We start from the raw sequence: 57,671 nt of genomic DNA, 5'->3' as shown, positions 1-57,671 counted from the left end.
CGCGCATTCGAATTAAAATTCTTTTCCATTCCGTCCATAAAAAGGGAAAGTCCGTTTTTTCCGTAGTAAGTTTTACCGGTTACATAAAAACCTAAAGAACTTTTATGGGAGTTCACTTTATTGGAAAAAGATTTGGCAAATTCCACACCTGTTTTTTGGCCATGAGCGACATAGGTGTTAAAAAGAACTTCTTCAGTATCCATATCCAGGATCCACATTCTTTTTTTGGTGGAAGAAAGATCAAAATCGATAATTGTTAAAAGATGATTAGAAACCTTACCTGATTTCTGAAGTTTTGTATATCCTTTAAATGCTCTCTCAAAGGTAGGGAGCGCTGGCAAATTTGAATTTTTTAAACTGAACTTTTTATAAAGGTCGGCAGTCTTTTCTTCAAAGGTCTTATTAAGTTCGCTGGGGAGATTTAATTCCGGGGTTTTAGTGGATTTATTTTCTCTAATAATGGCATCGGTACTGCTAAAAGCAAATGAAAAGATTAAAACTCCAATAACAGTAAGGATTCGGTACTTCATATTTTTTCTCAATTTTCGGTTACATGTTAATAAAAACCAAAAGTCCTGCCAACATACAAAAATTCGGTAGAGATTTTTTGAATCTTCTAAACTTTAACATTCTGACACTTAAAACACTTGTATTTAGGGGCATAAAGAACATTTGTATATTTTCCAACGGAGAAAATCCGGCTTTATTTCAATTAAAATATGTTAATTTTTTTTTAGCATTCCTTTTCTGAAAAAAGCTCCAAAATGTTAAATTTTTTATCAAAGATCGAATTCAATAAATCAAATGCCTTCATCATCTTCGGTTATTCCTGAGATTTAATAAAACATTATCGCATTTGGCTCAGGCATTGCGTTTATTTGTTTTTATCTTTAACGCCTTAATTTCAGTTGCAATGAATAAGAAAGTTCTTTTAATGATACTCGATGGCTGGGGAATTACCCAGGATCCAAAAGTTTCGGCACCCGCACAGGCAAACACTCCTTTTATGGATTCTTTGCCCAAAAAATTCCCGCACGCTACCCTCCGAACCGATGGTATGAACGTGGGGCTTCCCGAAGGACAAATGGGAAACAGTGAAGTGGGCCATATGAACCTTGGTGCCGGACGAATTGTATATCAGGATCTTGTAAAAATAAACCTGGCGGTAGAAAAAAATACCCTTAAAGAGGAACCCGTTCTCGAAGAAGCTTTCACTTATGCTAAAAAGAACAACAAACCCATTCATTTCATGGGATTGCTAAGTGATGGAGGTGTACATTCTCATATTAAACATCTTAAGGGACTTTTAAGCGCTGCCGAAGAATTTGGCGTTAAGGAAAAATACGTTCACGCATTTACCGATGGTCGAGATGTGGATCCAAAATCGGGAAAAGGTTTTATTGAAGATTTGGAAGACCATCTCAAAAAAACCAACGGCAAATTAGCCTCCGTTATAGGACGTTATTACGCAATGGATCGTGATAATCGTTGGGAAAGAGTTAAAAAAGCCTACGATCTCATTGTAAAAGGAGTAGGTAAAAAGACCACCAGTGCCTCTAAGGCCATCCAGGAAAGCTACGATGAAGATGTTACCGATGAATTCATCAAACCTATTGTTCTTACCGATGATGAAGGGAATCCGGTAGCTACTCTGAATGAAAAAGAAGTGGTAATTTTCTTCAATTTTAGAACAGACCGCGGAAGACAGTTGACTATCGCGCTCTCACAAAAGGATTTTCCTGATTACGACATGAAAAAAATGCCGTTGTATTACGTCACTATGACAAATTATGATGATAGTTTTTCGAATGTTAATGTGATCTTTAAAAAGGAACATCTTAAAGCGACCCTGGGAGAAGTTCTGGAGAGGCAGGGCAAAAAGCAAATAAGAATAGCCGAAACAGAGAAATATCCGCATGTTACCTTTTTCTTTTCGGGAGGACGGGAAGAACCATTTGAAAATGAAAGAAGAATCATGGTGAATTCCCCAAAAGTGGCAACTTATGATCTTCAGCCGGAAATGAGCGCTTTTGAAGTGAGGGACAAAATCCTGCATGAAATCAAGAAAGAATCAGCTGATTTTATATGCCTTAATTTTGCAAATCCCGATATGGTAGGCCATACCGGCGATTTTGATGCGGCCATTAAAGCATGCGAAACTGTAGACACCTGTGCAAAAGAAGTTGCTGAAACTGCACTGAAACATGGTTATGCAACGATAATCCTTGCCGATCACGGTAACAGTGAAACGATGAAAAATCCCGATGGAAGCCCAAATACGGCTCACACCACCAATCCCGTTCCGCTTATACTCATGGATAATGATGTGAAAAGCATCAAAGACGGGAAACTCGGTAATATAGCTCCAACCATACTTAAATTAATGGGTATAGAAAAGCCCGACCTAATGACAGAAGACGCTTTAATTTAAAATAATATGAATACTTTTTTAATTCTTTTTACTGCTCTTGTGCTGAATATTGGAAATCCTGTTCAGCCTGAGCTTAACAACAATAAAATTACAAACTCACAAAGCGATATGTTGCTTGGCAAATTTCAGAAGGAAGATCTAATGCAGGAGCCATATTCTTCCTGGTTTACCCCGGCATACCAAGCTTATGAGCCAGATAAAAAAGCCATGAAAACCATCAAAAAGAATATTGATGACTACAAGATCAAACTTTTTATGGGAACCTGGTGCCATGACAGCAAAAGAGAAACTCCGCGATTACTAAAAATACTTGATGAAGCCGGTTTCAATTATGACAATATCGAGATGTACGCGGTAGATTACAGAAAAAACACTCCTTCCAAAGCGGAAGAAGGTCTAAATATCAAGCGCGTCCCTACCATTATTTTTTATAAAAACGGAAAAGAAGTGAACCGCTTCGTGGAATACGCGCAGGGAAAAAACATCGAAGAAGATATAGCGCAAATCGTTAGCGGTGAGAATTATAAGAATTCTTATGCCGACTAATAAGTTTTGCAAAGGCTTAAGCGAAAAATCAGAAATTTATATATATTTTAGCATATGCCCTTGTCTTTAACCATAGCAGTTGATTTTGACGGTACTATTGTGGAAAACCGATTTCCAGAAATTGGCAAACCTATTTTATTTGCCTTTGAAACCCTGAAAAAATTACAGGAAGAAGGCCATCGTATTATTTTATGGACCTACCGGAATGGAGAAAGATTAGATGATGCCGTCAGGTTTTGCAAAGAAAAGGGACTAAACTTCTATGCAGTAAATAAAAGCTATCCTGAAGAAAAGTACGACGATACCATCAGCCGTAAAATCCTTGCTGATGTTTTTATTGACGACCGTAATATTGGCGGCTTAAAAGCTTGGGGCGAGATCTATCAGGAAATAAGTAATTCTGAAGAACATTTTCAGAAAAAAATCAAGAAAAAGCAAAGCTTGTTCAGCAGATTTAAAACAATATGATAATACCAAAATCCAGAGAAGAAATTGAATTAATTCGTGAAAGCGCTCTTATCGTTTCCAAAACTTTAGGAATGCTTGCTCCCGAAATCAAACCTGGTGTAACCACTCTTGAACTGGATAAGCTCGCTGAAGAATTCATACGCGATCATGGGGCGGAACCCGGTTTTCTAGGTCTTTACGATTTTCCCAACTCCCTTTGCATGAGCCCCAATGCCCAGGTAGTGCATGGAATCCCCAATAATGAGCCTTTAAAGGAAGGGGATATTATTTCTATAGACTGTGGGGCGAAAAAGAACGGCTTTTATGGAGACCACGCCTATACCTTTGAAGTGGGTGAGGTTGCGCCTGAAGTAAAGCAGTTGTTAAAGATCACCAAAGAGTCTTTATATAAGGGCATAAAAGAGTTTAAAGCAGGAAACAGAGTGGGTGATGTTGGATATGCCATTCAAAAATATACTGAAAAGCATAATTATGGCGTTGTAAGAGAACTCGTGGGACATGGTCTAGGTAAAACCATGCATGAAGATCCTGAAATGCCTAACTATGGCAAACGAGGCCGTGGTAAGAAGTTTATCGAAGGTATGGTGGTCGCCATCGAGCCTATGATCAATATGGGAACGAAAAGGATCAAACAATTACCCGATGGCTGGACCATTTTGACGGCCGATAATAAACCAAGTGCTCATTTTGAACATAATGTTGCGCTGGTTGACGGAAAACCTGAATTACTATCTACGTTTAAATATATCTATAATGCATTAGGAATTAAAACCAAAGAAGAAGACCAATTTAGAGCAAAAGTTTATGATTAAAAGTTACAGACAGGAAATCTGGAAGACCCTACACAAAGATTCCTGGCAAGACCGCTTTGTCTACAAAGTCTCAAATTTCGGAAGAATGATCAGTTATCTGAAAAATCCGGAAGGCGACCTTATGAAAGGCGGGAGAGTAGGTGGATATTTGAACTTCGCTGTTCGATTAAAGGATGGAAAAAGTAAGACTTATTACATTCACAGGATCGTAGCAGAATTATTTTTAGAAAAGAAAGAAGGTGATCAGTACGTGATTCACAAGAACTTCGTGAAGAACGACAATCGCGTTTCAAACCTGGCCTGGGCCACAAAAGACGAATGGGTTAAACACCAGTACGACAGCCCCAAGGTTAAAGAAAACAAGAAGAAACGCAAGCTTAGAAAAGTCACTTCTTACTCCAAACTAACGTACGCACAGGCAGTAGTCTTAAAGAAAAAGCTGCTGGACCCCGACAGGAAGACCCGGATTAGGGTTCTTGCAAAACAGTTCGGTGTTTCAGAAATGCAGCTTTACCGCATCAAGTCTGGCGAAAACTGGGGAGATATCGAAGTATAAAACATGGGGAATCTTTCTAAACTGGCGCTCAACAGGATCCCAAGGCCGGTACTTATAAGATTAAGTTATCTTATTAAACCTTTTTTGAAGTATTATTTAAAAGGTGACCGTTATACCGATCCTATCGACGGGAATAGTTTTAGAAAGTTTTTACCTTATGGTTATGAAAAGCAACGGGAGAATGTGCTTTCTCCATCGAGTCTTTCTTTGGAAAGGCACAGGCTTCTTTGGCTTTATCTCAAACGGGAAACCGAATTCTTCAGCAAACGCTTAAAAGTACTTCATTTCGCACCGGAACAGGCTTTTTACAAACGTTTCAGAAATCAGAAGAACCTCGATTATACCACAACCGATCTCAATTCGCCTTTGGCAGATGTCAAAGCGGATATCTGTGATCTGCCTTTTGAAGATAACAGCTTCGATTTCATTTTATGCAATCACGTACTGGAGCATATTCCCGATGACCGGAAGGCCATGCAGGAACTTTACCGCATTTTAAAACCCGGTGGTACGGCTATTCTTCAAATCCCGCAGGATCTTAAGAGAGAAAAAACCTTTCAGGATGATTCGATCACAGATGCGCGGCAAAGAGCAGAAATCTTTGGCCAGTACGATCATGTTCGAATTTATGGAAGGGACTATTTCAACATCCTGAGAAGTGTTGGCTTTAAAGTAGAGGAAGTAGATTATTCTTCCCAATTAACCGCCGAAGAAATCGATCGATACCGTCTTGCAAAAGGCGAGATTATTCCTGTTTGCTATAAATAATCATTCCAGAAGTAATTTTTGAAATCCGGGTGTGATATAAGTGTTTACCTCCCCATCTTCAGAAGAATATACCAAATAAACGTCTACGTTTTTAAGTCGTTTTAACATCTCTTTTGAACGTTCAAGGCCCATAGCCATGAATGTGGTCGCATAGCCATCAGCGATCATGCATTTATCTGTAATTACCGATGCACTTAGCAAATTGCTCCTTTCCGCTTTACCGGAAAGAGGATTAATGGTATGCACAAATTTCTGCCCGGTAATGCTATCCACCCTGAATTTCCGATAATTCCCTGAGGTAGCCATGGCATTATTTTTAAGTTTAACCATAGCCTTTAATTCCCTTTTAGCGGCTTCCTGCATGGGATCATCTATACCTACAATCCATTCTGACCCCCTTTCAAGATTTTCCCCTTTCGCTAAGAGTTCACCACCCAGTTCAATAAGATAATTTTCCACGCCTTCACTATCGAGATATTGCCCAATAACATCTATGGTATAACCTTTCGCGATGGCATTAAAATCAAGGTAAACCCGAGGATCTTCTTTCGAGATCTTATTATTTTTATCGATGCTCACTTTATCGAGTCCCACCAGGCCTCTCAAAGAATCCAGGGTAATACTGTCGAGTTCCCTTAACTGTTTTCCGGGACCAAAACCGTAGGCATTCACTAATTCCCCGACGGTAGGATCAAAAAATCCATTACTCTCTTTATAGATTTTTCCGGAAGCTTCGAAAACCTTTCGGAAATTTTCATCAACTCTTACAGTGGTGTCGCCACGGTTAATTTTTGAAATATCAGAGCTGGTTCGGTAGGTGCTCATGGAAGAGTTTATAGACTCATAAATGCTATCCAATCCCTTTTCGAAGTCAAAGTCCTTATCAGAAAAATAACGTATGGAATAAGTGGTCCCTAAAGCTTCACCCTGTAACATGTGGCTTTCCTTTTCCTGATCATTACAGGAAATGAATCCGAAAAAAATGAATATTAAGAAAAAACGATTCAGCATACCAGGTTTCTTTTTAGTTAAATTGATTTTAATTTAGATTTCCTGCCAGCCGGAATAATTCACCACATAATCTTCATCGCTTGAAATAGGCTTCTCATAATCAGAAGAATTTGCAAGGCCTACGCCGGCATAAAAAGTTTTAGCATTGAATTTAGCTGCATGTTCTTTTATATCTTTAAGAAAAGAGGGGTCGAAAGCACCTGGGTCATCGGGATACTCAATGGCACGCACCACTACAAAATGAAGTTTTTTGTCTTTCAGCGCCACAAATTGAGGATTCTTTTTCAATTCGCTGTTCACTCCAAGAAATTCATATCCTTTGTCTTCAAGTTCCTTACCCACAATGTTCATGGCAAGATTATGCAGTTCCTGTTTATTCAGTTTTGGCATGAGTCAAAGATAAAAAGAAGGAGTTTTAAATTATCTTATAAAGAAGCTAAACTTAAACTGAATTCAATAATTCGCATAGTTCCAAATACCTGGAATAAAAAATCCCGCCTGCTGGCGGGATTGTAAAATTATCCTCCGAAATCATCAAATCGGATATTTTCAGGCGGAATTCCAAAATCCTCACCCATTTTTTGAACAGCTTTGTTCATCAATGGAGGTCCGCAGAAATATAATTCAATTTCCTCCGGCTCTTCATGATGAGACAGGTAATTATCGATTACCACCTGGTGAATAAATCCTACAAAGCCATCTCCTTCATCATCAAGGCTGGTTTTTACCTTCCAGTTATCCTCTTCCTGAGGTTCAGAAAGAGCGAGATAAAATTTAAAGTTAGGGAAATCCCTTTCCAAAGCTCTAAAGTGCTCTGTATAGAACAATTCTCTTTTGGAACGCCCACCATACCAGTAAGTCACTTTCCTTCCGGTTTTAAGGGTTCTGAAAAGATGATATAGATGCGATCTCATTGGGGCCATTCCTGCTCCACCTCCAACATACAGCATTTCAGAATCAGATTCATTGATGAAGAATTCACCATAAGGTCCTGAAATGGTACACTTATCTCCTTTTTTCAGGCTGAAAATATAGGAAGAAGCTATACCGGGATTCACATCCATCCAGCCGTCTTTCGCGCGATCCCAGGGTGGTGTGGCAATACGTACATTAAGCATGATCTGGCGACCTTCAGCAGGATAAGAAGCCATTGAGTAGGCTCTTTCAACCGTTTCAGGATTTTTCATCACCAATGGCCATAATTTGAATTTATCCCATTCTGCCTTGAATTTCATCGGGTCACCGGGATGTTCATCCGGATGCGCGGTAATATCAATATCTTCAAATTTCACCTCACAACGCGGAACTTCAATTTGAATATATCCACCGGCCTTATAATCCATATCTTCAGGAATCTCCACCACAAATTCCTTGATAAAAGAAGCGACGTTATAATTTCTTACCACGGTAGCTTGCCATTTCTTGATTCCGAAAACTTCTTCAGGAATCTGAATCTTCATATCCTGCTTCACCTTAACCTGGCAGCCAAGTCTCCAGCCGTCGGCAATTTCTTTACGTGTAAAGTTTGGCTCCTCGGTGGGAAGTATGGCTCCACCGCCTTCTTTTACGATACATTTACACTGGATGCAGGTTCCACCTCCACCACAGGCAGAAGGTAGAAAAAGTTTGTTCTCTCCTAAAGTGGAAAGCAAAGTTCCACCGGAACCTACTTCGATATCTTTTTCATTATTTATATTGATGGTCACCGGCCCCGAAGGAACGAGTTTTGCCTTGGCGCTAAGGAGAATACCCACCAATAATAGAATAAGTGCTAAGAAAACTACTACGCTTGCAATAATTACTATCATAATCTTTCTTTTCGGCTATAATTTAATTCCCATGAAGCTCATAAACCCGAGGGCCATGAGTCCGGTTATAATAAAAGTGATTCCCAGACCTTTTAGGGGTGCAGGTACATTTGAATAGGCAATTTTTTCCCTGATCGCTGAGATAGCCAGAATCGCCAGGAACCATCCAACCCCACTTCCAAGTCCATAGGTAATGGCTTCAGAAATTCCTGAAAAGTCTTTTTGCTGCATGAAAAGCGAACCACCAAGAATTGCACAGTTAACTGCGATAAGTGGCAGGAAGATACCTAAGGCACCATATAAGGCAGGTGCGAATTTTTCAACAACCATCTCTACCAGCTGTACCATAGATGCAATAACCGCGATAAACATAATAAAGCTCAGAAAGCTCAGGTCAACATCGGCAAATTGCGGGCCGAGCCATTGAAGGGCACCGGGACGCAAAAGATAAGTGTCCAGCAGGTAGTTTATAGGAACTGTGATAAATAGAACAAAAATTACCGCAGCTCCAAGACCAACAGCTGTTTTTACTGTTTTCGATACCGCCAGGTAGGAACACATTCCCAGGAAGTAGGCGAATATCATATTCTCTATGAAAATACTTCTTACAAAAAGATTTACTAAATCCATTTTTTATTGTTTTTAGCTGTTGAGCTTCTAGTTTTCTTCAATCAGTTTACGGTTACGAGATCTCTGTACCCAAATAATAATCCCTACAATGATAAGGGCCATGGGTGAAAGCAGCATTAAACCGTTGTTTTCATATCCAATGGAATAAAGCCCGGTTGAATCGGCTACGGTAGCAGCACGATGTCCCAGCACTTCATATCCAAAAAGTTTTCCTGAGCCAAGCAATTCACGGAAAAACGCCACGATGATCAAAATAAGACCATATCCTGCACCGTTTCCAATTCCGTCAAGGAAAGATTTCCATGCTCCGTTACCCAGAGCAAATGCTTCCAAACGTCCCATCACGATACAGTTGGTAATAATAAGCCCCACGAAAACCGAAAGCTGCTTACTTACATCATAAGCATAGGCCTTCAGGATCTGGTCTACAAGAATTACCAGGGATGCTACCACTACCAGTTGAACGATGATCCTGATACGGTTGGGTATCATATTCCTCAAAAGGGAAATGATCACGTTCGAAAAGGCAACCACGGCGATAACGGCCACGGCCATAACGATGGCAGGTTCTAATTGAACCGTGATCGCGAGTGCCGAACAAATACCTAATACCTGTACAGTAATCGGGTTGTTATCGTTTAACGGATCGGATATTAATTTTCTGTTCTGCTTGGAAAGGAAATGTTCTTTCTCTTCTGAACTGGAGAGGAACATTATCATTTCTTTCTTTTTGGCTTCCTTTTCTTCGGAAGTAAGTTTTCTATCTGTATTCATAATTACTGAATTGCAACTTTAAATCCTTCTTGCTTCTTAAAATAAGGGAGATAATGTTTCAATCTTTCAGAGATCATGTTAGACACTCCTTTACTGGTAATTGTAGCACCAGAGATAGCGTCTACACGATTATCTTCCTTATTAGAATTTCCCAGGCTTCCTTTTACTGCAGAAACGCCCACGAGATTTCCTTCATCATCAAAAACACGTTCATTTTCGAATCTATGCTGGAACCATACCTTGGTAATTTCAGCACCAAGTCCGGGAGTTTCTCCTTTGTGATCGAAAACCGCTCCTTTAACGGTATTTAAATCGTCTTTAAGAGCAATATAGCCCCAGATGGCATCCCACAGTCCTTTTCCTCTCAATGGAATTACATAATACTTTTCACCTTTAATATTAGCTATATATAAAGGATAGATCTGTTCCTCCACTGGTTTACCAAGTTCCTTTGCAAGGTCAACTTTAAATGCATTTACCGATTCATCGACGCTTCCGTCAGCTCTTAAAGCAAGGGATTGGGTAATGAATTTATCATAATATTCCTGCACCATTTCCCGGGAAAGGAAGGTAGGCACTCCATCAACTTCTACAGAATCCACTCCCACCGTGGCAAGAATATTCTGCATCTTTTCTTCACGCACATTTACATTCTGAATTGGCTGAAGGCTGGTAGCAGTAAATGCCAGAACACTGGCTACCACAACCACCATGATCACCGCAAACATAAAAGTGTAACCGTTACTGTTTGTTTTATTTACTGGTTTTTCTTCCATAACATTATACTGCTGTTTCTACCTGCGCGGCAGAAGTTTTTACTCGTTTCTTTCTGCGTTTGATACTCGACTGGATCACATAATGATCTATGGTCGGAGCAAATACGTTCATCAATAAGATTCCCAGCATTACTCCTTCAGGATATGCAGGGTTAAAGATCCTGATCATGATCGAGAAGAATCCAATCAGGAATCCATAGATCCACTTTCCTTTCATAGTCTGTGCCGCCGATACCGGATCGGTAGCCATGAAGACAATACCAAAAGCGAGTCCTCCTATGAAAAGGTGATTATACCAGGGGAAATTAGTAAGGTTATTTCCTTCCACGCCAAAGGCCGGAAGCGAATTAAAAATAAGGGCCATGATTGCAGCACCAATAAATCCGCTAACAATAATTCGCCAGCTACCCACACCTGTAATAATAAGAATCAAAGCTCCTATAAGGATACACAAAGCAGAAGTTTCTGCCACTGAACCCGGAATAAATCCGTTGAACATATCCATGGTATTGTAAGCAACCTGATTTCCCTGTGCAAGGGTACCCAGAATCGTTTCACCTGAAATTCCGTCCACGCTTTGCGCTCCTGTCACCCAAACGTTACCCGACATATAAGTAGGATACGCAAAAAAAGCGAAAGCCCTTGCGGTAAGCGCCGGGTTTAAAATATTCATACCAGTACCTCCAAAGGCCTCTTTCCCAATTACCACGGCAAAAACTACAGACACTGCCACCATCCAAAGCGGCATATCAATAGGCATGATCATAGGGATAAGTAATCCGGTAACTAGGTAACCTTCGTTTACTTCGTGTCCGCGCCAGATGGCAAAGGCGAATTCAATTCCCAGTCCCACCACATAAGAAACTATGATCATCGGGACAATTTTAGAAGCCCCTAAAAGAAAAGCATCCCAAAAAGTAAAGGCTTCACCGGTTTGAATATAATATTGGTAACCTCCATTCCACATACCAAAAATAAGTGCAGGGATCAGGGCGATCACCACGGTGATCATTGTTCTTTTAAGATCTACCGCATCACGAATGTGAGCTCCTTTTTTTGTTACATGATTAGGAGTGAACAAGAAAGTGTCCAGCGCGTTGAATGCGGGCGCAAATTTCTCGTATTTATTCCCTTTTTCGAAGGGAGTTTTTAGTTTATCTAATCTTTGTCTAATCCATTCCATATTCTTCAGCTTTTAACCTACTTCGGTAATCATTAAGTCAAGGCCCAGGCGAATCACTTCCTGAATTTCCAATTTAGAAGTGTTGGTATATTCAACGGCCGCGAAATCTTCTGGCGCTACCTCGTAGATTCCAAGATTTTCCATTTTTTCAATATTCCCCGCCATACAGGCTTTTATGAGCTGCATAGGGTAAATATCCATAGGCAAAACCTCTTCCATTTCGCCCGTCACCACTAAAGCTCGCTCCTCACCGTTCATATTGGTAGTGGGGTTATATTTTTTATTAGGAAACAACCACGCCAGCGAAGTTCTTGAATTTGAGTGTATATTATTATAGGTGAAAGGTAACCATCCGAACATTCGGAATTTATTACCTTCCGGAATAAGACTTACTTCGTTATCAAAAAAACCAACATACTGGTTGTTTGAAAGTTGTGTGCCGGTTAAAACATCTCCCGAAATAATTCGCACTTCTTCTGAAACTTCCTTACCAATAATATCGGTAACATTGGCGCCAATAAAAGTTGTGTAATATTTTCGGTTTTCAGCTTCGCTACCTACCAGCGCAATAGTTCTTTCAGCGCGGTATTGGCCCGTTAAAAACACATTCCCAATAATGGCAAGATCCTCAACTCCCACAGTCCAAACACGTTCTCCCTGGTTAATAGGGTCAATTTTATGAATTTGAACCCCAACATTACCGGCTGGATGAGGTCCTTTTACATGATGGATCTCAACGCCTTTTATATCTTTCAGGTACTGAGCAGAATTATCATCTACACAAAGATGAACTTTCCCGGGCGTTAATTTCTGAAGCGCATACACACCTTCCTGGAAGGCGGCTATTTTATCTTTTATGATAAATCCCTTATCGCCTGCAAGCGGGGCTGTCGTCACCGCCGAAATAAATATTGCTTTGGGAGTATCTTTGGGATCGGCAATGATATCGTATGGACGCTGATTAATGAATGCACCACAACCGCTATCCAGAATTCGTTGTTTTACGTCTTTTGCATCAGCGGTAGAAGCATCCATTTTACCAAAATCACGGTAAGAATTTTCAGCATCGGCTTCGATGATCACTTCAAGAATCCTTCTCTTCTCTCCGCGTTTAATTTCTTTAATAACCCCACTAACAGGTGAGGTAAAGCGGACTTCCCCAGTATATTTTGAATAGAAAATTTCATCACCTGCAAGAAGTTTTGCGCCTTCTTTTACAACCATTTTCGGTACAACTGAGTGAAAATCTGGCGGTTTAATCGCAAAAGTTTTCGATCTTGGAGCCTGGACCAGCTCCTTTTCCGCCTCCCCTTCTAATCGCAGAGTCAATCCTCTTCTAATTCGAATGTCTTTTGACATAGGATGGAGTGTATGTTAAAATTTTTAGTTTAAAGTCGTGCAAATTTATGAAATTCCACTCCATTTATCCCAAGATTTGTAAGAATTTTACTGGCTACGACTGTTAAAATAAGATGCAGGAAAAATCTTAATTTCTTCTAACTTTGTACATTATCTGTTTTTATGAAAATATCCCTGTTTTTTTTGCTTTTTATATGCAGTAGTTTAACGGCCTTTAGCCAGACCGGAATAGAAAAAGCTCCTCCAAACTTTATTCGCACCATTAAATTTGAGGGCGGAAATAACGAATTTTCCGGAAACCCGATCCTTCCCCTGGGCGCGATTTTCCAGCTGAGCTTTGATGATATTATTGGCGACGAAGCCGATTATTACTACAGCATAGAACATTTTAATTTTGACTGGACACCTTCCGATCTTAGTAAAAATGAATTTATGGAAGGTTTTGACGATGTTCGCATAACCCAGTACACCAATGCTTACAACACGTTGCAGCCTTACACCCACTACGAATTGAAGATTCCCAATTCGAATACTAAAGGTTTAAAAGTTTCTGGAAATTATATGCTTAGTGTTTTTAATAGCAACCGTGAACTTGTCTTTTCCAGGAAGTTCATGGTTTATGAGCCCATTGTAAAGGTTCAGGCTGAAGTAAAGAGATCACGCGATCTTAGGTTTATCAATGAAAAACAGGTGATAAACTTCAGTGTCAATTCGCCTGATCTTGTTCTTATAAATCCTGAAAAGAATGTAAAGACTTTGGTGATGCAGAATAATAATCTGAAATCTGCTATTAAAGATCTCAAACCGCAATATATCATTGGCAGCGAACTTATTTATAAATACGACCAGGAATCGGCATTCTGGGGCGGAAATGAATATTTTCAGTTTAACGATAAAGATCTTAGAGCGACTACAGCCGATATTGCTTCAGTTGACCTTCTGGAACTTTATCATCATTACCTGTACCCAGATTATACCCGAAATGATATCCCCTACACCTATAACCCTGATATCAATGGCGGGTTCGTTATACGAAATCTCCAGGGGAAAAATTCAGAAATTGAAGCCGAATATGTCTGGGTTCATTTCAGCCTGAAAAATAATGATATAATTGGAAATTCTCAGATACATATTTACGGCGGATTTAATAATTTTGAGATCGATAACAGCACCTTACTGCATTATAATGAGGAGACAGGTCTTTATGAAACGGCGAGGCTTTTCAAGCAGGGATACTATAATTACAAATATGTACTGGTAGATCCTGATGGAACTATTGATGATGGATTTATTTGCGGCAATTTTGATGAAACGGAAAACTTGTATTCCATTCTTGTCTATTACCGAAGTCCGGGAGCTCGTTACGACCGATTAATAGGAGTAGGATCGGCTGATTCCAGAATAATTACCAACTAATCTTTAAAAAATGAAGGTCAGGCGTTCATTAATGAAATACAGGGGAAACGAGTGTCTTAATTGCGGCCATCCCCTTGAGCTTACCCAGCGTTTTTGTCCAAGGTGCGGGCAAATGAACAGCGCCAAAAAGCTCAAATTTGACGATTTTTTTAATGAATTCTTTTCCAGTCTTTTCGCCTATGACTCAAGGTTTAACCGTACCCTGCGAGTTCTAATGTTCAAACCCGGTAAAATTTCAAGAGATTATATACAGGGAAAACGAGTAAGATACGCTAATCCCTTTCGGTTTTACCTTAGCGCTTCGATCATTTTCTTTTTGATCTTTAATTACAGTGTAGATATTGGAAATTCTGAATTCGGGCCCCAGGATAAAGATCTTCAAAACCTCAAAGGAGAGGAAGTTCCTCCCATTCCGCCAGAGGTCGCGGTAGACAGTATTAATAAGATCATCACCTCCCCTGAAGTTGGCCTTGAAAGTATTCGTCCGGACAGCTTATCAAAAAAAACCTATAAGGACGATATGATAAGTGAAAATGACCTGAACAAGATGAGTATGTTAGATGCCATTAGCAAGAGGTTTACCTTATATTACGAATATCAGGATGAAACCGGCATCTACAATTCCCAGCGGGCCCTTGACAGCCTGGGGCACGATCATAACAATTACAATAACTGGCTATACAAAAAAGCGGTTGACGCTGGAATTTTTAAAAACAATCCAAGACTCTTTATCGATTATTTTATAAGCAAATTACCTTTTATAATTTTCTTCTATCTACCGGTTTTCGCACTGTTTATCTGGCTACTTTATGTAAGAAGGCCCTTTAATTATATGGAACATCTGGTTTTTGCCTTTCATGTACAAACTACCCTTTTCGTCCTTTATATATTTGGCTTACTAATTGACCTCATCATTGGTAAAAACTGGGGAATTATTACCGCAAATTTCCTCTTCGCATTTTACCTTTATAAATCAATGCGGAATTTTTACCAACAAAACCGTGTTAAAACGGTTCTAAAATTTTTAATTTTAAACGTAATATTCTTTACTTTAGCCATGGCGGCAATCGCAGTTTCATTACTGGCTTCCTTTTCTATATATTAATATGATTCAGCAAGTTACACGTGGTATAAAGATCTCTGTAGAGACTCACTTTGAAGGCATGTTCTATAAAAATTATAGAATGCATTTTGCTTTTGGATACCGCATAACCATCGAGAATCAAAGTAATGACTCCGTGCAACTTAAATCGCGTTTCTGGAAAATAAAAGATGCTCTTAATAAAACTGAAACCATAGAAGGTGAAGGCGTAATTGGCCAAAAACCGGTTTTAAAACCCGGGGAAAGCCATACATACCAAAGCGGTTGCCTACTAACAGCTCCTTTTGGCTCCATGAGCGGATATTACAATATGGTTAACTTCACCTCCACCAAAAAATTCAAGGTAAAAATCCCATCCTTTAAATTAAGCGCACCTTACGCGTTGAATTGAAGATATTTTTCTGAAACTTTACTGGTAGCGAGATCTTTGTACCAGAATTTCAAGCCGTCAGAAGTATTTTTAACCTGACTTATACTTTGAGTTTTTAAAAATCCGCGGTCTATGATCAAATCGGTTTCTTTATTTCCCTCTCCCCCCTTCTGATGAAATTCAAGCAGGCTTTCAGAAGAAAGTCCTTTAGTTTCTTTCCACTGCTGAAACCATTTTTGTCGTTGCGCTTTCATTTGTTCATTATATAAAGGAGAAGATGACCATATATGCTCCTTTAATGGAAGCTTGGTTATTTTTTTACGGTTTTCATCCCAGATAAATTCGTAAAAAACCAGTCCGTTTTGCCATTCAACGATGATCATGGTAAAAGCTTCAATATCCTGAAGATCATATTTTTCAAAAAGCGGCTTCAGTTTTTCAGCCGCCAGGAAATCTTTCACCACCAGGCCACGGCTTTTTCGGTAATACGATTTTCTTTGATGAGGTTTTTCTGCGCCATTCATAAGGCAAACACATCGTTTATTTTCACTAACTCCTATCCATGTTCCTCCTGCCTGAGCATCCCTGGGGAAATACATTTTTGTTTTATGGAAAATTCTTGTTTCCGGAGGTTTCGTTTTTCGACTTACCACCTCGTCCCTGTTGGAAGTAAGAATAAAGCCGGAAAAAGAATCGGGATGAGGAACAAGGCTAATCGTACACATGGAATTTTATTCAATTTTCCCGAAAATTACGAAAAAAGTTAAGCTTTCGTGAAGACCGGCCTCCAGTTCTTTTAAACCACTTAATTTTTTTACCTTTAGCGGAATTAAAAACATAGAAAAAAGTAAAAATATATTATGGGAAAAGGATTTTTTCATGTCCCTATCGCAGTTAATGAACCTATTAAAAGTTACGCGCCAGGAACCCCCGAAAGAGAAGAGGTATTACTCACCTACAAAGACCTGTACAATTCTAAAATGGAGGTGCCGCTTTATATCGGCTCTGAAGAAGTGAAGACGGGCGATACCGCAACCATGCACCCTCCGCACGATCATCAGCATAATCTTGGAGTATACCACAAAGCAAAGAAGAAACATGTTCAACAGGCTATAGACAGCGCTTTAAAAGCGAGATCAGCCTGGGCCGATCTGGAATGGGAACAAAGAGCCGCGGTTTTTCTTAAAGCTGCAGACCTTATCGCCGGTAAGTATCGTTCTAGGATCAATGCCGCGACCATGATAGGACAATCAAAAACAGTTTTTCAGGCAGAAATTGACTCAGCCTGTGAACTTTGCGATTTTCTACGCTTTAATGTGGAATATATGTCACAGATCTATGAAGAACAACCAGAATCTTCAGAAGGAGCCTGGAACCGTGTGGAATATCGACCTTTAGAAGGATTTGTCTATGCCATTACTCCTTTCAATTTTACGGCGATTGCCGGAAACCTTCCTTCCAGCGCAGCCCTGATGGGAAATGTTGCAGTTTGGAAGCCCAGTGACAGCCAGGTCTTTTCGGCTAAAATTATCATGGAAGTTTTTAAAGAAGCAGGAGTACCTGATGGAGTTATCAATATGGTAATGGGAGATCCTGAAATGATCACTGATACCATTCTTGCCAGTCCTGATTTCGCCGGAATTCATTTTACCGGAAGTACCACTGTGTTCAAAAGTATCTGGCAAAAAATTGGAAATAACATTCAGAAATATAAAACCTATCCCCGCATTGTTGGAGAAACAGGAGGTAAGGATTTTATTGTTGCGCATCCTTCAGCTAATCCCGAACAGATCGCGACCGCTATCTCAAGAGGAGCTTTTGAGTTCCAGGGACAAAAATGCAGTGCCGCCTCGAGAGTTTATTTACCTGAAAGCCTTTGGCCAAGAATTAAGGAGTTAGTAGCGAAAGACCTGGAGAGTATCAAAATGGGATCTCCTGAAGATATGACCAATTTTGTCACTGCTGTAATCCATGAAGGTGCTTTTGATAAACTGGCAAAATATATAGATCAGGCTAAAAAAGATAAGAAAGCCGAAGTTATCATTGGCGGAAATTACGATAAATCGAAAGGTTATTTTATAGAGCCTACCGTAATTTTAACTTCCGATCCGCACTATACCACTATGGAAACAGAGCTTTTTGGACCTGTAGTTACCATTTATGTTTATAAAGATGCCGATTGGGAAAAAACCCTTCACCTGGTTGATGAAACAAGTATCTACGGACTCACGGGAGCAGTTTTCTCTGGGGATCGCTACGAGCTAAGCAAAGCCACTAAAATTCTGCAGAATGCCGCGGGTAATTTCTATTTAAACGACAAGCCTACAGGAGCGGTGGTCGGGCAACAGCCTTTTGGAGGTGCCAGAGCAAGCGGAACCAATGATAAAGCAGGTTCCAAACTGAATTTATTGCGTTGGGTTTCACCTCGACTCATCAAGGAAACTTATGATGCCCCTACAGATTATCGTTATCCGTTTATGGGTGAATAAGAAATAAAAACAGATTCAATACTTTTAAACCGCCGGAAATTCCGGCGGTTTTTTTATAATTAACTGATTCTGAAAACCTACGAGCTCTAAAGAGGTAGCTTCATCGAATAATTCAGCCATTGAACGATTAAATAAATCATTTTCCCTATTTCTATATACATTTATGAACTAATATGCTTACCCAGAGCATTTAGTGAACAAATAACAGACCCTTTTTACTAGTTCGCCCCGCTAGATTACCCCAAAAATGATTGATTGATAAATTATAAACCCTGCTGATATGGGGAAAAATTTACTACTATTTCCTTTTCTGGCTTTAATACTTCTTCCATTAACAATTTGGGGGCAGGCATGTCCTACTTCTGTTTCTATCTCTTCTAGTGAAGGAAACACAATTTGCGAAAATACTTCAGTAACTTTTACTGCTAATGCTTCCGGAGGCACTAAACTCCATTATCAATGGCAGATTAATGATAGTGATACCGGAACAGATAGTAACCAGTACAATACTTCATCCCTAATTAATGGAGATAAAGTTAAAGTAATTATCACGTCAGAGGATGATTCAAGTTGTTCTATATCGAGCAACCCTTATACTATGACGGTAAATGCGAGCCGTACGCCAACCGTAAGTATTTCTTCTTCACCGAATACAAAATGTGTTGATCAAAATATAACATTTACAGCTTCCAATACCAGTGGCGGGTCCAATCCTACTTACACCTGGTATGTAAATTCAAATAGTTCACCTGCTCAAAACTCTGCTTCGAATACCTTTTCATTATCGACATTGCCTGCCGGCTCTAATACTATAAAAGTTGTCTTGACAAGTAGCCTTAAATGTGTCACTTCGGCCACCGCTGAAAAAACCATCACCGTTACAGTGAAAGACAACGCCAGTATTACTCCTTCTGGTTATAAAGACAAAGAGGTATGTATTAACAAAGCTTTAGATCCTATTATTTATACAATTGGCGGGAGCGGAACTGGGGCAACGGTAACCGGTCTTCCCTCAGGAGTATCTGGTAATTATAACAGTGGCAGTTTCACCATAAGTGGTACACCTACACAGACTGGTGTTTTTAATTATTCCGTCACTACGACAGGGCCATGCGGACAAAATTCAGAATCTGGTACTATTACTGTAAATAAAAATGCTACCATTAACCTTAATTCTGGTAATAGCACTCAGGAAGTTTGCCAGGATGAAGCTATTGATGATATTATTTATGACATAGGAGAAACCGGAACTGATGCCATGGTAACCGGACTGCCATCCGGAATATCAGGAAGTATTTCCGGAGGACTTTTTACCATCAGCGGTTCTAGTTCGCAAGTAGGTACCCATAATTTTACAATTCACGCTACAGGCACTTGCGGTGATTCATCCAGCTTAAATGGTTTAATCACTATTAATCAAAACCTAACTCCTTCGGTCTCGATATCATCTTCGGAAACAGACAATGAGATTTGCGAAGGAACTACGGTAACTTTTACTGCTACACCAACCAATGGAGGTAACTCTCCATCTTATCAATGGAAAATAGACGACGCCAATGCCGGAACTAATAGTGCTACCTTTTCAACAAACAGCTTAACTAACGGTCAAAACGTTAGCGTTGAAATGACCTCAAGTGAAACTTGTGTTACCCAGGCTACCGTAACCAGCAACTCTATATCAACTACAGTAAACGACAATCTCACTCCAGAAGTTACAATCGAGGCAAGTGATTCGGATATCTGCGCCGGTAATAGTATAACTTTTACAGCCACACCAATCAATGGTGGATCCAGCCCTTCTTATCAATGGAAAGTTAATGGTTCAAATGCTGGCTCTAACAGTAGCACTTTCACTACTGATGCCCTCACCGATGGTCAGAGTATTAGCGTGATAATGACTTCAAATGAAACCTGCCTGGCAACTCCTACAGCAACCAGCAATGTAATCACCGTAAATGTAAATCCTAATTTAACTCCATCAGTTTCAATTAGTTCTGATGACAATAATAATATTATTTGTTCTGGAAGCTCTATTACTTTTACTGCTTCCGCTACAAATGGCGGCGCATCTCCATCTTATCAATGGCAGGTTAATGACTCTAACGTTGGTACAAATAGAAATACATTTACTACAAATAGTCTAACAACTGGCCAGAAGGTCAAGGTAATTATGACTTCAAACGCTGACTGTCTTGCAACACCTACAGCAGAAAGTAATGAAATTTCTATTCAGGTAGACTCGGATATTACAGGAATTACTCCTGCTTTCGACAATTCTGATCCTTCCTATAATCCAACTGCGGTATGTCCAGTTGTCTCAGGTTTAATATATAAGGTACAGCCAGTAACAGGTGCAACTTCTTATTCCTGGATTTTTCCCAGTGGCTGGAATATAACCTCCGGAGATGGAACAAATATGGTTACAGTCACTGCAACCTCAAATGCCCAGCCAGGTACTGTGAAAGTAACCGCACATAATGAATGTGGAGATTCATCCCAATTCGTTTCAGAATCAATATCAACCGGTACAGTGGTTTATGTTAATGCAGGACCTGACCAAACTGTGTGTAAAGGCACTACTTCCATCCAGTTAGCTGGGGAAATAGGTGGAGTAATTACCAAATCTAAAGATTGGTCGTGGAGCGCTAGTGTTTCTGGTGGAACTTTTTCTAATGGAGGAGGTAATCTTACTGGAACTTACACTTTACCCAGCTCTATTAGCAATAGTGGAGGTACAATAACCATCAAAATAACCTCTATAGATCCTGCCGGTTCCTGTGGTCCAAAAGAAGACCAAATGGTTATTACTGTTTTAAAGGATGCCACAATCTCAGACCCGTCAAATAAAAATCAGACAGTCTGTATTAATAATGCAATTGCAGCTATTAATTTCAATATTGCAAATGCCGGAACCGGTGCTTCTGTCACAGGATTACCAACTGGTGTTACAGGTTCATTTTCTTCTGGTGTATTTACCATTAGTGGCACACCTACACAGGCCGGGACTTTTAATTATAAAGTTAACACCACAGGGAGTTGCTCAAGTCAACAAACTTCTCAAACCGGTACTATTACGGTAAACCCGAATCAAACAATTAATGACCCTGCCAATAAAAATCAGGAAATTTGCATTAATACTGCCATTAGCGAAATTTCTTTTACCACAAATACCTCCGTAACCAATGTTAGTGTTGCAGGTTTGCCAGCAGGATTAAACGGAAATTTCAGTGCCGGAAACTTTAAAATTATCGGAACACCAACCGAAGCAGGAATCTTTAACTATACGGTTACAACCACAGGTAATTGTGTAAATACAACCCAAACAGGTACTATTACCGTCAATCCTGACCCCACCATTAATTCTCCTTCAAATAAGGATCAGGAAATTTGTATAAATACGGCACTTGGTGCTATTGCATTTACAATTACAAGTCCGGGTACAGGTGCTTCAGCAACAGGCTTACCTGCAGGGATAAGTGGAAACTTCAGTAACGGAATCTTTACTTTATCAGGAAAACCAACAGAATCGGGAACTTTCGACTATACTGTTACCACAGCAGGAAGTTGTGTTCAGGCAACTCAAACCGGACAGTTAATTATCAAACCTGATCCTACGGCTTCCATATCCTATACAGGAGAATTTTGCTCATCTCAAGCCGGTTCAGTAAATGTTGAATTAAACGGGACAGGAGAATATCAAGGAGGTAACTTTTATTCTTCTCCTGCAGGTTTAGTATTGAATGCAACAACCGGTGAAATTATACCCGGAAGCAGTGACCCCGGCACCTATACAGTTAACTACGACACTCCGGAAGGATGTGAAACTGCAACGGCTACTACTACGGTTGTTATTAATGCCTCTCCCTCAGTCGAAATTTCTTATGGATCGCCTTTCTGTAACTCAGACAATTCCTTAAAAGCCGTTTCATTTACCAATGGAGTAGGTAATTATGAGGGCGGCACTTTTTCATCAACTCCAGGCGGATTAGATCTCGATACAGATTCCGGTGAAATCAATCCAGCAAATAGTAGCCTGGGAACCTATACGGTTAAATACACTGTTTCTTCTGGCTCATGTGAAACATTTGTCACTACAACAGAAGTTCAAATCACGCAACTTCCTCAGGTTGAAATTAGTTATTCTCCAAATACTTTTTGCAATTCGGATAATAATGACTATTCGGTCATTTATTCTGGAACCAAGGGAGCTTATGAAGGAGGCACTTTTACCAGTACTGATGGATTGGCTATTGACGCTAATGGAAATATCAACCCATCAAACAGTTCTGTTGGTTCCCATACCATAACTTATACTGTAACGTCTTCAAATGGCTGCTCGGAGGTGATAGCTACAACCGAAATTGAGATTTTTGAACAAGTAAAAATCACTACTCAACCAGAAAATTATGGAATATGCTCCAGTGAACCAGCCGATTTTGAAGTAATTGCATCCGGAGATAATTTAAAATACCAGTGGTATAAAAATGATGGCTCAGGCAATTTCATTCAATTAAATGGTGAGACCAACCCTAAGTTACATTTCAACAATGCAACCTCAACTGATGCAGGCGAATATCACGTAGTAGTAAGTAGCAGTAATGGAATTTGCGGTGCGATTACATCTGATCCCGTTACCTTGAACGTTGATGAAAATATTATTATTACAAAACCTGTTGAAGATAAAACTATTTGTGAAGAAGATTTTGACACTTTGTCTTTTGAGTACGAAGCTCATGCTAACGGGGCTGCCCTCACTTTCACATGGATCAAAGATGGAAATCCTATTTCACAAACATCTGGCAAATACACAATGACAGAAACTGGTCCTACCGGAACGGATGGAGTATATTCCGGCACTTTGACCATTGAAAATATCACCACAGATGATTCTGGTGTCTATGCGGTTGCAATAGACGGTCCCGATTATTTCACCTGTCCTGAAGCTACTTCAAAAACATTTACTTTCAGGGTGAATGCAAGACCTTCCGCTCCCGCAACTACAGATTTAGAATATTGCTTAAATTCAAGTGCAGCCGCCTTAACTGCCACTGCCGAAGATGGAAACTCATTGCTGTGGTATAATAAGGATGCAGATGGCAATCTGGTATATTTAGGCACTGATATTACTCCTGAAACCGGTGAACCTGGTGTAACATCGTATTGGGTAACACAGAAGAATCCTAACAGCTGCGAAAGTGATCCAGCAGAATTAAAAGTTACTGTTTTAGACAAACCAGATCCAGTTTCCACTCAAACTATAACATATGATTTCTGTCATAATGAAGAAGTGGTTGATGCCTTGTCAATAACACCGGCTAATGGTGCTACAATAAATTGGTATGACGCAGCTACCGGTGGAAATTCTATAAGTGCACCCGTCCCACCTACAAATCAAGTAAAGTTGATTTCATATTGGATAAGCCAAACCTTTGAAAATGGATGTGAAAGCGATCGTACAAAAGTTGAAGTGAATATCAATGAGCTCCCAAATATCCAGATTTCCGTAGTTTCAGGTTCAGATTCTGAAATTTGTTTAGGAAATTCTACAAGCCTTCAGGCAACAGGAGCCACTTCCTATAGCTGGAAGCTTGACGGAATAGAAATTGGAACGACCTCTGAAATAACAGTGACTCCGAATGTCTCTGGAGAAATTGTTTACCAGGTTACAGGAACAAATGATAAAGGCTGCACTAACACTTCTGAATTTACAATTACCGTAGATCCAAAACCTGAGGGCGGAACACTTGAAGGACCTCCAAGTGTTTGCGAAAATAATACCGGCGGTTCAATTACGCTTTCTGGCCACGAAGGAACAATTGATCGTTGGGAATATATGGACAGTACTACCAGCGCCTGGACAGCCCTGCCAAATTCAGCGGGACTCACCACTTATGATTTTAGCAGTTTAAATCTTACCAAAGCCACTACTTTTAGGGCAGTGCTTACCAGAGGCGTTTGCGAGGAAGCCTATTCTGCCGAACATACGGTTGGAGTAGATCCTGTACCTGTTGGAGGAGAATTAAATTTTGCCAATGGAGAAAGGGTTTTCATGATCTGTGAAAATCCGGCGCCTGGATATGCTATTGATCTAAACCTCACTGGTTCTGAAGGTGATATTGTTGCCTGGGAATATCATGGCAGCTCAACCACTACCTGGAATACCATTCCTAATTTTACCGAACCCACCCTCACAGGATCAGATATTGAAACCTTAAATCTTTCAGAATCTACGGTTTTCAGAGTGGAAATAGAAAGTGGTGCCTGTACTCCCAATGCTTATTCCAAAACAGCAATTATTAGTATCATCCCATCAGATATAAAACCAAGTCCTGTTACTGTTAACCCGGAAAAAGTCTGTTTTGGAGAGCAGGTTACCCTAACTTCAGAAACCGGCTATGGCAATAGTTTTGGTGAATTCGATGGTGGAAATTTTGACAATTCTTCTATAGCTAATTTTGGTTGGAGAGTGAGACGAGATGGAAGCACTAAAGATCTGAATTTTGATAGCAGTGCAGATAATATTCGTCCAGATTTGTGGCTAAGAACGGTGCCTCATGACTTTATCACGGCAAATATAAGCACAAACAGCGCCGGTCTTACACGATGGGATTCCAGTGTTGATAATGACGGAAATAAAGGTTTTGCGATTATTTCTGGTAATAACCAGGCAACCCTTGAAACACCTGTATTTGGAATAACTGATATGGACCAGGCTATTCTTACTTTTGATCAGGCTTATAACCTTACCTCAGGCGCGTCTATCGCCGTTGAAATTTCTACTAATGGAGGTGGAAATTATACTTCTCTTTATACCAGAACGGGGCCTTTAAAAAGCGGCAATGAGGATAAGTTTGGGGATGGAACACCTGATACCCGCCCAGAAAATAAAATTGAGATTGATCTCGGAGATTATGTAGGTTATACTAATTTGAGAATTCGTTTCCATTTTAAAGGAGTAAGAGATGGTGATGTTTGGGCTTTGGATGAAATCACCATTCCAGATGGCCCTCAGGATGTTACCATGGAATGGAATGATTATACCGATCCCGACAATCCGGTATACATCGGAAACAGCAATACTGAAATGTACACTCCCACCCAAATAGGCTGGAACACTTTTGAAATTCGTACAAAAATAATTTTGGATTCTAATGGTAATACCTGTACTGATGTAGAAAATTTCGAGACTATATCAGTATATGTTTATGACAGTTATACTACCACTGCTGCGGCAGTAGTAGGAAGCTGTGGGGATGCCACCGTAAATTTAACCGGAACCTTAACGGGAGCTAATCAGGAAGGAAATCTTACCAGTTTCCCGGAAGATGATGCATCTACTCTGGCTTGGAATGTAATTTCAGGTCCCGCAGGATACACATTTTCTCCAGATAACTTCCAGAATTCTGACACATCTTTAGCTGCAGTGAATGATCCAAATGCGACCTTTTTACCTCCGATAGATGGTACTTATACCTTGCGTTGGGAAGTGACAAAAGATCCTGAAAGTCCCGACACCTGTCCCGTTACTTACACAGATGTTACTTTTGATTTTGTTGATTGCACTACTCTTGATTTTGACGGAGTGGATGATTATGTAGATCTTGGAACAAATTATACCGGCAGCAGCTATAGTATAGAGGCATGGATTCGTCCTGAAGCTTCTACAGGAACAATTATTGCCGGTCCCGGATTTGAAATAAAAATGAATGACCTTCCCTCCTCCATTCAAACAAATGGCAGGTGGTATCATATAGCATATACAAGTAGCGGTACACTTTATATTGACGGAATTTCTCAAAGTTCAAACTCAATTTCCGGAGTAGGAGAAACCAAAACCTTAATTGGTGCAAGATGGAATGCTTCAACAAAAGAGCCTGAAAATTATTACTCCGGCTGGATTGAGGAGGTACGAATTTGGAAAACAGATTTGACCCAGGATCAGATACGATTTATGATGAACCAACACCTGCAAAATGCTGCTAATATGGGAGTGGAAATTCCTATGCCTGTTCCGGGAGGATTGACTTATTCTGATCTTGCAGGGTATTACAGACTCATTTCTTCAAATCCCGATCCCCTTCCAGGAAGTCCGATTACTTTCGATGCAGCACTGATGCCACAAAATGGTCAAACTCCAGATTTAGCGACTAATTCCATTCCTGGAATTCTCCATAACATGGAAACTGATCAGCAAAACACGGCGCCGCTTCCTTATCTTTCTGCGAATGATGGAAAATGGACAGAAATAAATACCTGGCTAAGACCTGACGTCTGGGATATTCCTAATGCAAAAGGAATAGATAATAGCACTTTTATTGACTGGAATATTGTAAGAACTTTCAATAATATTTCATCAGATGCCAAGAATATAACCGTTTTAGGATTAAAAGAGGAGACTCCCGGTACGGTGTTAACCGTTGCAAATCCCGGCAGTGCGATGGATGAAACCAATAGTGGACAGTTCATTCGGGTTACTCATTATTTATTACTTAACGGTAATATGGATCTGGTAGGCGAATCCCAGTTGCTCCAGGATGAAGGAAGCATTCTTGATGAAAGTAGTGGAGGCTGGTTAGAAAGAGACCAACAGGGAAGAATGAGCAGTTTTAATTATAATTACTGGTCAAGTCCTGTTAGCGCACAGGGAGCCTCGAATAATGCAGATTATGCGGTAGGTGAGGTACTTTTAGACGGTACAAACTCAGCTAATCCAAAAGGAATAGATTTCAAGGATGGCTATTATGTGGCAGACGGACCTGTTACATCGCCTAATATAACCATCAGCAACGAATGGATCTGGAATTTTATTGGAGGAACAGCTGACACCTACGGTGATTGGACTTATTTAGGCTCAGACGGAAGCACTCCTACCGGCTCAGGATATTCCATGAAGGGAACCGATGGAACAGTTGAAATAGATACACCACAGAACTACGTCTTTAAAGGAAAACCTCATAATGGGGATATCACACTTTCAATAGGAAAAGGTCAAAATTACCTAATTGGTAATCCATATCCCTCAGCCATAGATGCTAAACAATTCATTAAAGATAATCTGGAAAATGTTGCAGGAGGACAAAGTGATTGGAATGCTTTTAACGGTGTAGTTTATTTTTGGGATCATTTTGCCAATAAAACACACATCCTTGAAGAGTATATTGGAGGGTACGCCACTTTCACCTTAGCAGGTGGAACCGAAGCCATTTCAGTTGATGAACGTATTAATGCAAATAATCAAACTGGAGGAAAGGAACCAATGCAGTACATACCGGTAGCTCAGGGCTTTTTTATCAACAGCACCCAGGATGATGCAATGACCGATGCAGGGATTACTATAGACGGTGGAAGCTTTACTTTTAAAAACAGTCAGAGAATTTATGCTACAGAAAAAGGTGATCCCTCTGTTTTTCTATCACCAGAAAAAAGCTCAAAATCAAAGTCTAATGTTGAAACGGATTCAAGACCTAAAATCAGATTAAAATATAATTCCCCCTCCGGTTATCACCGTCAGATTCTTGTAACTGAAGATCCACTTACTTCCAATAATTTTGATCTAGGCTATGATGCGCCTTTAATTGAGGACAATTTAGAAGATATGTACTGGTTGATTAAAGATTATCCATATGTGATCCAGGCCGTGGGCAATTTTGATCAGGAACAGGTTCTCCCTCTCGCTATTAAATTAAAAGAAAAAGGAGAGTTTTCAATCCAGATCGATAGCACCGAAAACTGGCCGGTTAAAAAACCTGTTTATCTTAAAGATAAAACTCTGGATACTATTCATAATATAAGAAAGCAGGCCTACGTAGGTACAGCTGAAGGCGGTGAAATAAAAGATCGCTTTGAAATTGTTTTCTTTAAACCGGAACTTGATAATCCCGAGGATTTACCTGTCGTAGACGGACTTTTTGATATAAGCTACAGCACCTTCAAAAACCAGGTTAAGATCAACAATCCTGATCTACTGGAAATCTCCAGGGTAATGATCTTCGATATGGCTGGAAAAATTATACAACAATTCGAAGATATACCAACAGAAATGGAAACCGTGCGGGAAATGCGTCCGGTACGTTCTGGAGTTTATATTGTAAAAGTATTTTCTGAAAATGCTATTACCAACAAGAAAATAATAGTTAAATAAATGAAAGTATAATCTTACAAAAATGATCCTTTTGCCGATTTTATTAGCTACTTAACTGAAATAAAGCGATTTAAATACAAATAATTTTACTTTTTTGTGCGTTTAATCGATTTTATGTGTACTTTTACCGATAGTTTTAAATTCGGTTGCGTATGCGTAAAATTACCTCATCGGTGAAAACCGGAGGATTTTTAATCTTATTTCTGGTTTTCGTATTCGGTTTTAGTATTGCTTCCACAGGTTTGGCAACAGGCCTAACTGTGAATTCCACAGTTACCAATGCTACCTGTGACAATTCAAACGACGGCAGTATAGCAATTTCTGTTTCCGGCGGGGATGGTTCTTATACTTATTCCTGGTCAGGCCCTAATGCTTACACAAGTACTTCTCAAAACATTTCGAATTTATATCCGGGTGATTATACTTTAAGTGTAACCGATAATTCAGGAAACTCATACGGTCCTTCAACAATTCCTGTGACTGCAGTTGATAATGTAGCCCCAACAATCACTTGTGTAGCCGATCAGAATAAAAATACCGATGCAGGTTCCTGTGATTATACCGTTCAGGGCAATGAATTTGATCCGACTTCATTCAACGATAATTGTTCAGGAGCTACGATCACCAATAATTTCAATAATACCAGTTCCCTGGCCGGAGCCGTTTTCCCAAAAGGAACAACTACCGTTATCTGGACAGTAACAGATGCTTCAAATAACACCCAAACCTGTTCTTTTGATGTGACTGTTTCCGATAATGAAAAACCCACTATCACTTGTGTAGCCGATCAGAACAAAAATACCGATGCAGGTTCCTGTGATTATACCGTTCAGGGCAATGAATTTGATCCGACTTCATTCAACGATAATTGTTCAGGAGCTACGATCACTAACAATTTCAATAATACCAGTTCCCTGGCAGGAGCCGTTTTCCCAAAAGGAACAACTACCGTTATCTGGACAGTAACAGATGCGTCAAATAACACCCAAACCTGTTCTTTTGATGTGACAGTTTCCGATAATGAAAAACCCACTATCACTTGTGTAGCCGATCAGAATAAAAATACCGATGCAGGTTCCTGTGATTATACCGTTCAGGGCAATGAATTTGATCCGACTTCCTTTGCCGATAACTGTACAGGAGCTACCATCACCAATGATTTCAATAATACCAGTTCCCTGGCAGGAGCCGTTTTCCCAAAAGGAACAACTACCGTTATCTGGACAGTAACAGATGCTTCAAATAACACCCAAACCTGTTCTTTTGATGTGACTGTTTCTGATAATGAAAAACCCACTATCACTTGTGTAGCCGATCAGAACAAAAATACCGATGCAGGTTCCTGTGATTATACCGTTCAGGGCAATGAATTTGATCCGACTTCATTCAACGATAATTGTTCAGGAGCTACGATCACTAACAATTTCAATAATACCAGTTCCCTGGCAGGAGCCGTTTTCCCAAAAGGAACAACTACCGTTATCTGGACAGTAACAGATGCGTCAAATAACACCCAAACCTGTTCTTTTGATGTGACTATTACCGATAATGAAAAACCCACTATCAGTTGTGTAGCCAATCAGAATAAAAATACCGATGCTGGTTCCTGTGATTATACCGTTCAGGGCAATGAATTTGACCCCTCTTCCTTTGCCGATAACTGTACAGGAGCTACCATCACCAATGATTTCAATAATACCAGTTCCCTGGCAGGAGCCGTTTTCCCAAAAGGAACAACTACCGTTATCTGGACAGTAACAGATGCGTCAAATAACACCCAAACCTGTTCTTTTGATGTGACAGTTTCCGATAATGAAAAACCCACTATCAGTTGTGTAACCGATCAGAATAAAAATACCGATGCTGGTTCCTGTGATTATACCGTTCAGGGCAATGAATTTGACCCCTCTTCCTTTGCGGATAACTGTTCAGGAGCTACGATCACTAATAATTTCAATAATACCAGTTCCCTGGCAGGAGCCGTTTTCCCAAAAGGAACAACTACCGTTATCTGGACAGTAACAGATGCGTCAAATAACACCCAAACCTGTTCTTTTGATGTGACAGTTTCCGATAATGAAAAACCCACTATCACTTGTGTAGCCGATCAGAATAAAAATACCGATGCTGGTTCCTGTGATTATACCGTTCAGGGCAATGAATTTGATCCGACTTCCTTTGCCGATAACTGTACAGGAGCTACCATCACCAATGATTTCAATAATACCAGTTCCCTGGCAGGAGCCGTTTTCCCAAAAGGAACAACTACCGTTATCTGGACAGTAACAGATGCTTCAAATAACACCCAAACCTGTTCTTTTGATGTGACTGTTTCCGATATTGAAAAACCCACTATCACTTGTGTAGCCGATCAGAACAAAAATACCGATGCAGGTTCCTGTGATTATACCGTTCAGGGCAATGAATTTGATCCGACTTCCTTTGCCGATAACTGTACAGGAGCTACCATCACCAATGATTTCAATAATACCAGTTCCCTGGCAGGAGCCGTTTTCCCAAAAGGAACAACTACCGTTATCTGGACAGTAACAGATGCTTCAAATAACACCCAAACCTGTTCTTTTGATGTGACTGTTTCTGATAATGAAAAACCCACTATCACTTGTGTAGCCGATCAGAACAAAAATACCGATGCAGGTTCCTGTGATTATACCGTTCAGGGCAATGAATTTGATCCGACTTCATTCAACGATAATTGTTCAGGAGCTACGATCACTAACAATTTCAATAATACCAGTTCCCTGGCAGGAGCCGTTTTCCCAAAAGGAACAACTACCGTTATCTGGACAGTAACAGATGCGTCAAATAACACCCAAACCTGTTCTTTTGATGTGACAGTTTCCGATAATGAAAAACCCACAATCACTTGTGTAGCCGATCAGAATAAAAATACCGATGCAGGTTCATGTGATTATACCGTTCAGGGCAATGAATTTGATCCGACTTCCTTTGCCGATAACTGTACAGGAGCTACCATCACCAATGATTTCAATAATACCAGTTCCCTGGCAGGAGCCGTTTTCCCAAAAGAGACAACTACGGTTATCTGGACGGTAACAGATGCTTCAAATAACACACAAACCTGTTCTTTTGATGTGACTGTTTCCGATAATGAAAAACCCACTGCCAGCAATCCTGCAGCTGTAAATGTTCAATGTGAGGTACCGGAAGCCGATCCTTCAGTAGTCATTGACGCTGCTGATAATTGTACTACAAGTCCAATGGTAGAATGGGTTTCAGATGTTAGTGACAACAATTTTAATCCTGAAGTTGTTACACGTACCTACAAGGTTACTGACGAAGCAGGAAATTTCATTGAAGTCACTCAGCAAATTGCCATTCAGGATACAGAAATCCCAGAAATCCCTACCTTACCAGACATAGAAAGCGAATGCCCTTTGACAATAGTAGCACCTACCACTACCGATAATTGCGATGGGGTAATTACAGGAACTACCGGCCTCACCGATTTGAGTTTTGATGAGTCGGAAACTGTGTATTGGATTTTTACTGATGCCTCCGGTAATACCACCGGAACTGTAGCGCAAAATGTTATCATCAACAATACTGTTCCTCCTGTTCCGGATGTAGAAACATTACCAATTAAAGAAATTCGAGGTTGTCAGATTTCAAGTATTTCAGATCTCGATATTCCAACGGCAACTGATGCTTGTGAAGGCACAATAGAAGGTAAATTAAGTGACGACTTTGTATTTCCGTTCTCATTCAGCGGGACTCAAACAATTGTATGGGAATACATAGATAGTCAGGGAAATACCTCTACGCAGGAACAGAACGTAAAACTTATCCCGGAAGATATTAATGGAGGAACCATAAAAGGTACTTTTGGATCTACCGAATTTGAACATCAAATTGATATTAGTTCATGCGGCGATCAGATTTCTGTCTATTTGAATTTAACAGGGCAAATAGGAAATATCGTTCGATGGGATAAATATGCGGTCAATAAGGGAATTTGGGAAGAAATTTCTAATAATAGCAGTTCTTATACAGCAACCTTTGCGGCAGGCGCATTTGAGTCTACTTATTATCGAGTGTTAATACAGGTAGGAACCTGTATAGAATATTCTGATACCTTTTATATAAGGGCACTACCCCCTGGAGCTCCTCCAACAGTTACAAATCAGGACGAAGACAACTTATACTGTTTAGGAGAGGATGTAAATCTTATCGCAGAAACAAATTACAAAGCTACTCAGGATGCAATACCTGATTCTTCAGGAGATTTTAATGTGGGGCAATTAAATACCCAGGATCCAAATGGCTGGCTTGTCGATGGTCAGACTGGAGGCTTTACAGCAGGAGGAGATGCAAAAAAACCCAGAAACTGGTCCGGTACAAATAACCACCCATTTGGCGGCATCGAATTCGATAGTGAAGAAGGAAAATTTGCCATAGCTCAGGGAAATATTGGATATACAACAACTTTCGAAAGTCCTATTATGGATCTTTCAAATGCCGAGTCAGCAAGTTTAGATTTTGACCAGGCCTATTTCTTCGCGAATAATGACGTTGCGTCCATTGAAATATCACTTGATGGCGGAAGTACGTATTCTACCCTGGAAGTAATTCATCCTGCTGGAAGTGGAGAAAAAAAATGGTTAACGGCAGGTACGGCAGAATCTACAGGCGTTTCCGATTCCACTCATTACTATTTTAAGGATGATAACACTTCGATTCCTCTTGATGCTTACTTAGGTGAAAGCAATGTGAGAATTAGATGGTCTTTTACGGGCACCAGCGATAATAGCGTTTGGGCTATGGATAATATCCTGGTTAATAAACAGGTTTATGTTGATACTGAATTGGAATGGACCGAAGGTATTGGTGATCCTAATGAAAATCCTTTAGAAACCGGACAAACACAGGTACCAATTAATTTTATACCAGATACTCCCGGAATTCAACAATATGGGGCGACTGCTTTGATCAATGGTTGCCGAACTTATAGCGAAGAGGGAACCGATCTAATAGACCTTTACATATCTTATTCTTATGCGGGAGAAGATATCGTGTATACCAGTGAAGAATGCGGTCATAATCAGGTTCAATTAAATGCTTATGACAATACAATAACAGCCAGGGAAAATATAGCTAAAGGTTCCTTTGAAACACCGGCATCAGGTTGTAGAGAATGTGATGCTCCAGGTACAGGAGACATTGGAGAATGGTCATGGAATGGAAATTCTTCATCCTGCGGAGATGTATCTTTTTCAGATATACATGATCCCGATGCAATTTTTTCGGCTCCTGCAGGAACATATACCCTCACCTGGACTGTTGCCGGGTGTTCTAATGACGTGGTTGTTACCATCACCGAGTGTGATAAAATTGATTTTGATGGAACAGATGATCATATAGATTTTAGTGACAATTATGATCTGAATGGAAACTTCAGCCTGGAATTCTGGGTTAAGCCGAATGCAATAAACGGAACCCGAACCATTTTTTCAAAAAGGGACGGGAATTATTCCGGTACGGCCAAGGGTTATGACCTTTCAATAAAAGACGGTACTGTTTTCTTTAATTGGAATAGTGCTGGAACAATAAATTCTTCTCCCTATAAAGTTGATACCTCACGCTGGTATCATATCGCTGTGGTCCATACCTCATCTGGAGAGTATAAATTATATATAGACGGAATAAAACTTAAAACAACTGGAGGTGCAGCTCCGGGTGAAAATGCTTATCACGCAATCCTGGGTGCAATGGATGTTAGCGGTTCAGAACAAGCAGTAAACTACTTTAACGGATGGATTGACGAAATAAGAATATGGGATGTAGCATTAACGCCAGAGCAAATGCACATAATGATGAACCAACGTTTACAGGCATCAGGCACAAAGGTAACAGGAGAAGTGATCCCCATACAAATTCCAAATTTGAATTGGAGTGATCTACGCGCCTATTACAGAATGGATAAAATAGGAATAGGATGCGGTAACATAATTCCTGCAATAGGTGTTGAAGGAAAAATAATCAATATTACCACTCCGCAGGAAAATACCGCACCTCTCCCATATATCTCCAGTCAAAACGGCTCATGGAGAGATAAAAATACCTGGTTAAGACCTACAGTATGGGATGTTCCGAACGCAAAAGGGATCAACGGAGATGAAATCAAATGGAATATTGCTGAAACTTACCATGATATTTATTCCACCGCTCAAAATATTTACATGCTCGGTTTGGTCTCTCATTCCGGAGAACTCAAAATGGATGGAAATGTGCCCAGTCAAACCGGCCAGGCGCTCACCATCACTCATTACTTGAAACTTGATGGTACCATCAACCTGGAAGGAGAATCTCAACTGATTCAAACAGAAGGCAGTATTCTTGACGAGGCAAGTAGCGGTTACCTAGACCGCGATCAACAGGGAACAGAGAATAGTTTCAATTACAACTATTGGTCGTCACCCGTAAGCCTTCAGGGCCAGCCAAATAATTACGGTTTTGATATAGCCGATGTACTTATGGATGGCACAAATCCTGCATCTCCTGCTGGTATCTCATTTAATTACCAGTATCATTATGCAGACAATGCTTATTCAGGGCCCAAGCGAATTAGTACTTTCTGGTTTTATGAATTCCAGGGTACTGCAGACACTTATGGTGAATGGAGCTGGTTTAGTGAAACCGACCTTTTAGAACCCGGTGTTGGCTGGTCTATGAAAGGAACTTCAGGAAGTGCGCCTGTTTCCAGTCAACAGAATTATGTTTTCCGTGGAAAACCTAATAATGGCAATATTACACTCGACATCTCAAACGGTGAAAACAGGCTCGTGGGAAATCCATATCCTTCAGCAATAGATGGAGATCAGTTCATTCGTGATAACCTTAGGGATGTAGAAGGAGGAACGGCTTCGGCAAATATTTTTAATGGATCGCTTTATTTCTGGGATCATTTTGGTTCCCGATATTCACATTATCTCGTGGAATACGTGGGAGGTTACGGAGTTTATAATCTTTCAGGCGGAATTCCTGCTATTGCCACTGATGAGAGAATTGATGCGACAGGACAAACAAGTACCAAAGCTCCGGCGCGCTACATTCCCGTCGCCCAGGGATTTTTTGTAAACACAGTGATTGATGATGCTGCCGCGGGTAACTATTCAATAGCAGGAGGAAATATTACCTTCCGAAATGCCCAGCGCGTTTTTGTAAAAGAATCATCGGGAGACTCTTATTTTCTTGCACCTGAAAAGGCTAAGGCCAAATCGGTCAAACAGGCAGAATATACAAAGGATACCCGTTATAAAATAAGGTTAAGTTTTTCCTCGCCTAAGGGTTATCACAGGCAAATCCTGGTAACAGCTGACAGCAATACGAAAAATGGTTTTGATCTGGGTTATGACGCTCCTCTTATTGAAGACAATGCTGAAGATATGTACTGGCTGATCAATGAAAGTGAATATGTTATACAGGCTGTACCTAATTTCAATCGTGACCAGGTATTACCCTTGGGAATCAAAATTGGTGAGCAGGGAGAATTCAGCATTCAGATAGATAAAACTGAAAATTTTGAAAAAGGAATTGATATCTATCTTCATGATAAAAAAGATAGTATTTATTTCAACCTTCAGAAAACTGCGTTTAAAGCAACCGCTGAACCCGGATACATTAACGATAGGTATGAGATCGTTTTCCAAAAACCATCAGAAAATAACGATGCAACAGATCCTGACATGATCGCAACCGATTTAAAAGTTGATTACTTAAGAAATTCCCAGGAAATAGTTCTTTCAAATCCCGATTTACTGGATGTTCGTCATGTAGAACTCTATACACTTAATGGACAGCTTATCAAGAACTTTGATAATTTGAACATTTCAAAAGCCATTTATCTACCGGTAGAAAGACCTTTGAGTGCTGCTGTCTATGTAGTAAGAGTTTTTACCAGCGAAAAAGAATACTCGAAAAAGGTAATTATCAGTGAATAATAATCAGCCTTTGTATTTCATAGGGAGGTAAACTACCTTTTTGGTGTCAAAAAAATCTTCTTCAAAATATTCAGAAAGATCGAAGACCTGGGCGGTTTTATAATCGCTCAGTTCTTCGGTTAAATCACCGCCTTTAAGGTATAAAATGCCATTTCTTCTCTCGTGGCGGCTCTCTTTTGCGATTTTACCTTTTACCCATCTTACAAAAGTAGGCATCACCGCTACTGCTCGGCTTACTATAAAATCGTAAGAACCATTAATATCCTCCACACGCTCATTAAAAGATTTTACATTCTGCAGGTCCAGACCCCCCTTCACCTCTTCCACTACTTTGATTTTCTTTCCAATAGAATCTACCAGGTGAAATTCCGAATCGGGAAACATTATAGCCAAAGGAATTCCCGGAAAACCGCCTCCTGTTCCAACATCAAGGATTTTCGAGTCCGGAAGAAATTCCTGGACCTTCGCTATTCCTAAAGAATGCAAAACGTGACGCAGATAAAGTTCATCTATATCTTTTCTTGACACCACATTTATTTTCAGGTTCCAGTCTTTATATAATTCTTCCAGTTTTTCAAATTTCGAAAACTGCTCGATTGTTAAATTCGGAAAGTACTTCTTGATCAATTCCACGATTCAAATCTTTTTTGCAAAAGTAATTAATTTTAACGGCTAATTTTTTCCAAAACAGGGGCCTCTGAATATTTAAAATTTTAACTTTGAGGCTGTTTCCCTGAAAAGGAAATACGCGCAAAAAACAGTTTTTCAATATTAATTAACTAAACAAAGCAAAAATGCAGGAATTCCTATCGAACCGGATCAAAAGTATGGCCACATCCCAAACACTTGCCATGGCTGCAAAAGCGCGTGAGCTAAAAGAACAGGGCAAGGATATTATTGGCTTAAGCCTGGGTGAACCCGACTTCAATACACCCGATTTTATTAAAGAGGCCGCCATCAAAGCAATTAATGAGAATTACAATTCATATACCCCGGTAGACGGATATGTTGAACTGAAAGACGCCATTATCAAGAAATTCAAAAGGGACAATAACTTAACTTATGACCGCTCTCAAATTGTGGTTTCTACCGGCGCAAAGCAATCTTTAGCGAACGTTGCCATGGTAATGCTGAATCCCGGAGATGAAGTGCTACTACCCTGCCCTTATTGGGTTAGTTATGCCGAAATTGTAAAACTGGCAGAAGGTGTTCCCGTAGAGATCCCTACCACTGTGGAAACCGACTTCAAGATCACTCCGGAGCAACTTGAAGCAGCCATTACTCCTAAAACCAGGATGCTCTGGTACAGCTCACCCTGCAATCCAAGCGGCATGGTTTATACCAAAGAAGAATTAAGGGCCCTGGCCGATGTTCTTAAAAAACATCCCGATATTATTATTGTGAGCGACGAAATTTACGAACATATCAATTTTGTGGGAGGACATTTCTCCATGGCAGAATTTGAAGACATGTATGATCGTACTGTTACTGTGAATGGTGTTTCTAAAGCTTTTGCCATGACCGGCTGGAGAATTGGCTATATTGGCGCGCCTTCTTACATCGCACGAGCCTGTAATAAAATGCAGGGGCAAATTACCAGTGGCGCTAACTGTATAGCTCAGCGTGCAGTAATTACAGCCCTTGAAGCTCCCGTTTCGGAGATCAGCTATATGGTCGACAAATTTAAAAGCCGAAGAAAATTAATTCTGGATCTCTTAAATGAAATTGAAGGTTTCGTTACTACCGAACCACAGGGCGCTTTTTATGTATTCCCGAATATTTCTCATTTCTTCGGAAAGAAAATAAAAGGGCATCAAATTGAAAATGCTTCCGATTTTAGCTTATTCCTTTTAGAAGAAGCTTATGTGGCTACTGTTACAGGAGATGCTTTTGGAAATCCTGAATGTATCAGGATATCTTACGCGGCAAGTGAAGATCAGATAAAAGAAGCTATGAAAAGGATTAAAACTGCTCTTAAAGATGCATAAGTCTTAAAAAAGGACTAATTCATATTCCCATAAAGAAGCTGTTTTAAGGATTTAATTGTCAGCGTCAGGATTTTTTCCGGGTCTATAATTATGGTTTTACTATGTTATAGATTCTCACTACAATTCAGATGATTTTAAATTTTTTTTAAACAGCTTCTTTTTTAATTCTTTAAAAGAAGAAGAGTTCTTTATCTTTCAGCAACCAGAGAAAACTGAATCAGCTCGCATCAATTTCAGTCATATCAGTTATATTTGAAGCAAATTTTTGCCATGAGTAAGAAGGTAACTCCTTATAAGGATTCTAAACTCACTAAAAAGCGACAGGTCGAGCAAATGTTCGATACGATTTCAGAAAATTATGATGGCCTCAACCGCGTAATTTCTTTGGGAAGTGATGTGAAATGGAGGAAAAAAGTAGTGGCTTTGGTCGCTGAAACAAATCCGGAAAGCATTTTGGATATTGCTACAGGTACCGGAGATCTTGCGATCCAGATGACAGGTACGGGAGCAAAAAGAATTGTAGGCCTGGACCTTTCGGAGGGAATGCTGAAGGTAGGAAGAAAAAAAATCGCGAAACGAGACCTGGGATCGAAAATAGAAATGATCCAGGGAGATTCTGAAAACTTACCTTTTGAGGATAATACATTCGATGCCATTACGGTTGCTTTTGGAGTTAGAAATTTTGAAAATCTCGAAAAAGGCCTGGAAGAAATAAAAAGAGTCCTGTCCCCTGGAGGCATCTTCGTGGTACTGGAAACCTCTGTCCCTACAAAATTCCCTTTTAAACAGGGCTATCATTTCTATTCAGGATACATACTTCCGATTATAGGAAAACTTTTTTCAAAAGATAAAAATGCGTACTCATACCTGAGTGAAAGCGCTGCAAATTTTCCCTACGGTGTAGCTTTCAACAATATTTTAGAGAAAATTGGGTTTATAAATGTGAAGGATCTGCCCCAGACATTTGGCGTTTCAACCATTTATATTGCTTCAAAGTAAGACCATGAAAAAAATACTGACGATTGCCCTGGTGGCTTTTGGCATACAGGCTGCACAAGCCCAATTATTTTCGGGTGAGAGCATATTGAATAATGAAAATTTTGATCAGCAGCGTTGGTCGTGGGGCTATTTTCTTGGATTAAACTCCTATGATTTCAATTTTGATTACAAGAATTACAGCTCGAACTATGTCACTGGCCAGGATTTCAGGGTCGAAAAAAGAGTGGGTTTCAATGTGGGGCTCATAGGAAATCTGAGACTCACCAACAATCTCGATTTAAGGCTTGAACCCGGCGTAAGTTTCAACACAAGAGGCTTTCAGGCTATAAAAGCCGATGCCGGCACCTATAGAGAAGTAAGTGCCACTTATGTTCATATTCCCTTATTAGTAAAATTTAATGCTAACAGGTTAAATAATTTCCGCCCATTCGTAGAAGGAGGTCTCTCCACTTCCATTAATTTAAGTAGCAATCAGGATAATCCCGATGACAACAGTGCCGGACAGTTTAGAATGACCACAAATTCATACTATTATGAAATTGGCTTTGGGATAGACCTGTATCTCTATTATTTCAAGCTTTCCCCTTCCATTCGTGGAGTTTTTGCACTAAATGATGAATTGATTCGCGATGCAGATCCGAATAGTATTTATACAGGAAATGTTGATAAAATGATGTCGCGGGCGATCTTTATTAATTTTGTTTTCCAGTAAAGCCTGTCCTTCGAAATTCACTTAAAAAAACTGCTGTAGCCATCGCGACATTTAAACTTTCTGTTTGTTGATTTTTCCCAAATTGAGGAATGGTGACAGGTGAATTTATAAATTGAGTGATATTCTCCCGAATTCCATGAGCTTCATTTCCCATTACTATGACCGCCCTTTCGGGCAGAATACTTTTATAGACATTTTCTCCTTCCAGAAAAGCACCAAAAACAGGGTAATCAACCGGCAGAACTTTAAAAATTTTCTCCAGATCTAAGTACTGAATTTTTATTCTGCCCAGGGATCCCATACTGGCCTGCACCACTTTGGGATTATAACAATCAACAGTATCATCAGAAGCCATTATCTGCTCCACACCAAACCAGTCGCAAAGTCTTATTATTGTCCCCAGGTTGCCAGGGTCGCGCACACCATCAAGTGCTACAATCAATCCGTTAAAATTGGGTGACGCTGGTTTCGGAATCTTGAAAACCGCCAAAACTTTCTGCGGATTTTTAAGCATGGTTATTTTTGCCAGTTCGGTTTCTGCAATTAAAACCGCTCCTTCGGCTTCAAAAAGTCCTTCTTCTGAAGTAAAGAAAAATGATGTTTCATAACCTGATTTCAGAAATTCTTCAATACTTTTCTTGCCTTCTACCACGAAAAGTTGATGTTCCGTCCGGAACTTTTTTTGGCTTAGGCTTTTTATTAACTTAATCTGACTTTTGCTAACCATTCAAAAAATGTATTTTTGAGCCTCTAATCCCACGTGCTTGAATCGGCTTTTCACAAAAATATTATTATTTTCCGGAACCTTCTTAATATTTAGCTGCAACGCCGTTAAACGTCTTGAACCGGATGAAAATTTACTGGTAAAGAACCAAATTTTTACCAACGACCAGGAGATAAGCAATGAAAGTGTGTATAGCCAGTTATACCAGAGGCCAAACACCCGTTTTCTAGGGGTACCGCTTCAGCTTCATTTTTATAATCTTGCGCGACCCAATATTGACAGTATCCTTACTGAAAAATTCCTGGAAAATGAGCGAAAAAAAAGGAGGCTTACCAATTTACTTTCAGAAAAACAATTTGAAAAATTCCTGCATTCCCGCGTTGAATTTAATGAATGGATCAAGAGAACAGGAGAAGCTCCGGTAATAATCAGCAAAAAAGAGGTTCAGAAATCGGCTAATCGCCTCCAATCCTGGTACTGGAATAACGGCTGGTTCAATGTGGAAACCGATTATGATATTATCCCTGTTATTGGAAAAGACAAAAGGGCAAGGGTTGAATATCATATTACCACCCATGAACCTTACATTATAGACAGTATTGAAACCGACATTGCTTCGCCGGCGCTGGATTCCCTCTACAATCTTCATCGTACCGAAAGCAAGATAAAATCTGGCGCTCAATACAATACGCTAGATTTTAACGAGGAAAGAGATCGGCTTTCCCAGCTTTTCAGGAACAACGGCGTCTATAATTTCGACCAGGAATATATAACCTTTGATGCCGACACCTTAAATACCGATCATAAGATTAACACCACGCTCAATATCAAAAACAGAAAGATAAATTCCAGCGATAGCACAGCTCGGGAACCTTTTAAGATTCACGAGATAAGTAAAGTGAATATTTTTACCGATTACACCTATGAAAATAGGAATGACAGAATTAGTGATAGCGCGAAAATAGGAAATTATACGGTTTATTCTTTCGATCAATTGGGCTACAAACCTGAAGCTATTACTGATGCCATCTTTATAAAACCTGGTAATACCTACAGTGATCTTGCACGCACGAGAACCTACACCCGTTTGAATTCGTTAAGGGTTTTTAAATACCCAAACGTGCAATTCATCCCAGATCCTGCCGATAGCTCCGGAACCGATTTGATAACCAACATATTTCTCACACCACTGCCCAAATATTCCCTGGGCTTTGATTTTGATATTTCACAGAGCAATATTCAGAAATTTGGAATTGGGTTTGGAGGTTCTCTTCTTATCCGAAATATTTTCAGAAGGGCCGAAATATTTGAAATTTCAGGACGCGGAAGTGTAGGCTCTTCTACCGATGCCGCAGGTAGCAGGAATAACGCCCGTTTTTTCGATATTTCAGAAATCGGTGCCGACATGAAGCTCTCTTTTCCCCGGATATTTCTACCTTTCAATACTGAAAAATTTATCCCTAAATACACTTCTCCATTCACCACTTTCAGCCTTGGTTTAAGCAGTCAGCAAAATATTGGGTTGGATAAACAAAATTTTACGGGCATCGTCAACTATAGCTGGACACCTTCAAAACAACTTTCCAACCGTTTCGACCTGTTGAACATTCAGTACGTAAGAAACCTGAATATTGCTAATTATTTCAATGTTTACCGAAATTCTTATGACGAACTCAACAATATTGTTCAAAGCGATAATGTGGTCACCGATCCGGAATTTCTAAATGATAATGGTGATCTCATCATTCCGCAGGGAACAGAAAATTTTATTGACGGAGTCGAAAATAATAATGGCACCACACAGGGTTTAACCGAAGCACAACGAAAGAATATTATCAATATCAGGGAACGTAAGAATAGACTGACTGAAAATAACCTGATCTTCGCCAGTAACTACACCTACCTTTGGAATACAAAAAATAACCTTTACGACCAGGAATTTTCGCGTTTTCGTTTTAAAATTGAAACCGCCGGAAATTTTTTAACGGCAGTTTCGAAAATTGGAGGCCTCCCGAAGAACATGAATGGCAATTACGAGATCCTGGGAGTTCAATTTTCTCAATATGTTAAAACGGAACTGGATTTTATCCAGCACTGGGATTTGGGAAATGATAATGTTATCGCGGCCAGGGCTTTTGGCGGAGTAGCTATTCCCTATGGAAATGCGAACAGTATTCCCTTTACAAGAAGTTTTTTCGCAGGCGGTCCTAACGACAATCGTGCATGGCAGGCCTATGACCTGGGTCCCGGAAGCAGCGGTGGGCGCAATGAATTTAATGAAGCCAACATGAAACTGGCGCTTAATCTGGAATATCGTTTTAACCTTTTCAGTTCGTTGAACGGAGCCGTTTTTACAGATATTGGCAACATCTGGAACGTTCTTGATATTGTACAGGATGAAGCTTCAACTTTCAATTCCTTTGCAGATCTTAAAGATATCGCCGTAGGCTCGGGATTTGGTTTACGATACGATTTTGATTTCTTCGTATTGAGGTTTGATATAGGTTTTAAAACTTATAATCCTGCTTTACCTGTTGGGGAACGATGGTTCCCTCATTATGATTTTGGACATGCGGTTTATAATGTAGGTATTAATTATCCTTTCTAAGCCAGTTTATTTTCTTATTTTTGTAAGCCTAATTCAAAAAAATTATGAGTCACAACATCAAACCAGGCGTAGCCACAGGAAAAGAAGTTCAGGAGATTTTCAGATATGCGAAGGAAAAAGGATTTGCCCTTCCCGCAGTAAACGTAATTGGATCCAGCAACATTAATGCTGTTCTGGAAACGGCATCCGAATTAAATTCACCTGTAATTATTCAGTTTTCTAATGGTGGAGCCCAGTTTAATGCCGGTAAAGGATTATCTAATGAAAATGAACGTGCTGCCATAGCAGGTGGAATCGCAGGAGCGAAACATGTGCATGAAATGGCTAAACATTATGGAGCTTCAGTGATCATGCATACAGATCACTGCGCTAAAAAACTCCTTCCGTGGATAGACGGCCTCCTCGATGCCAGTGAAAAGCACTATGAAACTTTCGGAATCCCACTTTACAGCTCTCATATGATTGATCTTTCAGAAGAATCAATTGAAGAAAATATGGATATCTGTAAAAGATACCTGAAGAGAATGTCAAAAATGGGAATGACTCTTGAAATTGAATTGGGGATCACCGGAGGTGAAGAAGATGGTGTTGACAATACCGATGTAGATTCCTCAAAATTGTACACTCAGCCTGAAGAAGTTGCTTATGCTTATGAAGAACTAAGCAAAGTGAGCGACCAGTTTACTATCGCTGCTGCTTTTGGTAATGTTCACGGAGTTTATAAGCCGGGTAACGTAAAACTTACTCCAAAAATCCTTAAAAATTCGCAGGATTATATTACCGAAAAATATAAGGTAGGTAATAATCATATCGATTTCGTTTTCCACGGCGGAAGTGGTTCTACAGTTGAAGAAATTCGTGAAGCCATAGGATACGGTGTTATTAAAATGAACATAGATACGGATCTTCAGTATGCATATCTGGAAGGTATTAGGGATTACATGGCGAGTAAAAAAGATTATTTGGCCGCTCAAATAGGGAATCCTGAAGGTCCCGATTCACCAAATAAAAAATATTATGATCCTCGTAAATGGATTCGTGAGGGTGAATTAACCTTCAAAGCCAGACTCAAAAAAGCTTTTGAAGATCTGAATAACGTAAACACTTTATAAACATACAGAAACAGCCAAATTTAAAATTTTTGGCTGTTTTTTATTTCTGAAAAAGAATCTCAAAATTCGAAAGAAATGGCGTGGTTTAAAAGAACACAAAAAGGAATTCAAACTCCTACTGAAGAGAAAAAGGATGTTCCCAAAGGTTTGTGGTACAAATCGCCAACCGGAAAGATCGTTGATGCTGAACAGCTGGAAAGCAATTTTTATGTGAGCCCTGAGGATGGTTATCATGTTAGAATTGGAAGTGCCGAATATTTTAAAATTCTTTTTGATGATAATAAGTTTAAAGAACTTGATAAAGGCATGACTGCCCAGGATCCTTTGAACTTTGAAGACACTAAAAAATATACCGATCGTTTAAAAGCTGCCCAGGAAAAGACCGGCTTAAAAGATGCCGTTCGCTGTGCTGTTGGAAAATCTAAAGGTAAAGAGCTGGTAATTGCCTGTATGGATTTTAAATTCGTTGGAGGGAGTATGGGCTCCGTCGTAGGTGAAAAAATTGCCCGTGCAGCAGATTATGCCATTGAACACAAGCTTCCATTAATGATTATTTCCAAATCTGGTGGCGCTCGAATGCAGGAAGCCGCTTTAAGTTTGATGCAACTCGCCAAAACTTCAGTTAAATTGGCTCAGCTTGCAGAAGCAAAACTTCCTTATATTTCTCTTTGCACCGATCCTACAACTGGAGGAACTACCGCTTCTTTTGCCATGTTGGGAGATATCAATATTTCTGAACCAGGCGCATTAATTGGCTTTGCCGGTCCCCGCGTTGTAAAAGACACCACCGGGAAGGACCTTCCAAAAGATTTTCAAACAGCTGAATTCCTTTTAGAAAAAGGCTTTCTTGATTTCATTGTAAAACGATCCCAGCTTAAAGACAAGATCAACCTTTACCTGGATCTAATTCAGAATCAAACTATTAGAGCCTGATTATTTTTTATAAAAATTCAGCTTTCAATAGGTAGTTATTAAATAAGTAGTATCTTTGCCGCCTGGACAGAAAACCTGTCCGATACATAAAAATCATTTAAATAATATTGGAATGTATTTAACAAAAGAAAAGAAAGAAGAGATCTTCGAAAAATACGGTAGCAGTAAGAATGACACCGGTTCTGCTGAAGGTCAAATCGCATTGTTCACTTACCGAATTGCACACCTCTCTGATCACCTGAAGACCAATCGCAAAGACTTTAACTCTGAGCGCTCACTGGTAAGACTGGTTGGTAAAAGAAGAAGTCTTTTAGACTACCTTATGAAAAAAGACATTATGAGGTATCGTGCCATCGTAAAGGAACTTGGATTAAGAAAATAAATTTCAGGGGGCGATTTTGCCCCCTTTTTTTATATATTAGTTTTAACCTTTATAGGTTTTCAAAAATTGTCGTCCGCCAAGGCGGATAGTTTTTCATTGGTCTAACACAACTACACACCACACACAACCCGGCCGTCCGGAAGACGGAGACCTATGTTTAACAAATGATCTGGTTGAAGTTATTCAGATCAAACATTCAAATTATTATGATTCCAAAGACTTTTAATGAGGTTATCGAGCTGGAAGATGGAAGAACCATTTCCCTCGAAACCGGAAAATTAGCAAAACAGGCTCACGGGTCGGTTGTTGTGCAAATGGGAAATGCAATGCTGCTTTGTACAGTAGTATCTTCTTACACTCCCACTACCATGGATTTCTTTCCATTAACTCTTGACTATCGCGAAAAATTTGCCGCTGCAGGACGTTTTCCTGGTGGATATTTCAAAAGAGAAGCCAGGCCAAGTAGCGAGGAAATTCTTGTAATGCGTCTGGTAGACCGAGTATTGCGACCACTTTTCCCAAAAGATTACAAATTCGAGACCCAGGTGATGATCCAGCTGATGTCTCATGATGATGAAGTGATGCCCGATGCGCTTGCCGGGCTTGCAGCTTCGGCAGCAATTCAGTTGTCAGACATTCCTTTTGAAACTCCTATTTCTGAAGTACGCGTTGCGCGAATTAACGGTGAATTCGTTATCAACCCAAGCAGAACACAACTTGAAGACGCCGATATCGATATGATGGTTGGTGCTTCTGAAGATTCAGTAATGATGGTTGAAGGTGAAATGGATGAATGTAGTGAAGAAGAAATGGCAGATGCTATTAAATTCGCTCATGAAGCCATCAAAGTTCAGTGTAGAGCTCAGGTAAGACTTGCCGAAGCTTTCGGTAAAAAGCCAACCCGCGAGTACGAAACTGCAAGAACCAACGAAGAAATTCAGAAAAAAGTGCACGACGCCACTTATCAAAAAGCCTATGATATCGCTAAAGGCGGGACCAGCAAAAAAGAAAGAACCGATGCTTTTTCCGAATTAAAGGAAGAAGTAAAATCCCTTTTCACTGAAGAAGAACTCGAAGAAAACGGAGATTTAATTTCAAAATATTTTGCTGAATCCCACAAGAATGCGGTAAGAGATCTTACTCTCAAAGAAGGAATTCGCCTTGACGGAAGAAAAACCACCGAAATCCGCCCAATCTGGTGCGAAGTTGGTTACCTCCCTTCCACTCACGGTTCCGCTATTTTTACAAGAGGTGAAACTCAGGCTCTTGCAACAGTAACCCTTGGTACTTCAAGAGAAGCCAACCAGGTTGACCTGCCAACACAACAGGGAGAAGAAACTTTTTACCTGCATTACAACTTTCCTCCTTTTTCCACAGGAGAAGCATATCCTATTAGAGGAACGTCAAGACGGGAGATCGGGCACGGAAACCTTGCACAACGTGCCTTAAAAGGAATGATCCCGGCAGATTGTCCTTATACTGTACGTGTAGTTTCTGAAGTACTTGAATCCAACGGTTCATCGTCTATGGCTACTGTTTGTGCAGGAACAATGGCACTTATGGATTCAGGGGTACAGCTTAAAAAACCTGTTTCCGGAATCGCGATGGGATTGATCTCTGACGGAGACAATTATGCCGTACTTTCAGATATTCTCGGTGATGAGGATCATTTGGGAGACATGGACTTTAAAGTTACCGGTACTGCAGATGGTATTACAGCCTGCCAAATGGATATCAAAATCAAAGGTCTTTCTTATGAGATACTTGTAAATGCTTTAAAACAGGCACGTGACGGCAGATTACATATTCTTGGCAAATTAACTGAAACCATTTCCGAGCCTAATGAAAATGTGAAGCCTTATGCTCCAAAGATCATAACAAGAAGAATTCCTAACGAATTCATTGGAGCTTTGATAGGACCTGGAGGAAAAGTAATTCAGGAACTTCAGAAAGAAACCAAAACCGAGATCGTTATCAACGAAGATCCTGTAACTGAAGAAGGAATTGTTGAAATTCTGGGTACAGATCAGGCTGGAATTGACAAAGTTCTTGCGAAGATCGATTCTATTACCTTTAAACCTGAAAAAGGCAGTATTTACGAGGTAAAAGTAATTAAGATCCTTGATTTTGGTGCTGTGGTGGAATATCTTGATGCTCCAGGAAATGAGGTTCTGCTTCATATTTCTGAACTTGCCTGGGATCGCACCAATAATGTGACCGACGTAGTCAATTTAGGAGATGTGATAGATGTGAAATATTTCGGAATTGATCCTAAGACCAGGAAAGAAAAGGTTTCCAGAAAAGCTCTTTTACCAAGGCCCGAAAGATCTGAAAGCGATAATCGCGACAGAAACCGTGATAGCAATCGTGGAGATCGTGGAGATCGCGGAAATGACCGAAGAGATAATAGAAATCGGGATAACCGAAATAAAGGAAACAAAAGAGAAGAATAGAAATTTTTCTGTTGAATAAAGTAAAAGCCGCGCATTCAGCGCGGTTTTTTTATGATAATTTTTTTAAATATTTTTTGTAGGGTCTGAAATTTCTTGCGACTAAGAAGTCGAAGAGCAAAAAAAATCACATTTAACATACTGATTATCAGTTATTTTAAAATTATTTGATAATTTTGTAACATTTTACGGATTTCTTACGTATAAACAGTACAAGGGCTATTCACCATTAAAATTCAAGTAGAAGATAGATGAGACAACTGAAGATTACGAAGCAGGTTACCAATCGTGAAACTGCTTCGCTGGATAAGTATTTGCAGGAGATAGGAAAAGTAGATTTAATTACTGCCGATGAAGAGGTAGAACTGGCGCAGAGAATTAAAGCTGGTGATAACCGTGCTCTGGAAAAACTTACAAAAGCAAACCTTCGTTTCGTCGTTTCTGTAGCAAAACAATATCAAAATCAAGGTCTTACCCTTCCCGATCTTATCAACGAAGGTAACCTTGGTCTTATAAAAGCTGCAAAACGTTTCGATGAAACCAGAGGTTTTAAATTTATTTCTTATGCCGTTTGGTGGATTCGTCAATCCATCCTTCAGGCGCTGGCTGAGCAATCCCGTATTGTTCGCTTACCTCTGAACAAGATCGGATCTATTAATAAGATCAACAAGACTTTTGCTTTTCTTGAGCAGTCTCACGAGAGGCCACCAAGTGCTGAAGAGATCGCAAAAGAACTTGACATGACCATTAATGACGTTAAGGAATCTATGAAGAATTCCGGTCGTCATGTTTCGATGGACGCTCCTTTGGTAGAAGGTGAAGATTCTAACCTTTATGATGTACTTCGTTCTGGTGAATCACCAAATCCAGATAAAGAACTGCTCCATGAGTCATTAAGAACTGAAATTGAACGAGCTTTGGAAACCCTTACTCCGCGTGAAGCTGATGTAATTAGGTTATATTTTGGTCTTGGAGATCAACATCCCATGACTTTGGAAGAGATTGGCGAGACTTTTGATCTAACAAGGGAGAGAGTTAGGCAAATTAAAGAAAAAGCCATAAGAAGATTGAAGCATACGTCCAGAAGTAAAATTTTAAAAACGTATCTTGGTTAAAATATTTAAAGTAACAACAGTTTAGTGAAGGGAGTGATGACCCGACATGAAAATAACTGTTCGTTTTTTGATTGATGAATGACCCCGGAGTGATGACCGGGGTTTTTTCTTTTTAATCCTGACATTTTTCCGAGATCTTTACTGAAATTTTAAAGCAAATAAATCGGCTCTGGTCTTACTCCGCAAGCTGGACAATTAGTTTTGTGAGTGCGGTAAGGAATGAATTTTTCCGAAGTAATTTTTTCAAATTATTATGTACCAGAACAAAGCTAAAAGAACTCTTTTCTTTAAAGCCATAGAGAAAGCCTAATTTCTTTCTATTTTTGCCACATAACATCCGCAAAATGAACAAAAAACTTATTGCCCCTTCCCTGCTTGCCGCCGACTTCGGCAATCTGCAAAGAGATATCGAAATGGTAAATAAAAGCGAGGCCGACTGGTTTCATATAGATATCATGGACGGCGTATTTGTCCCAAATATCTCTTATGGAATGCCAGTTCTTAAAGCAATTGCAAAACATACCGATAAACCTCTGGACGTTCACCTCATGATCGTAGATCCCGATAGGTACATAAAGGAATTTGCCAAATTAGGTGCCGATATTCTAACTGTGCATTACGAAGCCTGTACCCATTTACACCGAAGCTTACAGGCGATCAAAGCAGAAGGTATGAAAGCGGGAGTAGCAATAAATCCGCATACCAGTGTCGATCTTTTGAAAGATGTGATCAACGATATCGACCTAGTACTTGTAATGAGTGTAAATCCTGGTTTTGGCGGACAAAGTTTTATTGAGAACACCTATAAAAAGATTAAACGCCTTAAAGAGATAATTTCCATGAACAATGCATCCACATTGATAGAAATTGATGGTGGAGTGACCGATCAAAATGTTAAAAAACTCAGCAAAGCAGGTGCTGATGTATTAGTTGCAGGAAGTTTTGTCTTTAAAGCCCAAAATCCGACTGAAACCATCGAAACCCTAAAAAAAATTGCAAACTTTGAATAAGAATTTTGATGTAATAATAATAGGTGGTGGCCCAATAGGTATAGCCTGTGCCCTCGAAGCGCAGAAAAAAAATCTCACTTACCTGATTATTGAAAAAGGCTGCCTGGTAAATTCCTTATATAATTACCCAACCAATATGACCTTTTTTTCAACTTCTGAAAAACTGGAACTGGACGGGATCCCCTTTATCAGCAGTAATCCGAAACCGGGAAAAAGGGAAGCTTTGGAATATTATCGGCGAATTGCCACCTCAAACGATATCAATATTCATCTTTTTGAAAAGGTCAATGAGGTCAAAACCGAAAATGCAAATTCTCATAAGGTTTTTACAACCAAAGGAGAATATACTGCTGCGAATATAATTGTCGCCACCGGATTCTATGATATACCCAATTATTTGGGAATTTCCGGGGAAGATTTACCCAAAGTTTCTCATTATTATAATGATCCTCATTACTACGCCACGCAAAAAACCCTGGTTGTCGGCGCCAGTAATTCGGCTGTAGACGCTGCTTTGGAAATCTATCGTAAAGGCGGTGATGTTACCATGATCGTAAGGCAGGCTGAAATTGGTCAACGCGTAAAGTACTGGGTGCGTCCAGACATTGTAAACCGAATCGAAGAAGGCAGTATAAAAGCCTATTTTCATTCAAATTTGAAGGAAATCAGAGAAAATCAAGTCGTTATTGACACCCCTGAAGGGGAAGATGTACTTGAAAATGATTTTGTACTTCTGCTAACAGGATATCGCCCAAACTTCGGATTTTTACAAAATATGGGGATCAGCTTATCTGATGATGGAAAAAAGATTCCTTCCTATAATGAAGACACCATGGAAACCAATGTACCGGGAATCTATCTGGCCGGGGTGATTTGTGGTGGCGTGGAAACCCACAAATGGTTTATTGAAAATTCCAGGATTCATGCCAAAATGATCATGGAACATATTTCTAAACGAGAAAAAGCTTCAGCTTAACAAATAAAAAAAGCAATTTTTAAACTGACCATTTAAAAATTGCTCTTCGATTTCCCGGGGGAAATTTATTTCATTATTCCATTACAACAACCGAGTCTGCTCCTAGGCCTTTTCGTTTTCCCAGAAGCTTCGCATAAAATTCAAGATCTTCATGATTTTTCCTGAATGAATGATCTATCTTCCTTTCGGCTTCATCTAAAGGAATAGTATAGATCTTTATTTGAGGATATGGATCATCCTCTTTAGAAACCTCAATGCCTACTTCTATGGCATTTTCTTCCTTATTATAAACTACAAATTCGGCCAGGAAATTATGTCTTATAAGATCCATACAATCCTGCGATAGTTCTTCGCATTCCCGGCATTCCTGAATATATTCCCTAACAAGGTCCTGCATTGACCTTTTCAATTGTGATGTATTAAAATATGCTGCCATAATAGTTGGGTTTTTTAAACTAATCAGGGCTAATTTAGATTTTAATGAAAGTGGAAAAAAACTAATTGTGTAACATTTAACGCCAAGGCTTAAAAAAAAGTAAATTTTTTCAATAAAAGGGATTTTTTTAATTAGAGGTTAAGAACCTAAAGAAAATAGATCATTTGAATGCAGCTCAATGAAGAATTCTCAATTCCTGAAATATTCATATCTTAACCAGTAATTTTTATAATTTTTTAAATCATCAATCCCTTAACCTGATGAACAAAATCCTTCTCTGGTCCATCTGCGCCGCTTTAGCCGGCTTTCTTTTTGGTTTCGATACTGTTGTAATCTCCGGCGCCGATCAACAATTACAGGCAGCCTGGCATACCAGCGACGCCATTCATGGTTCGGTTGTTATGGCGATGGCCCTTTGGGGAACAGTGGTAGGTGCAATTTTTGGCGGGATCCCTACCAATGTTCTGGGCCGAAAAAAAACACTTTTGATTATTGGTGTTCTTTATTTTGTCTCAGCCCTTGGCTCAGCCTTAGTTGACGGGCCCTATATTTTTGCTTTTTTCAGATTTATTGGCGGTCTTGGTGTTGGTGCTTCTACCATTGCGGCACCGGCTTATGTTTCTGAAATCGCTCCTCCAAAAGACCGCGGCCGACTTGTGGGCCTTTATCAATTTAATATTGTGTTGGGTATTTTAATCGCTTTCCTTTCAAATTATCTGCTTCGCGATACAGGAAGTGAACCCTGGCGCTGGATGCTTGGAGTGGAAGCCATTCCCGCCCTCATTTACATGCTTTTTGTTCTAACAATTCCCGAAAGTCCGCGCTGGTTGGTTTCAAAAGGAAGGATTGAGGATGCCAGGGAAACTCTTAATTATATCGACCCAGAAATTAATGTGGAAGATAAAATTTTTCGAATACGACAAGAGTCTGAAAATGAGGTTCAAGGTGAAAACGTTTTTATGAAAAAATACCGGTTCCCCTTAATATTAGCATTCCTGATCGCATTTTTCAACCAGTTATCCGGCATAAATGCTTTTTTATATTATGCTCCACGAATATTTCAGGAAGCAGGATTGGGCGAAAGCACCGCTCTTCTCAGCAGTATCGGGATTGGAGTCATCAACCTTATTTTTACCCTATTTGGAGTTTTCTTAATAGACCGGCTGGGAAGAAAAAAGTTAATGTACATCGGTTCAATTGGATATATCATCTCATTGGCCCTGGTCTCGGCCGCATTTTTTCTGAATTGGGGAGGGTACTATGTTCCTATTTTCTTATTCATCTTTATCGCTTCCCACGCCATTGGCCAGGGAACGGTGATCTGGGTATTTATTGCTGAAATTTTTCCCAATCACGTTCGTGCATCAGGGCAGGCTTTCGGAACCTCAACACATTGGCTGCTGGCAGCGATCATTCCTTCACTTATCCCATTTTTGTTTTCAACAATAGGAGCAGGAACCGTTTTTGCCATTTTCGCTTTCATGATGGTACTGCAATTATTATTCGTGATTTTTATAATGCCTGAAACCAAAGGAAAATCACTCGAAGAATTATCTTCAGAATTATCTTTCAAATCATGATCTTATGAAAAGAATATTATTTTTCGGCTTTTTCATAATACTTGTTTTCGGTGCTTGCAATAATGCAAGGAAAACTGAAGAAAAAGTTGAAAAGCGCCTGGATGAATCTATTGTAGATGAAGAGAAATTCAGGCCAGCTTTCCATTTTACACCTCAGGCACACTGGATGAACGACCCGAACGGGATGTTCTTTCTCAATGGCACTTACCACCTGTATTTTCAATATTATCCGGAAGATAATGTATGGGGTCCTATGCATTGGGGACATGCCACCAGCAAAGACATGATTGAATGGCAGCAACGGGAAATCGCCCTGAAACCAGACGAAAAGGGCTATATTTTTTCAGGTAGTGCTGTCTATGATAAAAATAATACTTCAGGTTTAGGAAGGGAGAATGATCCGCCGGTCGTGGCGATGTTTACCTATCACGACCCGAAGGGAGAAAAAGAAGGAAAGATCAATTACCAGTCACAGGCGATCGCATTTAGCCTGGATTCGGGATATACCTGGACGAAGTACAAAAATAATCCTGTTATAAAGAATCCGGGATTAAAAGATTTCCGCGATCCAAAAATGACCTGGGATCCCATTCATAAAAAATGGTTAATGGTGCTCTCGGCCAACGACCGCAGTATTTTTTACAGTTCCGAAAATTTAAAAGACTGGCAAAAATTGTCGGAATTCGGTATGCAAACAGGTGCCCATGACGGTGTGTGGGAGTGCCCGGATTTCTTTCCTATGAAGGTTGAGGATTCTGAAGAAATAAAATGGGTGCTGATACAAAGTCTCAATCCCGGCGGATATAATGGCGGCTCCGGCACTCAGTATTTCATAGGAGATTTTGACGGAAAAACCTTTACTCCCGAACGCAATTTTAAAGATCTGAAAGATAAACATAACTACTGGCTGGACTTTGGCCGAGATAATTATGCCGGGGTAACCTGGTCTAATATTCCTTCGAAAGACGGTCGAACCTTGTTTTTAGGCTGGATGTCCAACTGGTTATATGCTCAGGAAGTACCTACAGAAAAGTGGCGAAGCAGCATGACCCTTCCCCGGGAGCTGACTCTTAAAAAAACTAATTCTGATTATCGTATTTTTTCTACGCCCGCCCGCGAACTGGAAAAGTACAAATCGGCTATCCAACTTCAGTCAAAAAGAGACCAAAACAAAGTGGTTTTTACCGCACCGGCCCAAAGTGATCTTATGAGCAATGAGTTTAACTTTGCTATTCCGCTTAAGGAAATTAAAAAGCTTCAATTTTCACTTTCAAATTCTCAAAATGATTCGCTAAAATTCGGATTAAATACGGAAGACCATCAATTTTATGTAAATCGGAAAAAATCAGGTTTAATTGATTTCAGCGATAAATTCACCCAGAAATTTTCAACCGCACCCCGAATTGTAAAAAGCGACACTTTGAAAGTAAATTTCATTGTCGACCGCACTTCTATCGAAATTTTTTATGATGATGGAGCTACGGTGATGACCGAAATTTTCTTTCCTGAAGAGCCGTACACCAAATTCGGGATACATGCAGATTCCAAATTAGAGATTGAAAATATGGAAATTTCAAGGATTAATACGGACGGAAAAGAATGGGAGAAATAAGTTTTTAACTAGAAAATTTCACAGTGAATTCGAAGAATTCCATTAAAAGTTCACGTTTTATAAGAGCGAAATCCACGGGAAACAAAAACCTAAAGAAATTATAATTTTTGAAGTGAATTTTTGAAACTACCTCCCGGATTATTAACTTCAAGGACCAACCAAAAATTAAAACCTTGGATATTCTTACCTTTTTCCGTTTTCTTAAAGACAAGAAGAAAGCGCATTATATGCTCGCCATTCTAATTGGGATTTTTTTAATTTTTACTTTAATTGTTATAATTGTACCGACTTCTATTTTAGATGTAGAATTTTCGGAAGAGATACAGGAGCATAACAGTCCCCTTCTGGATACTTTTATGAAAGCCATAAGCTGGTTCGGGGTAACCCCTGTTGCGCTGTGTTTTGTTTTTGGTTCAGCCTTGATTTTCTTTCTTTTTCGCTATCGGAAAGAAGCTCTTTTTATAATTTCCACACTTACAGTCACGCTGGTAACATTTGGAATCAAACTTCTTATTAACCGTCCCCGGCCAACAGCCGATCTTGTTAATATTGTTGAACATGCGCAACACCAGAGTTTCCCCAGTGGTCACACTTCATTTTATGTTACTTTTTTCGGATTCATTACATTTTTGATGCTGCGGCATCCGCAAATTCCGCGGGAGATCAGAGCCGCAATTATAAGCCTTTGCGTTTTTCTCATTCTAAGCGTTCCTTTTTCCAGAATTTACCTGGGTGCCCACTGGTTCACTGATGTCGGGGCAGGTTTTGTTCTTGGAGTCCTTGTCTTATATGCGATTATCAGAATTTATCTTTATTATAAAAGAAGATCCGGGCCAGAACCGGAATAAAAAAACGCCATGCAAAAATTGCATGACGTTTTCAATGTGACCCCGGCAGGATTCAAACCTGCAACCCTCAGAGCCGAAATCTGATGCGCTATTCAGTTGCGCCACGGGGCCTTTTCAGTATTCAGTATTCAGTATTCAGTATTCAGTATTCAGTATTCAGTATTCAGTATTCAGTATTCAGTATTCAGTATTCAGTATTCAGTATTCAGTATTCAGTATTCAGTATTCAGTATTCAGTATTCAGTATTCAGTATTCAAAGCTGAAAAATTTCTTCCTATTCTAAAAATATTTTCAAAAAATTTCAACTCCGAACTCCGAACTGTTTATCCAAGCTTTCTTTTTACAATTGTTGAAATGGTCTTTCCATCAGCCTTCCCAGCGAGATCTTTGGTAACAAGTCCCATTACCTTTCCCATATCCTGCATTCCGCTGGCACCGGTTTTGGCGATCACCTCATCTACTTTTGCCTCAATTTCAGCTTCGCTTAATTGTTCAGGTAAAAATTGTTCGATCACTTCCGCCTGGGTTTCTTCAGGCTCGGCAAGATCGGCTCTACCCTGTTCACGATAAATTGTCGCGCTTTCCTTGCGTTGCTTTACAAGCTTTTGCAACAACTTCATCTCTTCATCTTCGCTTAGACCGTCTTTCGAAGAACTTTCGGTATTAGCCAGTAAAATGGCGCTTTTTACCGCCCGAAGCGCTTCCAGTCTCGCACTGTCTTTTGCCTTCATCGCGGCCTTCATCTCGACCATTACCTTATCCTGTAAACTCATAATTATAAAAATTATGCTGCGAAGATAGAATTTTCTAATCGAAAAAACCACTTATTTATACCTTCAAAATTAAGTATATTGAATGTTCAAAACCCTGCCAAAATGATGAAATCGAAATTATCTGTTTTCCTGTTCCTTTTGCCCCTGCAAATGCTTTTAGCTCAGGAAGTTTATGTTGACAGCCTTTATAAAGTTAAAGAGCCGATCACCAAAACCTATGCTGAAAAAGATGGTGAAAAACTCATCGTAGATCTCTACCAGCCTGAAAATTCAGAAAAAAAGAGACCTACCATAGTCTTTATGCACGGAGGAGGATTTTCAGGCGGAAGTCCGAAAAATCCACAGGAAGTGCGGTTTACAAAAACAGCCGCGGCCAAAGGCTATAATGTTGCGCTCATTTCTTACCGACTTACCCGGAAAAATAAATCTTTTGGTTGTGATTTTGCAGCTGAAGGAAAGATAAAAACCTTCCAAATGGCCGCGGAAGATTATATGGATGCGGTTAAATACCTGATAGATCATGCATCTGAATTTTCCATCGACGAAAATAAAATTATTGCCGGCGGCAGCAGCGCCGGAGCAGAAGCTGTGCTCAATGCCATCTATAATCCGCAGCTCATGTTTGGAACCGAAAATCCTTATAAAGACATTCAGTTTTCAGCGGTGATCTCTCTGGCCGGAGCGATCGTAGATGTAAGATATCTTAACAAAGAACAGGCAATTCCCGGACTCTTTTTTCACGGAACCGCAGATCAGCTTGTGCCTTATGCCACAGCTCCGCATCATTATT

Annotated in this window: 41 protein-coding genes and 1 tRNA gene (2 of these 42 running past the window's edge); 27 read left to right on the top strand and 15 right to left on the bottom strand. The window is 39.8% G+C overall.

The window, feature by feature from the left end:
- On the bottom strand, positions 1–530 hold the 5' portion of the coding sequence (locus tag C7S20_RS09920) for a murein L,D-transpeptidase catalytic domain family protein (RefSeq protein ID WP_107014178.1). 217 nt of this gene lie to the left of the window's left edge; only the first 530 of its 747 coding nucleotides appear in the window; its start codon is at positions 528–530; its stop codon lies off the left edge, out of view.
- A 383-nt stretch (positions 531–913) separates the two neighbouring features.
- On the opposite strand from C7S20_RS09920, the gene gpmI reads away from it, so the two are divergent.
- Genes gpmI through C7S20_RS09885 form a run of 6 tightly spaced genes read left to right on the top strand, consistent with a single transcriptional unit; the run spans position 914 to position 5,581 of the window.
- Positions 914–2,431 carry a 2,3-bisphosphoglycerate-independent phosphoglycerate mutase gene (gpmI, locus tag C7S20_RS09910; protein WP_107012333.1) on the top strand — a complete coding sequence of 506 codons (1,518 nt, stop codon included), beginning with the start codon at positions 914–916 and terminating at the stop codon, positions 2,429–2,431.
- 6 nt (positions 2,432–2,437) lie between these two features.
- The gene (locus C7S20_RS09905) at positions 2,438–2,977 is read left to right on the top strand and encodes a thioredoxin family protein (protein ID WP_107012332.1); all 540 of its coding nucleotides are present in this window, start codon (positions 2,438–2,440) and stop codon (positions 2,975–2,977) included.
- A 54-nt stretch (positions 2,978–3,031) separates the two neighbouring features.
- Complete coding sequence (locus C7S20_RS09900; RefSeq protein ID WP_107012331.1) at positions 3,032–3,445, top strand: BT0820 family HAD-type phosphatase; 414 nt, start codon at positions 3,032–3,034, stop codon at positions 3,443–3,445.
- Positions 3,442–4,257: a type I methionyl aminopeptidase gene (gene map, locus C7S20_RS09895; protein ID WP_107012330.1), complete on the top strand. Its 816-nt coding sequence runs from the start codon at positions 3,442–3,444 to the stop codon at positions 4,255–4,257. The genes C7S20_RS09900 and map overlap by 4 nt, the downstream gene beginning before the upstream one ends.
- Entirely contained in the window at positions 4,250–4,813 is a 564-nt protein-coding gene (locus C7S20_RS09890) for an HNH endonuclease (protein ID WP_107012329.1), read from the top strand. The genes map and C7S20_RS09890 overlap by 8 nt, the downstream gene beginning before the upstream one ends.
- Positions 4,814–4,816: 3 nt before the next feature.
- Entirely contained in the window at positions 4,817–5,581 is a 765-nt protein-coding gene (locus tag C7S20_RS09885; RefSeq protein ID WP_107012328.1) for a class I SAM-dependent methyltransferase, read from the top strand.
- Here C7S20_RS09885 and C7S20_RS09880 read toward each other — a convergent pair whose 3' ends face one another.
- The 8 genes from C7S20_RS09880 to C7S20_RS09845 form a co-directional block, all read right to left on the bottom strand.
- The gene (locus C7S20_RS09880) at positions 5,582–6,592 is read right to left on the bottom strand and encodes an FAD:protein FMN transferase (protein ID WP_107012327.1); all 1,011 of its coding nucleotides are present in this window, start codon (positions 6,590–6,592) and stop codon (positions 5,582–5,584) included. It abuts the gene before it with no gap.
- Between the two features lie 33 nt (positions 6,593–6,625).
- The gene (locus tag C7S20_RS09875; protein ID WP_107012326.1) at positions 6,626–6,982 is read right to left on the bottom strand and encodes a Na(+)-translocating NADH-quinone reductase subunit F; all 357 of its coding nucleotides are present in this window, start codon (positions 6,980–6,982) and stop codon (positions 6,626–6,628) included.
- Positions 6,983–7,110: 128 nt separating this feature from the next.
- Complete coding sequence (gene nqrF / locus C7S20_RS09870; protein WP_107012325.1) at positions 7,111–8,400, bottom strand: NADH:ubiquinone reductase (Na(+)-transporting) subunit F; 1,290 nt, start codon at positions 8,398–8,400, stop codon at positions 7,111–7,113.
- Between the two features lie 15 nt (positions 8,401–8,415).
- Complete coding sequence (nqrE, locus tag C7S20_RS09865; RefSeq protein WP_107012324.1) at positions 8,416–9,030, bottom strand: NADH:ubiquinone reductase (Na(+)-transporting) subunit E; 615 nt, start codon at positions 9,028–9,030, stop codon at positions 8,416–8,418.
- A gap of 27 nt (positions 9,031–9,057) precedes the next feature.
- Positions 9,058–9,804: an NADH:ubiquinone reductase (Na(+)-transporting) subunit D gene (locus C7S20_RS09860; RefSeq protein ID WP_107012323.1), complete on the bottom strand. Its 747-nt coding sequence runs from the start codon at positions 9,802–9,804 to the stop codon at positions 9,058–9,060.
- 2 nt (positions 9,805–9,806) lie between these two features.
- Positions 9,807–10,580 (bottom strand): Na(+)-translocating NADH-quinone reductase subunit C, encoded by a 774-nt coding sequence (locus tag C7S20_RS09855; RefSeq protein WP_107012322.1) that lies wholly within the window; start codon positions 10,578–10,580, stop codon positions 9,807–9,809.
- Positions 10,581–10,584: 4 nt separating this feature from the next.
- Complete coding sequence (locus C7S20_RS09850; RefSeq protein ID WP_107012321.1) at positions 10,585–11,763, bottom strand: NADH:ubiquinone reductase (Na(+)-transporting) subunit B; 1,179 nt, start codon at positions 11,761–11,763, stop codon at positions 10,585–10,587.
- A 12-nt stretch (positions 11,764–11,775) separates the two neighbouring features.
- Positions 11,776–13,122, bottom strand: a complete 1,347-nt coding sequence (locus C7S20_RS09845) for a Na(+)-translocating NADH-quinone reductase subunit A (RefSeq protein ID WP_107012320.1) — start codon at positions 13,120–13,122, stop codon at positions 11,776–11,778.
- Between the two features lie 162 nt (positions 13,123–13,284).
- On the opposite strand from C7S20_RS09845, the gene C7S20_RS09840 reads away from it, so the two are divergent.
- Genes C7S20_RS09840 through apaG form a run of 3 tightly spaced genes read left to right on the top strand, consistent with a single transcriptional unit; the run spans position 13,285 to position 16,031 of the window.
- The gene (locus C7S20_RS09840) at positions 13,285–14,538 is read left to right on the top strand and encodes a type IX secretion system plug protein (RefSeq protein WP_107012319.1); all 1,254 of its coding nucleotides are present in this window, start codon (positions 13,285–13,287) and stop codon (positions 14,536–14,538) included.
- A gap of 31 nt (positions 14,539–14,569) precedes the next feature.
- On the top strand, positions 14,570–15,643 hold the full coding sequence (locus tag C7S20_RS09835) for a DUF3667 domain-containing protein (protein ID WP_227009147.1): 1,074 nt from the start codon (positions 14,570–14,572) through the stop codon (positions 15,641–15,643).
- A 1-nt stretch (position 15,644) separates the two neighbouring features.
- Complete coding sequence (gene apaG / locus C7S20_RS09830; protein WP_107012317.1) at positions 15,645–16,031, top strand: Co2+/Mg2+ efflux protein ApaG; 387 nt, start codon at positions 15,645–15,647, stop codon at positions 16,029–16,031.
- Here apaG and C7S20_RS09825 read toward each other — a convergent pair.
- Positions 16,016–16,735 carry an NRDE family protein gene (locus tag C7S20_RS09825; RefSeq protein ID WP_107012316.1) on the bottom strand — a complete coding sequence of 240 codons (720 nt, stop codon included), beginning with the start codon at positions 16,733–16,735 and terminating at the stop codon, positions 16,016–16,018. The two genes, apaG and C7S20_RS09825, sit on opposite strands and share 16 nt — an antisense overlap.
- Positions 16,736–16,870: 135 nt before the next feature.
- On the opposite strand from C7S20_RS09825, the gene pruA reads away from it, so the two are divergent.
- The 3 genes from pruA to C7S20_RS09810 all read left to right on the top strand — a co-directional run bounded on the left by pruA (position 16,871) and on the right by C7S20_RS09810 (position 36,622).
- Positions 16,871–18,499 carry an L-glutamate gamma-semialdehyde dehydrogenase gene (pruA, locus tag C7S20_RS09820; RefSeq protein WP_107012315.1) on the top strand — a complete coding sequence of 543 codons (1,629 nt, stop codon included), beginning with the start codon at positions 16,871–16,873 and terminating at the stop codon, positions 18,497–18,499.
- 280 nt (positions 18,500–18,779) lie between these two features.
- Entirely contained in the window at positions 18,780–28,640 is a 9,861-nt protein-coding gene (locus C7S20_RS09815; protein ID WP_107012314.1) for an Ig-like domain-containing protein, read from the top strand.
- A gap of 152 nt (positions 28,641–28,792) precedes the next feature.
- Positions 28,793–36,622, top strand: coding sequence for an HYR domain-containing protein (locus tag C7S20_RS09810; protein WP_107012313.1), 7,830 nt, complete (start codon positions 28,793–28,795; stop codon positions 36,620–36,622).
- Positions 36,623–36,625: 3 nt separating this feature from the next.
- Here C7S20_RS09810 and rsmG read toward each other — a convergent pair whose 3' ends face one another.
- Entirely contained in the window at positions 36,626–37,255 is a 630-nt protein-coding gene (gene rsmG / locus C7S20_RS09805; RefSeq protein ID WP_107012312.1) for a 16S rRNA (guanine(527)-N(7))-methyltransferase RsmG, read from the bottom strand.
- A gap of 161 nt (positions 37,256–37,416) precedes the next feature.
- On the opposite strand from rsmG, the gene C7S20_RS09800 reads away from it, so the two are divergent.
- The 3 genes from C7S20_RS09800 (at position 37,417) to porT (ending at position 40,321) form a co-directional block, all read left to right on the top strand.
- A complete protein-coding gene (locus C7S20_RS09800; protein WP_107012311.1) occupies positions 37,417–38,610 on the top strand; it encodes a pyridoxal phosphate-dependent aminotransferase in 1,194 nt (397 codons plus the stop codon).
- A gap of 270 nt (positions 38,611–38,880) precedes the next feature.
- Complete coding sequence (ubiE, locus tag C7S20_RS09795) at positions 38,881–39,609, top strand: bifunctional demethylmenaquinone methyltransferase/2-methoxy-6-polyprenyl-1,4-benzoquinol methylase UbiE (protein ID WP_107012310.1); 729 nt, start codon at positions 38,881–38,883, stop codon at positions 39,607–39,609.
- Positions 39,610–39,613: 4 nt separating this feature from the next.
- Positions 39,614–40,321 carry a type IX secretion/gliding motility protein PorT/SprT gene (gene porT, locus C7S20_RS09790; RefSeq protein ID WP_107012309.1) on the top strand — a complete coding sequence of 236 codons (708 nt, stop codon included), beginning with the start codon at positions 39,614–39,616 and terminating at the stop codon, positions 40,319–40,321.
- Here porT and C7S20_RS09785 read toward each other — a convergent pair.
- Positions 40,302–41,048 (bottom strand): TrmH family RNA methyltransferase, encoded by a 747-nt coding sequence (locus C7S20_RS09785; RefSeq protein ID WP_107012308.1) that lies wholly within the window; start codon positions 41,046–41,048, stop codon positions 40,302–40,304. The genes porT and C7S20_RS09785 overlap by 20 nt on opposite strands.
- A gap of 37 nt (positions 41,049–41,085) precedes the next feature.
- Between C7S20_RS09785 and tamL the strand changes: the two genes are divergently transcribed.
- From tamL to C7S20_RS09745, 8 genes are all read left to right on the top strand, one after another.
- Positions 41,086–43,653: a translocation and assembly module lipoprotein TamL gene (gene tamL / locus C7S20_RS09780; RefSeq protein WP_107012307.1), complete on the top strand. Its 2,568-nt coding sequence runs from the start codon at positions 41,086–41,088 to the stop codon at positions 43,651–43,653.
- A 44-nt stretch (positions 43,654–43,697) separates the two neighbouring features.
- Positions 43,698–44,765 carry a class II fructose-bisphosphate aldolase gene (fbaA, locus tag C7S20_RS09775; protein ID WP_107012306.1) on the top strand — a complete coding sequence of 356 codons (1,068 nt, stop codon included), beginning with the start codon at positions 43,698–43,700 and terminating at the stop codon, positions 44,763–44,765.
- Between the two features lie 75 nt (positions 44,766–44,840).
- Positions 44,841–45,698: an acetyl-CoA carboxylase, carboxyltransferase subunit beta gene (gene accD / locus C7S20_RS09770; RefSeq protein ID WP_107012305.1), complete on the top strand. Its 858-nt coding sequence runs from the start codon at positions 44,841–44,843 to the stop codon at positions 45,696–45,698.
- Positions 45,699–45,810: 112 nt separating this feature from the next.
- Positions 45,811–46,080: a 30S ribosomal protein S15 gene (gene rpsO / locus C7S20_RS09765; RefSeq protein WP_107014177.1), complete on the top strand. Its 270-nt coding sequence runs from the start codon at positions 45,811–45,813 to the stop codon at positions 46,078–46,080.
- 206 nt (positions 46,081–46,286) lie between these two features.
- Positions 46,287–48,533, top strand: a complete 2,247-nt coding sequence (locus tag C7S20_RS09760; RefSeq protein ID WP_107012304.1) for a polyribonucleotide nucleotidyltransferase — start codon at positions 46,287–46,289, stop codon at positions 48,531–48,533.
- Positions 48,534–48,781: 248 nt separating this feature from the next.
- Complete coding sequence (locus tag C7S20_RS09755) at positions 48,782–49,645, top strand: sigma-70 family RNA polymerase sigma factor (protein WP_072552879.1); 864 nt, start codon at positions 48,782–48,784, stop codon at positions 49,643–49,645.
- 344 nt (positions 49,646–49,989) lie between these two features.
- Entirely contained in the window at positions 49,990–50,655 is a 666-nt protein-coding gene (gene rpe / locus C7S20_RS09750) for a ribulose-phosphate 3-epimerase (protein ID WP_107012303.1), read from the top strand.
- A complete protein-coding gene (locus C7S20_RS09745) occupies positions 50,639–51,631 on the top strand; it encodes a YpdA family putative bacillithiol disulfide reductase (protein ID WP_107012302.1) in 993 nt (330 codons plus the stop codon). Before rpe ends, C7S20_RS09745 begins: the two co-directional genes overlap by 17 nt.
- Positions 51,632–51,704: 73 nt before the next feature.
- Here C7S20_RS09745 and C7S20_RS09740 read toward each other — a convergent pair whose 3' ends face one another.
- Positions 51,705–52,067: a hypothetical protein gene (locus C7S20_RS09740; RefSeq protein WP_107012301.1), complete on the bottom strand. Its 363-nt coding sequence runs from the start codon at positions 52,065–52,067 to the stop codon at positions 51,705–51,707.
- A 260-nt stretch (positions 52,068–52,327) separates the two neighbouring features.
- Here C7S20_RS09740 and C7S20_RS09735 point away from each other — a divergent pair, with 260 nt between their 5' ends.
- From C7S20_RS09735 to C7S20_RS09725, 3 genes are all read left to right on the top strand, one after another.
- Positions 52,328–53,647: a sugar porter family MFS transporter gene (locus C7S20_RS09735; RefSeq protein WP_107012300.1), complete on the top strand. Its 1,320-nt coding sequence runs from the start codon at positions 52,328–52,330 to the stop codon at positions 53,645–53,647.
- Positions 53,648–53,651: 4 nt separating this feature from the next.
- Positions 53,652–55,259, top strand: a complete 1,608-nt coding sequence (locus C7S20_RS09730) for a glycoside hydrolase family 32 protein (protein ID WP_107012299.1) — start codon at positions 53,652–53,654, stop codon at positions 55,257–55,259.
- Between the two features lie 173 nt (positions 55,260–55,432).
- Positions 55,433–56,107 carry a phosphatase PAP2 family protein gene (locus tag C7S20_RS09725; protein WP_159039914.1) on the top strand — a complete coding sequence of 225 codons (675 nt, stop codon included), beginning with the start codon at positions 55,433–55,435 and terminating at the stop codon, positions 56,105–56,107.
- A 37-nt stretch (positions 56,108–56,144) separates the two neighbouring features.
- Here C7S20_RS09725 and C7S20_RS09720 read toward each other — a convergent pair.
- Both C7S20_RS09720 and C7S20_RS09715 read right to left on the bottom strand, forming a co-directional pair.
- Positions 56,145–56,218: transfer RNA gene (locus C7S20_RS09720), tRNA-Arg, on the bottom strand.
- A gap of 213 nt (positions 56,219–56,431) precedes the next feature.
- A complete protein-coding gene (locus C7S20_RS09715; RefSeq protein WP_107012297.1) occupies positions 56,432–56,881 on the bottom strand; it encodes a GatB/YqeY domain-containing protein in 450 nt (149 codons plus the stop codon).
- Between the two features lie 102 nt (positions 56,882–56,983).
- Here C7S20_RS09715 and C7S20_RS09710 point away from each other — a divergent pair, with 102 nt between their 5' ends.
- On the top strand, positions 56,984–57,671 hold the 5' portion of the coding sequence (locus tag C7S20_RS09710) for an alpha/beta hydrolase (protein WP_227009146.1). Its footprint extends 215 nt past the window's final position; the window shows 688 of its 903 coding nt (coding positions 1–688); it begins with the start codon at positions 56,984–56,986; the stop codon falls past the right edge of the window.

It is taken from the genome of Christiangramia fulva, from assembly GCF_003024155.1.
Lineage (GTDB): Bacteria > Bacteroidota > Bacteroidia > Flavobacteriales > Flavobacteriaceae > Christiangramia > Christiangramia fulva.
This window is presented reverse-complemented; position numbering and strand designations above follow the sequence as displayed.

Bases quoted from the DNA above. Each gene is read 5' to 3' on its own strand.
- C7S20_RS09810 (WP_107012313.1), top strand. From the start codon at position 28,793: ATGCGTAAAATTACCTCATCGGTGAAAACCGGAGGATTTTTAATCTTA.
- C7S20_RS09715 (WP_107012297.1), bottom strand. From the start codon at position 56,881: ATGAGTTTACAGGATAAGGTAATGGTCGAGATGAAGGCCGCGATGAAG.
- C7S20_RS09730 (WP_107012299.1), top strand. From the start codon at position 53,652: ATGAAAAGAATATTATTTTTCGGCTTTTTCATAATACTTGTTTTCGGT.
- C7S20_RS09760 (WP_107012304.1), top strand. From the start codon at position 46,287: ATGATTCCAAAGACTTTTAATGAGGTTATCGAGCTGGAAGATGGAAGA.
- porT (WP_107012309.1), top strand. From the start codon at position 39,614: ATGAAAAAAATACTGACGATTGCCCTGGTGGCTTTTGGCATACAGGCT.
- C7S20_RS09835 (WP_227009147.1), top strand. From the start codon at position 14,570: ATGAAATACAGGGGAAACGAGTGTCTTAATTGCGGCCATCCCCTTGAG.
- C7S20_RS09815 (WP_107012314.1), top strand. From the start codon at position 18,780: ATGGGGAAAAATTTACTACTATTTCCTTTTCTGGCTTTAATACTTCTT.
- apaG (WP_107012317.1), top strand. From the start codon at position 15,645: ATGATTCAGCAAGTTACACGTGGTATAAAGATCTCTGTAGAGACTCAC.
- C7S20_RS09890 (WP_107012329.1), top strand. From the start codon at position 4,250: ATGATTAAAAGTTACAGACAGGAAATCTGGAAGACCCTACACAAAGAT.
- C7S20_RS09785 (WP_107012308.1), bottom strand. From the start codon at position 41,048: ATGGTTAGCAAAAGTCAGATTAAGTTAATAAAAAGCCTAAGCCAAAAA.
- C7S20_RS09900 (WP_107012331.1), top strand. From the start codon at position 3,032: ATGCCCTTGTCTTTAACCATAGCAGTTGATTTTGACGGTACTATTGTG.
- C7S20_RS09855 (WP_107012322.1), bottom strand. From the start codon at position 10,580: ATGGAAGAAAAACCAGTAAATAAAACAAACAGTAACGGTTACACTTTT.
- ubiE (WP_107012310.1), top strand. From the start codon at position 38,881: ATGAGTAAGAAGGTAACTCCTTATAAGGATTCTAAACTCACTAAAAAG.
- C7S20_RS09860 (WP_107012323.1), bottom strand. From the start codon at position 9,804: ATGAATACAGATAGAAAACTTACTTCCGAAGAAAAGGAAGCCAAAAAG.
- C7S20_RS09740 (WP_107012301.1), bottom strand. From the start codon at position 52,067: ATGGCAGCATATTTTAATACATCACAATTGAAAAGGTCAATGCAGGAC.
- C7S20_RS09885 (WP_107012328.1), top strand. From the start codon at position 4,817: ATGGGGAATCTTTCTAAACTGGCGCTCAACAGGATCCCAAGGCCGGTA.
- map (WP_107012330.1), top strand. From the start codon at position 3,442: ATGATAATACCAAAATCCAGAGAAGAAATTGAATTAATTCGTGAAAGC.
- nqrE (WP_107012324.1), bottom strand. From the start codon at position 9,030: ATGGATTTAGTAAATCTTTTTGTAAGAAGTATTTTCATAGAGAATATG.
- pruA (WP_107012315.1), top strand. From the start codon at position 16,871: ATGGGAAAAGGATTTTTTCATGTCCCTATCGCAGTTAATGAACCTATT.
- rpsO (WP_107014177.1), top strand. From the start codon at position 45,811: ATGTATTTAACAAAAGAAAAGAAAGAAGAGATCTTCGAAAAATACGGT.
- gpmI (WP_107012333.1), top strand. From the start codon at position 914: ATGAATAAGAAAGTTCTTTTAATGATACTCGATGGCTGGGGAATTACC.
- C7S20_RS09875 (WP_107012326.1), bottom strand. From the start codon at position 6,982: ATGCCAAAACTGAATAAACAGGAACTGCATAATCTTGCCATGAACATT.
- C7S20_RS09735 (WP_107012300.1), top strand. From the start codon at position 52,328: ATGAACAAAATCCTTCTCTGGTCCATCTGCGCCGCTTTAGCCGGCTTT.
- fbaA (WP_107012306.1), top strand. From the start codon at position 43,698: ATGAGTCACAACATCAAACCAGGCGTAGCCACAGGAAAAGAAGTTCAG.
- C7S20_RS09755 (WP_072552879.1), top strand. From the start codon at position 48,782: ATGAGACAACTGAAGATTACGAAGCAGGTTACCAATCGTGAAACTGCT.
- C7S20_RS09840 (WP_107012319.1), top strand. From the start codon at position 13,285: ATGAAAATATCCCTGTTTTTTTTGCTTTTTATATGCAGTAGTTTAACG.
- C7S20_RS09880 (WP_107012327.1), bottom strand. From the start codon at position 6,592: ATGCTGAATCGTTTTTTCTTAATATTCATTTTTTTCGGATTCATTTCC.
- rpe (WP_107012303.1), top strand. From the start codon at position 49,990: ATGAACAAAAAACTTATTGCCCCTTCCCTGCTTGCCGCCGACTTCGGC.
- accD (WP_107012305.1), top strand. From the start codon at position 44,841: ATGGCGTGGTTTAAAAGAACACAAAAAGGAATTCAAACTCCTACTGAA.
- C7S20_RS09905 (WP_107012332.1), top strand. From the start codon at position 2,438: ATGAATACTTTTTTAATTCTTTTTACTGCTCTTGTGCTGAATATTGGA.
- C7S20_RS09800 (WP_107012311.1), top strand. From the start codon at position 37,417: ATGCAGGAATTCCTATCGAACCGGATCAAAAGTATGGCCACATCCCAA.
- C7S20_RS09850 (WP_107012321.1), bottom strand. From the start codon at position 11,763: ATGGAATGGATTAGACAAAGATTAGATAAACTAAAAACTCCCTTCGAA.
- C7S20_RS09845 (WP_107012320.1), bottom strand. From the start codon at position 13,122: ATGTCAAAAGACATTCGAATTAGAAGAGGATTGACTCTGCGATTAGAA.
- C7S20_RS09825 (WP_107012316.1), bottom strand. From the start codon at position 16,735: ATGTGTACGATTAGCCTTGTTCCTCATCCCGATTCTTTTTCCGGCTTT.
- nqrF (WP_107012325.1), bottom strand. From the start codon at position 8,400: ATGATAGTAATTATTGCAAGCGTAGTAGTTTTCTTAGCACTTATTCTA.